We start from the raw sequence: 47,035 nt of genomic DNA, 5'->3' as shown, positions 1-47,035 counted from the left end.
GTATTTAATTTTGCTTATTAATCTAGTTTTATCCTAATTTAAAAATATCATGATCCTCATATTATTTGACAATAAAAATTTTAAAATCAACTATCACACATCCAGGACTGTTATAAAAATCTTTCTTTTTCCGAATGACGTATGAATCCTAAGTACATACCACAATTACAAAGTCTCTTTGTAATTGTGGCGCAAAATCTTGGGCGATCGCCAAATCGATGTCTTAAGATAATAGATTTAGATGTCAAATAGAAAAAGTTAGTTTTTTAAGATCCTCTCTTATAACTAAGTAGGAAAAGTAGGAAAGGTAGGAAAGGTAAGACAAATTTTCCGCACATTTTAAATATCCATCAGATAAGCTGTTACTACTATTTTTCCAATGGGTATTAAATATATTGTTGTCTCAAGCAAGAATCTTGTTACGTAAAATATAAATTTTATGTAAAGTCGAGAAAACAGATGTCTTTTTGGAGAGAATCAAGGCCAAGTTTCTGAGACGAGTTGAATAAAAAGAACTGAGACTCTATATCTTTTTCTGCTCATTCAAGTATAAACTAGCCTAAAAATCATTTTTAAAGTTTCGATGAATCACCGTAAGAATACGAATAATCTAATAATTTTAATGATACAGTTCTTTATAATCAACTTCAGCATCAATCAAAACAACGCCAACAAATTATTTTCATCATAGCCATAAGCTACACCTTCTGGCTATCGAATGTACACGCCCATACAGAGGCTAAGGGTGTCGTTTTTTGTGTGCCTAACTTTTTACGAAAATTCATTACCGATGATAAATTACAAACTTTAATAATGTTCTCAAGCTAATACTTCACGCATAATAGCCATAAGGCTAAACTTCGGCATACTTAATACTTGTTATTTAGTTTATAAATGTATTATTAAATACATGCCGTAGTAGATATAGAGGCGTGAATAGACATAACAATGCCAAAAATTGACTGTGTGAAAGGTTATCGTTTATGGGATGCCGATTAAAAGTTTTTCTAAATGAAGAAGAAAAGCTGACTTTAGAAGAGTTAAGAAAAGCCAAAGATGTTCCTCAACGTACCAAGGATCGTGCTCAAGTTTTACTGCTGAATGCTCGCGGCTTAAAAAATGAGCATATTGCTAAAGGCTTAAACTGGGCAATTTCAACAGTACGTCAAACCCTTCATCGCTGGGAAAAGATGGGTTTAGCAGGTCTATGGGATGCTCCTGGTCGAGGGGGAAAACCCCGATATTCGGAATCAGACTTGGTTTATCTAGAAAATTGTTTAGCTCAAGAGTCACAGACTTATAACTCAAAACAACTGGCAAAAAAACTGGCATCTGAGCGTCAAGTAAACTTGAGTGCAGATCGATTACGACGGGTACTTAAAAAAAGGGGAAGGAGGTTTGGAAGCCCACGTACACAACCTCAGAAACAAAATAATTAAAGCCCGCATCTATCACAAAATTTATCCCACCTATACGAATGTTGGCGTGGGGTAAATTTTGTAGACACAGAATACCTCCTCAGAATTACTTGTTCATATTTTTTATGATTTAATCTAAATTTTTCTTGGACAACTCAAATAATTTCGGATTTTGGGTTTTGAATTGATTCCTTTCTTGGCTCAATTCCATCTATTTTACCGTAGGGGCAATTCATGAATTGCCCCTACATTTCGTACTTGATGCGTAAGTCCTAATTTAGTTGTGTTTACACAGCTAGGACTTACGCAAAATATCTCTCAAACTCTGATTTCTCCGTGTCCTCTGCGCCTCTGCGGTTCGTTATTTCGTAACTTGTGCGTAAGTCCTAACAGCAAAAAACAAAATCCACCTTGATATCAAATTACCAGGTGGACTTGTTAACTATTTTTAGTGGATCCGAGCAGAGTCGAACTGCTGTCCAAATTGGGTATTGACCCCCCGCTCATTCACAGGTTTAGCCTTTCTGACCCTCAAGGCGGGAATCATTCATTATCCCGAACGTAGGATGCTCTGATTTAATCTTAGCCAGCAAGCCAACCAGAGAACGCTTGCTAGAGCATCCGTTGGGGTTTGGTCTTCAGTCCTTAACGGAGTCAAACTAAAGACGCTCGAACCTATAAGAGGTGTTTAGGCAGCTACTAGAGCGTCCTTACGAGCAAAGTTAACGATGTTGTTCGCATTTACTTTTTTTTCGAGCCTTTGATTTGCGAGAGGAGACTCACTCTCGACCTGAATCACAGAGCAGCGTTCGCCAACCTGTCGAAACCGTGACGGACCCATGCGCTTCATATTTCAATTATAATACGCAATTTTTGAAATGTGTTACTAGACAAAAAATATTTGGTTCATACGAGTACTGCTTAGAAACACATATAGCAATCCGATTTGATTCCTGAATCACTTGTAGAGAAAGGGAACGGGGAATAGGGAATAGGGAACAGGGAAGAAGGAATAAAGATATACTGAGTTTTTTTCAAAAATCAAATAGGAGTCTAGAACTAGCCCTTTCAAGGTGAGCAGATGTACTATCACGGTTTTTGCGGCATTTTAGCCATCGGCTGGAATTGAATAAAAAATCTATCCTTTAAACCCCAGATTTTTGGACTGTAAATTAAGCGTAAGCGATCGCCAAAATCCCAGAATCGGCTGAAAAACATGATTTTCTCATAGTACAAAGGTTCACCTTGAAAGGGCTGGTCCTAGAGTCCTATAGTATCTTTATAGGAACTTGGCTGTAGACCATAAATGTAGTTGGCACACAGGGTGATGTCTTTATAGCCGTTTTCCGTAAACACATGATAAATTCGTCGCGTCCAAACCAATGTAGGGGAAAATTTTGTAACTCTGGAAGGAAACTGCGATGCCGTTCGCGGAGCGTCTCGTAGAGAAGGCGGGCTACGCCTACGCACTCAATTTACCAGAAATAAAATAGCCAATTGCTAATCTTAAAATAATTAGCAATTGGCTATATATTACAAAGCACTACAAATAAATAATTAGCTATACCCTAAGTTAGTGCTTCAGCACCACCCACAACTTCAAGGAGTTCTTGGGTAATTGCAGCTTGTCGGGCTTTGTTGTAAGACAATGTGAGAGTGTCAATCAGTTCACCGGCGTTCTCACTGGCATTACTCATGGCTGTCATCCGCGCTGCTAATTCACTAGCCGCCGATTCTTGCAGCGCCCGTAATAACTGGTTACTCAGATACAAGGGCAATAAAGAATCGAGAATCTGTACTGGATCTTGCTCAAAAATCATGTCAGGAGCCAACAGGCGGACTTGCTTAGTCACTTTCTCCCGTTCGACTTCAAATTTACCGCCACGGGTTGTCAAGCGGAAAATTTCATCATCGGCTGCTTCTAGACCTTGCGGATCGAGGGGGAGTAAGGTTTGCACCACGGGACGGGAGCTAACCAAGGAAAGGAATCTGGTATAGATTAACTCGATGCGGTCTACTTTTTCCGATAGGAATAAGGAAAGTAGTTGCTCGGCAATCTGATTGGCTTCTGGTGCGGTGGGAATTTGCTCTAAGCCGCTGTAAGTAGCATCAATGGGCTGATCGCGGCGTTGAAAGTACTGTGTAGCTTTGCGTCCGACGATCACAAATGTATAGTCTAAACCTTCTGCCTTGATTTCTTTGGCGCGGTTTTCTGCACGACGGATAACGTTATTATTGTAACCGCCGCATAGACCGCGATCGCCTGAAATAACCAACAGCCCGACTGACTTAACTTGGCGTTTTTTCAGTAGTGGCAGGTTTGCTTCTTCAAAGCGCAGACGGCTTTGCAAACCATACAATACTTGTGCCAAGCGATCGGCAAAGGGGCGAGTCGCTAACACTTGTTCTTGCGCCCGACGCACTCTAGCTGCCGCAACTAGGCGCATCGCTTCTGTGATTTTTTTGGTGTTTTTGACCGACTGAATGCGATCGCGTATTGCTTTTAAATTGGCCATATTCCGATTTTAGATTTTAGATTTTAGATTTTAGATTTGGGGTTTCAGATTTTAGATTTAATCCTGAATCCAAAATCCTGAATCCAAAATCTGATGTTAGATTTTAGATTTGGAATTTCGGATTTTAGATTTAATCCAAAATCCAAAATCCAAAATCCAAAATTGCTATGCTGTTGCTTTGAAGGTCTTCTTGTATTCGGTGAGTGCTTCCTTCAAGGCAGCTTCTTCTGCGTCACCTAGTGCTTTAGAGGCTTGTACTCCTTGTACATACTGGGGTTTACCAGTCTTTAAGTATTCCCGCAGACCTTTGGTGAAGGTGGTTACTTGATTTACAGGGAGATCATCTAAGTAACCATTAATACCGGCATACAAAATTGCCACTTGCTCGTATACTGAGAGTGGCGAATTTTGTGGCTGCTTGAGGAGTTCGCGCAACCGTTGTCCCCGTGCCAACTGGTCTTGAGTGGCTTTATCCAAGTCGGAAGCAAATTGAGCGAAGGCTTGCAGATCGTCAAATTGCGCTAGTTCCAATTTAATCTTACCGGCAACTTTTTTCATTGCCTTGGTTTGAGCCGCAGAACCCACACGGGATACAGAAATACCAGGGTTTACAGCGGGACGGATACCAGCGTTAAACAGGTCAGAAGACAGGAATATCTGACCATCGGTAATGGAAATTACGTTGGTGGGGATGTATGCCGAAACGTCACCAGCTTGGGTTTCGATAATTGGCAGGGCGGTCATACTGCCTTTACCTAATTCATCACTCAGCTTTGCTGCTCTTTCTAACAAGCGGGAGTGGATGTAGAATACATCTCCAGGGTACGCTTCGCGTCCGGGTGGACGACGCAGCAGTAGGGACATTTGCCGATAAGCTTGGGCTTGCTTGGAGAGGTCATCGTAAATTACCAGGGTAGCTTTGCCCTTGTACATAAAGTACTCAGCAATAGTTGCGCCTGTGTAGGGAGCTAGGTATTGCAGGGTTGCTGGTTCACTGGCACTGGCGGCGACGACGACGGTGTAATCCATCGCGCCCTTTTCTTGCAATGTCTGCACCACGTTAGCAACTGTGGAAGCCTTTTGACCGATCGCAACGTAGACACAAACTACATCTTCTTCTTTTTGGTTGATGATGGTGTCGATCGCGATCGCAGTTTTGCCAGTTTGGCGATCGCCAATAATCAATTCCCGTTGACCACGACCAATGGGAATCATTGAGTCAATCGCTGTGATACCCGTTTGCATGGGTTCGTGTACAGACCGACGGGCAATGATACCGGGTGCAGGGGATTCAATCAAACGGCTTTCTGAGGACTTGATCTCTCCCTTACCATCAATGGGACGACCCAAAGCGTCTACAACTCGTCCAATTAAGGCTTCTCCTACGGGTACTTGGGCAATTCTACCAGTAGCGGTTACAGTACTACCTTCTTGAATTTCCAGCCCTTCACCCATAAGCACCGCGCCCACGTTGTCTTCTTCTAAGTTCTGGGCAATGCCAATTGTGCCATCTTCAAATTCTAAGAGTTCCCCAGACATAGCCTTTTCCAGACCATAAATCCGGGCAATACCGTCACCAACTTGTAGAACGGTACCAACGTTAGCAACTTTGACCTCTTGATCGTATTGCTCGATTTGTTGTTGGATAATGCTGCTAATTTCGTCAGGTCTAATTGATATGCTCATGTGTCTATCTTTTTTGCTTTCGAGACGGAAAAATTAATTCAGTTAGGAGTAATGAGTTAAGAGTGAGGAGTGATGAGTTGAGAGTGATGAGTTAAAAATGCAAAAATTACAAGTTAAAAGTCAAAATAAATTACTATTTACTTAACTCCTAACTCCTAACTCCTGTACAGAGGCGATTAATCGCGTCTCTGCTCCTAACTCCTAACTTCTAACTACTAACTCCTAACTCCTAACTTTCTAACTACTGGTTAAGCGCAATGAAAGGCGGCGCAACTGACCCCGGATACTGGCATCAATTACCTGCGAGCCTACTTTAATGATCACACCACCAATTAACTCGCTGTCTACCTTGGTTTCTAGTTCTACCTGGCGAGAATTCGTGATGGCAATGACCTTTTGGATGATTGCCTGCTGTTGAGCTTGTGTGAGGGGAACGGCTGAAATTACTTCCGCTAATACGGTTTGATTCAGCTGCCGCAACAGCGCCAGATATTGTTGAAAAATCGATTCCAAGAAGGCAATGCGGCGTTTATCTACTAGTATTAGCAAAAAATTGCGTAAGTAGGGGTTAGCGCCTTCACCGAGTATTTGTTTGATCAGAGCTTTTTTGTTCTCAGACTGAATAAACGGGTTGCTGAAGAAGTTTTGTAGCTGTTTGTCTGCTCTCAGCAGGCCCAGGAAAGTACGCGCATCTTCCCCGAACTCTTCTGTCAAATTTTTCGATTGCGCTATTGACAAAAGTGCCTGTGCATAAGGCTGGGCTACTTCGGCTGTTGCTACTTGGCTTGTCATACATTGCCTCCCAGTTGTGCGATGCTGCGGTCAATTAAACTTTGTTGAGCATCGTCGGCAATCCCGCCTTTGAGTTGCGATTCGACTTTTTGCAATGCTAGTGTAGCAACTCGTTGCCGCAGTTGAGCGATCGCTCGGTCTGTTTCACTGTTTAAATCAGCTGCTGCTGTTTGTTTCAAGCGTTCTACGTCTTGCACTGCTTTCGCTAACAGGGCTTCTTTAGCCTTGATGGCGTTTTCTTCAGCAGATTTACGGATACGTTGTGCTTCTGCCTGAGATTGGGTCAACTGCTCTTGCGCTTGGGATAGCGCCTTCTGTGCCTCTTTTAAGCGCCCTTCTGCTTCCTGAATTGCGGTGGCAATATTGGCTTGTCGCTCGTTCAGGATATTGCTTAAAACTTTACGTCCGAAGTAGAATAGTATGCCAATCAGAATCGCTATATTGATGAGATTGGTTTCAAAAATGTCTAGGTTTAGACCGAAACCACCTTCTCCTGAGCCTTCTGCCAATTCAGAGTGAACAGCGTTCGCTTCTGCGGCAAGTAATAACAATGTGCCCATCATACCCATTTACAAGTGCGCTGCTCGCTTGCTAATACGTTGTATTTTACGTTACAACCCCGTAGGAAATAAAGTATCTTTCCCCGAAGGGAAAAAAGTGCCTTTTTTTGACACTTAATTAAGCGCTCTGGGACTAGCGCCCAGTTGCGCGTATGCTTTCAAGAGAACCAGTTTTGTTAGTTTATCTAACTGGAGTTGGTCCCAATAGTTTTTCTAGAATCTGCCTACTTAGAGCATCAACTCGTTGCTCTAAGGTACGCATAGCTTCCTGCTTTTGTTGCTCTATTTCAACAGCAGCTTGTTCTCGTTGAGACTGAGCTTCTTTTTGGGCCTCAGCGATTTTTTCGGCAGTAATTTTCTTAGCTTCAACTTGAGCTGCTTCTACAGTAGCTTGCGATTGTCTGCGTGCTTCTGCGAGCTGCTGCTCATATTCAGTAGCTAAACGTTCAGCTTTCGCCAAGCGTTCCCGCGCCTCAAGGGTATTAGTTCGGATATAATTATCGCGATCGTCTAGTACCTTGGTCAGTGGCTTATAGAAAATTACATTCAACAAAGCTGCCAATAGCAGGAATTGTAATGCCATGAAGGGCAAGGTAGCATCGAAATCAAACATTTCTCTCCTCTTTGGCTGGAGTAGCAGTTTTCCTGGCTAGCAAAATTATCCAACCTTTGATATTGTTAAAGACCCATAGCCAACAAGGGTCAAGGGATTTTGGATTTGCAATTTTAGCTTGAGCCAAAAGAAGCCCCACACCATAATTTTTAATTTGGTGTTGGGATGAATTTTGGAGCGGCGACGATTACATCTATTCCCAAAAATAACCGTAGGTTTTTAAGGAAATAGATGTTTGAGTTGTCGCCAAAGCACTAAAACTTCGACTTCGCTCAGTTTTAGCAGTGAGCGAAGTCGAACTGCTAAGTATTAAGTGCAGCATCCTTGCGGATGTGGTTACATGAGCCAATGTTTAACCAAGGTTTCAAGCTGATAACACTTCCCCTCAACAATAACGGGATGTTTAATTATCAACCGCAGTGTCCGGGACTAGGAAACGGGTCGCTAACCCTACATCCAGGAGTGCCTATACATTCTTGGAAAACATAGTAACCCTTGCATAACCGGTCATTGAAGCTAATGACGAACCTCTTAATTTCTTAAGAGAGCTTACGCTGTACAGCTTGCTGTCAGCGTGTGGAGTCGTCATGTCTTATCCTGCGAAGGGGTTAGCAAACAGTAGTACTAGGGCAATAACTAGACCATAAATAGTCAGGGATTCCATGAAAGCCAAGGTTAATAGCAGAGTACCGCGAATTTTTCCTTCTGCTTCTGGTTGACGGGCAATACCTTCTACTGCTTGTCCAGCAGCATTTCCTTGACCAATACCAGGGCCAATTGCAGCTAAACCAATCGCTAAAGCAGCAGCGAGAACTGAAGCAGCCTGCACTAATGGATCCATTTTAATTTTCCTTGGTTTGATTACAAAACTAACAAATGTACGTTAACGACTAGAAACGTGTTTTTCACGCTTGCTGCACCGAGTTCTGACAAATCGCTTTTGCGATGTTTTGAGCAAATATGCTCTTGGAACTGTGCTATCAACTGAGAAGTTTAATGCTCCTCATGCTCTTCTCCACCGTGTCCCTCGATTGCCTCATGAATGTATGCCCCCGCTAGGGTAGCAAAAACCAGGGCTTGAATGGCACTGGTAAATAAACCCAAGGCCATTACAGGCAGAGGTACAAATAGAGGAACTAGCAGCACCAGCACCGCTACTACCAATTCATCCGCCAAAATATTACCAAATAGCCGGAAGCTTAGGGAGAGGGGCTTGGTGAAATCTTCGAGAATTGCGATCGGCAATAGAATGGGTGTTGGCTCTATATATTTCTTAAAGTAGCCCAAACCCCGTTTGCTAAAACCTGCGTAAAAGTACGCTAAAGAGGTTAGCAGTGCCAATGCAACAGTCGTATTGATGTCATTGGTGGGAGCTGCCAATTCACCCGAAGGTAGCTTGATGAGCTTCCAAGGAATTAGCGCACCCGACCAGTTCGATACGAAAATAAACAAGAACAATGTGCCAATAAATGGCACCCAAGGGCGATAGTCTTTCTCACCGAGTTGGTTTTTTGCCAAATCACGAATAAATTCTAGGGCATATTCCATCAAATTTTGGATGCCTTTGGGAATTCTTTGTGCGTTGCGAGTAGCAGCTATTGAAGCCACTACTAAAATGCTAATCACAAACCATGATGTGAGAAAAACTTGCCCATGAATTTTAAGATTGCCCAACTGCCAGTAGAAATGATGACCTACTTCTAATGCGGCGAGGGGAAAAGAATTAAAGGCGTTTAAGACACTAAGCATTTGCATTCTTCAAGCATTTTCCCCAACGAGCGAGGATGGGATTATTGTCTTTGTGAGCCTGACTTTTTAAGAATCAGTAATGAACGCAATTTGCACCATATAGACGAGGAGCGTGGCTTTGTAAGTGAGAAATCCCAAAAATATGGGCAGAATCTGTAGCTCACGCCATTGAGTTGCCACGATCATCACTCCCATAAATAGAGCAAAACGAGTTTTGCTCAAACTGGTTTTCTCACTACCCAGCTGCTCAACGTCTCTAGCCAGCATTTTTAAGTAAACCACACCTGTACACGCCCCAATTAAATAATTAAGAGCAATGTTCAAGGAATAAAAAATCCACACAGAGATAAAAATAACCCCCGTCAAGACAAGCGTGATTACCAATAATCGCTGGAAGAGTTGATAGAACTCTTGCATGGAGTTATCTGATTCTGCGTCTTCAGAATCAGTTTTAGCATCTTGTTGCGTTGTCGGAGTGGGCGCAATTGATTCGTCTGACAAGCTCACGGGACTTGAAACCAGTACAGTTAAACATGATGACTGCACATTCAGTCAGCTGAATCATATCACGATGCGGTAACAATACTTTAGGAAAAAACAATTAACTTCTTGTCAACATTAGACAGTCAGTAAAATCGCGCCCCCACAAGCGAGAGAGCAGATGATGATGTGAGGGAGTGAGGGGTGAATAATCAATAATCGCTGCCTGAAAATTCAAAATTTCTTCCAATTCCAGATTTTTTGAGAGAATAATTTCCTCCAAAGAGGTTACATAGCATCTTGGTGTTTGAATTAAGTCGGTCTCAATAAAATCAACTGGTGCTTGAGGAGTGTATGAACGTACCGCAAATCAAAATCGTAGAGTAGCGGCTTGTTGTTAAACATCGCACCACTGCTGAATTCCAGAAAACTCCAACTTTTGGGATGTACAATACCCCGTTTCTTGGGCACTTTCCTAATCTACATTAATTTGCTAAAAGTGGTGATGAGCGATCGCTCATCGCCACGAGTATAAATTGATTAGTCTTAACTCAGTATCGAAATGTAGTGTAATTAAGCAGGTGTCAATAAAATCAGCTGTTGCTGAAGAAGTGTTTTTACCCCATCCAATCCCAGTTCTACACCTGCCAAAATCTCTGCAACTGTGAAATGTTTATCACATCTTTGCATAAACTCAAACTCTGCTACTGATAAATTAACAATCTGGTAATCGTAATTAAAGAAACATTGACTGGGAAATCCTTCAATACAAGGATTAAGTTCGGGAATCGCTGCCAATAGGGCGTTATCGTCTGTCCAGTCGGCTTTGATTAAGGGAGGACGACCGAGGAAAAACTCGTAATGAGTTACTTCTGGATCTAGTAATTCTATCAGACGGTAAAGCTGGCGATCGCTGAAATCTTTTGCTCGTTCGACTAACTCTGGTGCTTTGCCCAAAAGTCTCTCCAAATTCCAGAAACTCGGATTCGAGAAACCAATAAACTCCAATCCTGAAGCATCAATTAATTCAAATAGCGTCTCAATGTTGTAGTCAATTTCTTGGGGATGAACGTACATATCAGCAAAGTATTCATCCTTGTGGTTTTCTAGTGACCAACGTTGTTTATCGTATTTGACAATTCGGTTATTTTCTGGTAAAGAAGCGAAGATTTGCCGCCCAACTTGGACACCATCGCGGTAGTCGCCTTTTTTGTCACCTTGAATCAGTGCGATCGCTTTTTGCATGAGTTGAATTTCCCAGCGCCCCAATTCTCCATACACAAAAATGTGCATCAAGCCGCCTGGGGCTAACTTCTTCGCCAAAGCTTGAATACCACGAATTGGATCGGGGGTATGATGTAAAACACCAACACAGTTAATTAAATCAAACTCACCCGGCAACTGTTCCACGTCAAACAAGCTGAGGTGATGAAATTCAACGTGGTTAGCCCCTGAACGCTGACAACGTTCTTTGGCGACAGCTAAAGCGCCTGTACTGAGGTCAATTCCCACAACAGAAGCTTGGGGATTGAGGTGAACCAAGTACTCTGTACCCACACCAGTACCGCAACCTGCATCTAAAATCCGAATATCTTGCCTTTGGGGTTTTTGACCTGTGCAGAAGTTATGAGCGGCTAGCCAATTCCAGCGCCAGTTGTAGCCTGGAGGTGGTTCATCCAACAGAGCTTCTGGCGGAAAGGGGTAGGTATTGTAGAGTTTGGCAACAGCAGCACTAACAGTTTGAGAATCGGACATGATCAGGAATAACGCAGTATTTCTGAGTTTACCGGATAGTGGATAATCAGGGCAAAGATTACTATTGCTTATTTCCTGCTACTTATCCAACAGCAAAGTCAGTAAATTGGCGTTTATAAGGAGCGTGAAATCCTAATACAATATCTTCTTTAGATACCCCAGCCGCGATTAATTCGTTAGCGATGCCCATTTCTGTACCATCTCTTTGTATCCAAATTTTTTTTCTTTGATATTGTCTTATGCGTTGCGTGACTAGTGGATGACTATTTTGAAATAAGGACAGATGGTCTGTATCTAATATCCACATAATACTCACTTTGTCTCATTCTTAAAGTCAATTTGACTCCGTTCAGCTTCTATGTATTCCAGCACATCAGCAAAAAGAGGGTTATCTTTGTGCATTCCCGCAAATTTCATCCAAGGATGTTCGGTTTGGGGAAGCTCAATTTCCAAAGTTACTATTTCTGGTTCTCGCTCTTGTAAAAGTTGAATTAGTTTCTCTAGCGCTTGTTCTTTAGTCACACCAGAGCCTTTAAAATCTGGCAAGCCTAAAACTGTCGCACTAACTCTGCCATCTTGTTGATTTTCAATCAGCACATCATAAGTTAACTTGGGTGCAGTATTGTTAGGATAAGTTTTTACAGTTAAATTCATAATATTTTGAACCTTGAAGTTTTATATTGATTATAACTGCTGACCTACTTACTGCTAATTTTTAGTTCGTAGTGTACCCCTTAAGGGAAGCAAGCTACGCGTAGCTTCTCGTAGAGAGGGCTGAAGCTCTAAAATTAGCACTCTTCGTGCTGACTACAAACCTTTAATTATTTACACTAAGTTTATTTATCTATGGTTTTATTTTTATCATATTGTCTTTTGCGATCGCTCCAATGATTTACAACCAATCAGAGTTTAATCTGCGCTGTGAGTGGGGACTACAAGGAGTTGCTCAACTCGCTCCTATCAGTGATGTAGTTGTGATAGTTGACGTTCTCTCTTTTTCTACCTGTGTGGAAATCGCCACCAACAACGGTGCGATAATTTTTCCCTACGCGATGAGAGATGAATCTGTCATAGATTATGCCAAGTCAGTGCGAGCAGAGTTGGCAAGTCATAGACAACGTTGGACTACAACAGGATATTCTCTCTCGCCAAAATCGGTTGTTCAGATTCCGGCTGGAACTAGACTAGTTTTACCCTCACCGAATGGTTCTTTTCTGACTTTACATACTGGGAATACACCAACTTTGGCTGGTTGCTTGCGAAATTGCCAAGCTGTAGCGCAGTTTGCTCAAAAGTATGGCGATAAAATCGCTGTGATTCCTGCCGGTGAGAGGTGGAAAGATGATGGTAGCCTACGTCCTGCATTTGAAGATTTAATTGGTGCTGGGGCAATTCTCAGTTATTTAGATGGCAGTCTATCACCAGAAGCGGAAGTGGCTGTGGCAACATTTCAGGCTTTCCAGCAGGATTTACCGGAGTACTTTAAAAAATGCAGTTCGGGTAAAGAGTTGATTGAAAAAGGTTTTGAGTCAGATGTTGAACTGTCCGCCGCCTACAACGTTAGTGATTGCGTGCCTTTCTTTACTTATAATGCTTATGTAAATTACACGCTACAAGGTTAATTAGGTGTGACAGTTCTAATTATGTATATGCCATATTTAGATGCTTCTGCCTTACCAAGTTACTCCTCTGTTTTTCCCAAGTAATAGTTGTGTTGATAATCTCGTCTAAATCATTGTGCTTTGGTTGCCAACCCAAAACCCTACGGATTTTATCAGCACAAGCTGCAACACAGGCAGGATCGCCCGGACGACGTGGTGCGGCAATAACGGGAAAATCTACACCAGAAATAGCCTTAACTCTTTCAATAACTTGTCGCACACTGTATCCTTGCCCGTAACCGCAGTTGAAAATTTGGCTTTCCCCTCTTTGTTCTAAGTAATCCAAAGCATCTAAGTGAGCAGTCGCCAAATCCTCGACGTGGATATAGTCTCGGATTGCAGTTCCATCAGGCGTGGGAAAATCAGTACCAAAAATTCGTACTTCCGGCTTGCGCTGGAGTGCCGCATCACAAGCAGCCCGAATCAAGTGAGTAGCATTCGGTGACATTTGCCCCAATAGTCCACTTGGTTCAGAACCTGCTACATTAAAGTAACGTAGAATTACGTAGCGTAGTGAAGATACTGCTGCATAGTCCTGGATCAGCCATTCACTCATCAACTTTGAACGTCCGTAAGGATTAATGGGCTGTGTGGGATTCGACTCAGTAACAGGATTTTGTTCCACTTCTCCGTACACTGCGGCTGTGCTGGAAAAAATCAACTTGTTAACACCCATAACGCTACAGCAGTGCAGCAAATTCAAGGTGTTGCGGGTGTTGTTTGCGTAGTAGTCGAGGGGATGAGCTACTGATTCTGGAACAATCAGACTAGCGGCAAAGTGTAAGACGGCGCTGAATTCATGCTGGGCAAAAACTTGATAAAGATGCTCAGTGTCTACTAAATCGCCAATAATTAGTTTCCCGTGTAGTACGGATGCTGATGAACTTGTAGAACAGTTGTCGTAGACCACGACATCATAACCAACTTCCCCCAGTTGACGAACTACATGGGAGCCAATGTAACCAGCACCGCCAGTTACCAATATTTTCTTTTTCATTTCTTTTTCCTTATCTACCTTTACCTAACAAAACAACTCGAATGGTTTTGAACGCGATCGCTAAATCCAACCAAATGGAATAATTCTTGATGTAATACAGATCGTAAGAAAGCTTTTCATAAGCATCTTCAATAGATGCTCCATAGGGATACATAACCTGTGCCCAGCCTGTAATTCCCGGTTTTACCAGATAGCGTACTTCATAGTAGGGAATCGCTTCTTTGAGTTTGACATCAAATTCTGGTCGTTCTGGACGAGGCCCAATCAGACTCATTTCACCCTGTAAGACGTTCCATATTTGGGGTAATTCGTCAATACGTAACAAACGTAGCCAGTATCCGACTTTGGTGATCCGTCGATCGCGTTGACTAGCCCACTGTGCCCCCAGCTTCTCTGCATCCTGATACATGGAGCGAAATTTATAAACTCTAAATGGTTTACCGTATAACCCACTTCGCTGCTGACTGTACAATACTGGCCCAGGACTATCTAATCTAATTAGCAATGCAACCAACAACAGAAGTGGTGCAACTAATACTAGTAAAAACAGTATCAATATGACATCGACAACTCGCTTCAGTTTCTTGCTGAAGTAACCAGGCATTAGGTTAAAGCCATCGCTAAAAGCCAACCATTTATCTTGTAGCAGCGATGAAGGTAGTTTATACCAAAATGTTTCGTAAACATCCGGCAATGTGTAAACCGGAATACCTCGCAAGCGCATCTGCATTAATTGTTGTGCTTCAGATGTAGAAAAATTTATCTGCGCTGTAACTATGACTCCAGACCAGGATTCTTGACTCCATTGCGACAAATCGCTCAGATTTCCCTGATCACTCAGATTGCTTTTTGGTAAGTCTATGGTTTTTTGATTTTCCTCCGCTAGAACTGTCAACTTTCCTAAAGGATTAAGTCCCAGCAATTTTTGTGCAAATTTAATGGCATTATCTCCCGCTCCTAGTATTAACCAACGACTTTTCTCTTCGTGCGATCGCACCAATTTCACTGCCACCAAGCGCAATATCACTGCCCAAATGGTAAAGATTCCCAAGCTAGGTAGAAAGACACTCCGCCACGATACCGGATTATGTTGGGCAATACCTGACAAGTAAATGAGCGCAGAAATAAAGAACGCGATCGCAATGTTACAAACAATAATTCGAGCCGGCGCTCTCAAACCTGCAATTTGCCGATCTGGATAGTAAGCATCTGCTAAATAAAATGCTGCAAGTATCATGCAAACAAATCCATAAAGCAATGGATTGAGCCAATGTAAGGGTTGATCTAAACGCAACCATTGTGCGATCGCTAAACAAATGAGCAACCCAAAAATATCCCCTAACAAGAGCAATATCGGTAGGCTGCGGACTATATTTGGCAACCTAGCATTGGTAGGGCGACTAACATAAATTGTAAGAGTCATTGATTTTGATTATTTTTCAGTATCCTGCTATTTATTTGTTCCTTAAAAGCAGCAAGAAATTCAAAGATGGTAATACTAAAAACTAGCTGTATTGTGTCAAAGCATAGAGAAACGAGAAATTTTTCTCATGCTCTGTTTTTCAAAGCAATTGGGTATTGAGTATTAGAAGCTGGAAGGGTAATTGTCAGTGCCTTTGCATAGTATGTCTATAAAAAACATATTTTACTTGTGTTGGCTGTCCGACTCACACGATAGATTTAAAGTTCTTGCTTTGACATTTGCATAATGCCATGAATGTAGTCTCTATAAACTTTAAATTTAAATAATTACAGTAAATTTACTTTGAAAGTAGATATTTACAGAGTGATAAAATCATGGCAAAAAATTTATTCTATCTGATAAAAGGCTATTATCAACTTAATATCAAGCTTTGTAATTTATAAAAAGCTGTTATCAACTTCATACCAAGGATTGGAATTGGTGAAGGTACAGTAACATTCACATAGATTTGGTATTAAATTAATTAAAATTTCAATAAAGAATATAAAAAATACGTTGACATTTAGGTAATATTTCTGGGATAACAAAGATGTAATAAAAAGGAAAGCGATCTGAGAAAATTACAGATAGGTCTGGTATTTTATATATATTTAGTTTTGTAAATAATTAAACCTAAGTATGTCCAAATGACTATCTTGGACTACCAAAGTTGAGGAGCAAAATTAGTAAGTATTCCAGGTATTCGCAACATATTCCATGCCCTCTAACCAAGAAGACCAAAACTCCCTAGATTTGCAACAATACTGGCTGATTCTGAAAAGGCGTTGGCTACTGATAGCTGCGGTGACTGGCTCTGTTTTTGGACTGTCAGCTTTAATTGCCATCAGACAAAAACCAATTTATGAAGCAGAAGGCAAGTTGCTTTTCAGCAAAACTGACCGTGTTTCTTCGCTGACAAGTCCCTCGACACAAGTTGGAGAGTTAAACGGTGTGACTCAACTAAGCAGCCCATTGGATACAGAAGCTGAGATAATTCGCTCCAATCCAATAGTTAAGAAAACCATTACTAGCCTAAGCCTGACAGATAAGAAAGGAACACCTCTAGAAATAGATGAGTTTCTCAAAAAACTCAAGGTGAAAAGTATCCGAGGTACAGATATTTTGGCGATTTCTTACCGCAGTAGCGATCCAAAAGAAGCCGCAGCTGTTGTGAATTCGATGATGAAATATTACCTAGCAAACAATATTAACGTTAATCAAGCCCAGGCAAGGGTTGCAAAGAGATTTTTGAGTAACCAATTGCCTGATGTAGAGGCAAGGGTAATTAGAGCAGAGACAGCTTTGCGTAAGTTTAAAGAAGAAAACAAGGTAGTTGCTTTAGACCAAGAAGCTACCACAGGTGTAGAAAGGCTCAATGAGTTATCTGGTCAGATAACTCAAGCTCAGTCAAACTTGGTAGATGCCGCGACTCGCTCACAACTTCTGCAACGCCAATTGAAATTGAATTCGCTGCAAGCTTTAGATATAGGCAATTTAAGTCAATCCAAAGGTGTGCAGGAGGTGCTAACAGAATATCAGAAAGTGGAAAACGAGTTAGCGGTGGCACAGACTCGCTATACAAATGAACATCCAGCGATCGTTAATTTGATGGCAAAAGCAGCAGCTCTCAAAAAACAGTTAGGAATGCGAGTTTCGGAAAACGCGGGCAGCGAAAAATCTGTACCAACGCAAAATTTACAGATGGGAGAACTCAAGCAGACTCTAACTGCTCAGTTGGTGCAGTCGGATGTGGAACGTTCAGCATTAGCCAATCGAATTAAGGTTTTGCAGGATGCATACACAATGTCCCAAAAACGGTTGGGTGTCTTACCTCAATTGCAACAAAACCAACAACAGCTAGAGCGACAGTTGCAAGTAGCACGAGGAACTTATGAAGAACTGCTGAAGCGATCGCAAGAAGTGGATGTCGCTGTCAATCAAAATGTCGGTAATGCACAGGTGGTATCTATAGCTTTACTTCCTAACAAAGCACCTGACAAAACTACACTCGACCTGGCGGTGGGTGGATTTTTGGGAATTTTATTAGGTGTGGGGATAGCTTTAATGTTGGAAGCTATGGATCAATCCCTGAAAACTATTGAGCAAGCTCAACAGCTATTTGATTATCCGTTGCTGGGTACAATTCCTCACTTAGGTCAAAAATCTAAAGGTGGTGAGGCAGAGTCTTTATTAGAACTGTCAATGAGAGAGAATCCTTACTCGGTAGCGAATTCAGCCTTTGAGATGCTTCAGACGAACTTGGATTTTACCGTTTTTGATAAACCGCTAAAAGTAATTGCTGTGGTTAGTTCAAGTCCAGGTGAAGGTAGGTCGTTTGTGGCATCTAACCTGGCAGTGGCTAAAGCACATATGGGACGCAAAGTGCTGTTGGTAGATGCGGATATGCGTCACTCTTGCCAACAACAAATCTGGAAATTACCCAACTTGCTAGGACTGAGTAATGTTTTAGTCGGTCAAGCAGAGTTTTCCTGCACTACCCAAAAAGTAATGGTTAACTTAGATGTGCTAACCGTTGGAACAATTCCACCTAATCCGGCAGCATTGCTAGACTCACAGCGCATGGCTTTGTTAATTCAAGAGGCAGCCAAAGATTATGATTGTGTCATTATTGATACTCCTGCCTTGAGTTTGTTTGGTGATGGACTGATGCTAGGCAAGATGGCAGATGGGATATTGCTGGTTGTACGTCCTGGAGTGCTTGACTCTGCTGTTGCTAAGAGTACGAAGATGATGCTTGAGCAAGCGCGATCGCACGTTTTAGGAATGGTGGTGAATGCGGTTACTACTGAAAGCGGGTCTGGTTACTATCACTCTAGGGGGTCTTACGGTAGAAAAAGGTCTGCTTTGAGTCAGATAAGTTTGCCTGGGATTCGACGTTCAAGAAGTTTATTTATTTACTATATGTACTATATATATGAGTACAATTACTAGCTTAATTAAGAGTGGTGCTTGGTTAAGCGTAGCCAATATTATTTCCAAGTTAACAAATGCTTTAGCTTTGCCTATAATAGCGAGATTACTAGGTCCTCAATCTCTAGGAATTTACAATATTGTTATTTCATTAGCGCAGACAGTCCAAGGGTTCTCTGGTCTGGGTATAGAAATTGCGCTACAACGTAATGGTGCTAGACATCAAACAATTGGAACAGAGGCAATTGGGCGGCTGTTTGGTGTTGCTTTTACGCTGATTTGTTCTGTTAATGTTGTCATGGGTTTAGGAGTTTGGCTTTTCCGCAAACCACTGGCTGAACATTGGTTGACAGAACCCGGTGTTTCCCCTTGGTTGGGTGCAGCCGCTATCTTAGCTGGGTTACAGCCTCTGGGTAATATTCCTTTACTCTTTCTCGTAGGATTACAAGATTTCCGAGCTTATGCCATTCGGTCATCTCTAGGGTTGATCGTCGGTAACACTGTAACTCTATTATCTGCATGGCAGTTTGGTTTGAAAGGAGCAATTGGAGGGCTAATTTTATCCGCAGTTCTTCAGATTGTTTGGAGTTATTTGATTGTGAAACCAGTGCTTCAAGCTAAAGCAATTCACTTGCGCTTTGACCACTTTTGGCAAGAAGTGCGCTCCATTCTCAAATTTGGTTTGCCTTACTATCTAGGCACAAATCTTCTGTTCAGTTTGATCAACCTGCCGTTGATGGGATTAGTGAGTCATTATAGTGGCTTAGAGAGTTTAGGATATTTACGAGCAGCTCAAAATATGGGATCACTGGTTGGGTTTATTCCATTAGCAATTGCTCCAGCCGTCATTTCCCATCTATCTGCTAGTTCCACAAACGAAGGTCAACATGGATATTTAAAATCTGTACATTTGAGAAGTGTATGGATTCTGCTTTTGCTTTCATCAAGTACGACCTGTTTGTTTTTACCTAATCTCATAACTTGGCTTTTTGGAACAGACTATCAACCAGCAATTATCCTAGCTTGGTTATTTCTGTGGGCAAGTGTACTAACAGGGATAACCGCAGTCTCAATCCAGTATTTAGTAGTAGATGGCAAAACAGCCAGAGTAGGATGGGGGAGTACCATCGGTGCAGTATGCTGGGTTCTACCTGCTCTAGTCCTAATTCCTCGGTATGGTGCATTAGGCTTCTTGATAAGTCACGTAACCAGTAGCATCGTTGAAGTGTTGTTACTTGTGTATCCAGCAATTGCTAATGTTAAATCAGAAGATTTATTGCTACTAAGAAATCTAACTGGTTTAAGTGGTTTCTTATTCTTATGGACATTGATTGTTTTTCTGCTTCATCTCAATAATATTTTGACATATTTGCTATCACTAGCAATAGCAATGGTAGCCGTTTTATTTATTTTTATGTATGTTCTTCATTCTGCTGAACAACTTAAAGTAAAAAAAGCCTTGCGCTCTATGGCAATCCGAGTTGGTTTGTGAGAACTGCATCTTCTAGTTACAGCTGTTACACACTCAGCAATTATTTAGGATTGCGGAAATTAGATAAAATTTACCCTCATTGCAAAAATGATCGACCAAATTACCCACCAGAATCAGCTACTCGCCCTAATTGTTTCCCAAAGATTTGACAAACCAGGGATTCACTTTTTCACACCCAATGAACTTTCTCAACAGATGGCTTATATGCGTCACCCAGTGGGGAAAGCCATTCAACCCCACGTCCACAATCCTGTACCTCGTGAAGTGCAATATACCCAAGAAGTTTTATTCATTAGAAAGGGGAAGTTGCGGGTAGACTTTTACAGCAACCACCAGAAATACCTGGAAAGCCGAATTTTAGAATCTGGTGATGTCATCCTCTTAGTCACTGGTGGACATGGTTTTGAGGTGCTTGAAGAAATCGAGATGATTGAAGTTAAGCAAGGTCCCTATGTGGGTGAGCAGGACAAAACCAGATTTATTGGCATTACCGCAGAGCAAGCCAAAATAGTTGAGTTGAGTAAGCTATGAATCCAGTTCCAGTAAATGAGCCACTGCTAGATGGCAACGAGAAGAAATATTTATTTGAGTGTATCGAAACAGGCTGGATTTCTTCGGAAGGACCGTTTATTAAACAATTTGAAGAACAATTTGCTACCCGATTAGGACGTAAATATGGTATTGCTGTTAGCAATGGTTCTGTTGCTCTTGATGCGGCAGTTGCCGCATTAGGAATTGGTCAAGGGGATGAGGTGATTCTCCCTACATTCACAATTATTTCCTGTGCTGCTGCGATTGTGCGTGCTGGTGCTATGCCAGTGGTGGTAGATTGCGATCGCCATACCTGGAATATGGATGTCAGCCAGATTGAGGCGAAAATCACACCGAGAACAAAAGCCATCATGGTTGTGCATATCTATGGGTTGCCTACAGATATGGAGCCAGTCCTAGCCTTGGCTGATAAACATGGGCTGAAAATCATTGAAGATGCTGCCGAAATGCACGGTCAAACCTATAAAGGTCATCCCTGCGGTAGTTTTGGCGACATAAGTACCTTTAGCTTCTACCCCAACAAGCACATCACCACTGGTGAGGGGGGAATGCTGGTTACGGATGATGAAAAATTGGCGGAACGTTGCCGTTCTTTACGCAATCTGTGCTTTCAGCCCCACAAACGCTTTGTCCATGAAGAATTGGGCTGGAATTTCCGCATGACCAATTTGCAAGCGGCTCTTGGGGTTGCCCAGTTGGAACGACTGGATGAATTTGTGGCTCGCAAACGCCACATGGGGCAAAGATATACAGAACTGTTATCAGATATTGCTGGTTTACAGTTACCCATCCCAAAAACTGACTATGCCGAGAATATTTATTGGGTGTATGGCTTGGTGTTGAAGGATGAAGTGCCCTTTGATGCGGTCGAGGCAATGCAGCGTTTGGGTAAGCATAAAATTGGCACTCGTCCCTTTTTCTGGTCTATGCACGAGCAACCTGTATTCCGAAAAATGGGGTTGTTTGATGATGTGTCTTGTCCTGTAGCAGAAAAAATTGCCCGTCGCGGTTTTTATATACCTAGCGGGATGGCGTTGACCGATGAGCAAATTCAAAGGGTATCACTTACACTGCGGGAGGTATTGAAATGAGTCTTTTTGGCAAATTACCGAGCGATAATATGAATACAAATAAGCCATGTTCTATATTCTTTTATGATGATTGGCTGAGTGCTTCCCCATCCACTATTAATTTAGCAAAAGTTTTAGCCCAGAATGGATATATTGTTACTATTTATACTGTAAAATCAAATTATCCTAGAATTGAGCAATTACCTACGGGCATTTTTGTTCTCTATATAAATCCTTCAATTTCTCTAAAATTTTCTCAAATTTTTTATCAAAATAATTTGGGTTTATTAGTTCGAGTTATAGAATTAATTTTGTTTACATTCCAGATATTAGCTCATAAAATTAAACAAGGTTTTGTGGGTTGTAAAAGTGAAATTAGTATTGGTATTGATTCAAGAGGAAGTATTTTGGCATTCGCCGAATCTTTCTTTTTTAAAAGCAATTTAGTATATTTTTCCCTGGAATTGAGAAATCAGAAAAACACAAAATTTGACCGAATTGGTAGAATACTAGAACGATTTATTTACAAAAAAATGGATTGCATTTTAATTCAAGACGAAGCACGTTTTAGGCATCTCTCTGAATATCATGAATATCATCATAAACAAGTATTTTATATCCCCAATTCAGTTAATTCAAAATCATTAACCTCTGGAGGTAATCTCTCCTGTAACTATTTTGTAGAAAAATTTAATTTAAATCGGCAAGAGGATCATTGTTTAGTTATTCAAGCTGGGATGGTTAACGATGATGTTTTTTGTAGTACTCTAGCTTATGCTTTTAAATCTATCAAGCAGAAAAATGTTTCTTTAGTTTTTCATGAACGTAAAAAGAGACAATTGGACGATCCTTACATTGTTTCATTAAGAAACATTAATTCTCAAAATCTATTCTTATCTTTAGATCCGCTTCCTTTAGAGGAAATATATAAAGTTTTTAGCTCAATTACTATTGGTTTAGCTTTTTATAAAGATATAGATGCAAATAACTCCGAGATTGCCAAAGCTTCAGGCAAGTTGTCTGGATACTTAGAATATGGAAAACCTGTTCTTATGAACGATCTACAATCTCTAGCTGAATTAAATAATAAATATCAATTTGGGATTGTGATTAGAGATCCTTCTAATTCTTTAGAAATTGAACAAGCTCTTGAAAAGATTTTAAACAACTATGAATTCTATAGTAAAAATGCTTTGGATTGTTTTAAAGAAGAATTTGACTTTTACACTAAAACTAAACCATTCATAAATTTTCTGTTAAATAGGTTATCGTAATTTAATTATGAGTATTTTTCCTCCGTCTGAAGAGTCAATCACACGTCAGCTTTTAGAAAACAGCAATCACCGAATTATGCTGTTCGATCTGGCTACAGGAGGACATCATCCAAGTTACATCAGTCATTTGATTAATTATTGCTGTGAGGCAAAATTACCAATTAATCTAGATATAGTTGTATCCCCAAAGTTTATCGATGAACACTCTGATGTTGTAAAAATATCTCTAGATCGGAATAGTTCGCAGATTAGATTTATCCCAATAACTGTAGAAGAATATTCTGATTTCATTAGCAACCATTCTTTAGTCAAAAGGATTTTTAGAGAATGGAACCTATACTGTAAATATGCTAGGGAGCTAAAAGCAGAACACTGCTTATTAATGTATTTGGATACTCTTCAATTACCTATAGTTTTGGGGAAAAAGTCTCCTTGTAAGTTTTCTGGCATTTATTTTAGACCGACATTCCATTACAAAGAGTTTGATAACTACACATTTTCTCGGAAAGATATATTTCGACAATGGCGACAAAAATTGCTTTTATCTGGAGTTTTAAATAACCCCCAATTTCAATGTTTATTCTCTTTAGATCCGTTTGCAATTAAACATATCGAAAAGCTTCACTCTCAAGCTAAAGTTTTTCATTTAGCAGATCCGGTAAGAATATATAAGTCTGAGCAGTATAAAATAGAGCAATTACGCCAAAAAATTAGAATCGATCCAGACAAAAAGATATTTCTTTTGTTTGGTACATTAACAAATCGTAAAGGCATCTATCAATTACTAGATGCTATTCAACTTTTACCTTCTGATATTTGTGAAAAGCTATGTTTATTATTGGTAGGTTCTATATCATCAACAGATAAAATATCAATACAGAGTCAAATAAAAAAGATTTCTCAATCCTTACCTGTACAAATAATTATCCGTGATGAATTTATAGCAGAAGAGAATGTTCATCTCTATTTTCAGCTAGCAGATGTGATACTAGCTCCTTACCAAAAACATGTTGGAATGAGTGGGATATTATTGCTGGCTGCTGCTGCACAAAAACCTGTATTATCATCTAATTACGGTTTAATGGGACAGTTAGTACGTCATAATAGGCTTGGGATAACTGTAGATTCAACATCGCCTCAAGCAATTGCTAATGGTATTATAGATTTTATTAATGATGAGCAGCATCAAGCAATATTTTTTGATTTAAAAATGATAGATGAGTTTGTAGAAGATAATTTAGCAGAGAATTTCTCTCATACTTTGTTTAAGCATATTTATGCACAAATAAACATTAGCCCTAATTTATGAATTTGAAAATATCTGTTTCGTCATTTTACTTGAAAGTAAAAATATTATTATTTTCAATAGCTCTTTTTGGCTATGGAATAATTGCTTCCTCAATCAAAGATGCTTCAACTTCACGTTTGACAACTATACCTTATCGAGCAATTGTAATTTCACTAAGTATATTAGTACTTTTATTTATCAAAAAGAAGACTAATGCCAGCAATAACACAAAAACAAATAAGCAAAAAAAAGTATCATTATCTTTATTGGTTTTTATATTTATTATTTTTTACACTTTTAGAATAATATACGATCTAGGTTATAATGACCTCTTGGTTAAAGAATCTAGTGAATACTTATTAAACTGGTTCGGTATTTGCTTAATACCAGGAATAACTTTTCTATTTTTAGATTTAAAATCGTCAAAAAAATATTTGTATTTATCTTGGATGTTTCTAACGCTCGCTTCAATTCTAGCATTACCTCTAATTGCACAAGGACAAGTTAGTAAAACATTTACTGAACAAGGTAGACTTGGTGGAGAGGCATTCAACCCTATTTCTTTAGGCCATCAAGGTGGTTCACTATTGTTAATCAGTCTGTACGTATTACTAAACAGAGAATCTTCTAAAAATAGGATTACTAAAATATTATATATTTTTTCTTTGGTGACAGGTCTGATTTTGCTATTTTTTGCAGCTTCAAAGGGACCAATTATAGCGATTATTGTATGTGTTTGTTTATTATTAGTTAGTTTGCAACGCCAGGGGGTTAATATATTTAAAATATCCGGTATCATTGTTATTGTTGCTATTTTTGCAAATATCGCATTTTCATTTTCAATAGATTCTGGTAGTGGATTATTAGAACGTTTCTCATCTCTTTTGAATGGAGATGATTTTGATGATTCAAGATTTGTTCAACGACCAGAACTATATCAAAAAGCGAGTGAACTTATCACAGAGTACCCAATATTTGGTTACGGTTTAGAAATTCCCAATTTAGGATATCCACACAACCTGATATTAGAAGCGTTTCTTGCTACTGGGCTTTTAGGTGGCTCCTTATTTGTGATAATTTATATTTATGCAGCAATCAAAGCAATAGGTATAATTATGGCAAAAAATAGCTCTTGGAGTTGGTTAGGGTTACTTTATATTCAATATTCTATAGGTACTATGTTTTCTGGCTCTTTATACGGATCGTATACATTTTGGTATTTGCTTTTTGCTATTTTTGGGTTAAAAAAATTAGATAAATTAGTAAATAATTAAAATTTGTATTCTCATGTGATTTTAAATCAAAATTAAACAAATATCACTATTAATTTAATTACTTCAATGAACTATTCACCGATCGCACTTTTTGTCTATAAACGTCCAGAGCATACTCGCCGAACTCTGGAAAGCCTGATACAGTGTCCTGAGTTTGTGGATAGTCCTCTCTATGTTTTTTGCGATGGGGCAAAAAAAGAAGAGGATAAAGAAAAAGTAATGCAAGCTCGTGAGGTAGTCTACTCTCTAGTAGGAACTAAAGCTGAAATTATAGAATCTACAACGAATAGAGGTTTAGCAAACTCGATTATTTCTGGTGTTACAAGTTTGTGTGATAAATACCAACGTGTAATTGTAGTAGAAGATGATTTAGTCGTTGCACCTCAGTTTTTGGGCTTCTTGAATGTAGCTTTGGAAAAGTATAAAAATGAAAGTTCTTTAATGCATGTTACTGGATATATGTATCCAATTGCAGACTTTAAAGATGGAACTGATGCACTATTTTTACCTTTCATATCTTCATGGGGATGGGGTACATGGAAAAGAGCATGGAATTATTTTGATCCACAAGCTACTGGATGGGAACTATTAAAAAAAGATAAAAATATGCGCCATCGTTTCAATCTTGATAGTAACTATAATTTTTTTGAAATGCTTAAAATGCAAATGTCTGGCGATATTGATTCTTGGGCTATACGTTGGTATTGGAGCATTTTTCAGAATAATGGATATACAGTCTTTCCCCCAATTAGCTATGTTAAAAATATCGGTTTCGACAGCACTGCAACACATGGGAATTGGACTTCACGTAAATACTTAAATCAATTGGATTATCCACATAATATAACCAATATTGATTTTCCTAATAACATAAAAACAAGTTCGGAAGAATATAAAATTATTCAAAAATTTTTACTAAAGTTAAATCCTAGATGGCTTTCATTTACCAAAAAAATTTTAAGCCCTGTTATAAAAAAACAATAATTAAAACTATTATGAATTAATAAGCATATTTAAAATACTGCGGTTAAAAAAATAAACCAAATGTATTTTTGTCTTCTTAACAAATTGAGTAATAAGTCTAATGTCAATAGTTTGGATAACTGGAGCACGTGGTTTTATTGGTAGGAATTTATCAAAACATCTAGCAAAACAGGAAAACAAAGTTTTGGGAGTTGGTCATGGAGCATGGCCTCCTGAAATATCTACTAACTTTGGTGTTTCCTACTGGATAAATGGGGAAATTGATGACTCAAACCTGCGGCAGTTATTTGATAAATCTGGGCGACCCGATATGATTTATCATTTAGCTGGAGGTAGTTCAGTTGGTTTGTCGATACAAGTACCTGCTGAAGATTTTCGCCGTTCTGTATCTACCACAGCAGCACTTTTAGAGTGGATTCGAGGCAATGTACCGGAGACTAAATTAGTAGTCAGCTCTAGTGCAGCTATTTATGGCAATGCTCAAATGGATGCAATTACAGAGGATGGGTACTTTATGCCTTATTCTCCTTATGGGTTTCATAAACGTGCTGCTGAATTACTATGCCAATCATATGCCCACAACTTTGGCTTGCAGATAGCAATTGTGCGACTATTTTCCGTATATGGTCCTGGTCTATACAAACAACTCTTATGGGAGTTATGCTGCCGTTTGCGCCAGTCACCATCCATACTTAAACTTCATGGTACTGGTTATGAAATTCGTGACTGGCTTTATGTAGAAGATGCTGTACGTATCTTAATAGGAGCAGCTAATAGTGCTTCTTACGCTCCCTTTATTGTCAATGGTGGCACTGGTATTGGTACTTGCGTGCGCGATGTTACAACTCTACTATGCCAAGCCTGGGGTCAATCACCTGAGCTACAGTTCTCTGGCAAACATAGAGTCGGAGACCCCTTTTCACTAGTAGCTGATACTCAACGCCTGCAAACTCTTGAATTTATTCCCAAACACAAACTAGCGTTGGGGCTGGAGGAATATGTTCGTTGGTTTCAGCAAATGGAGCAATCGAAATCTTTAATAAGTTAAGAAAATGAGTAAACCAAAAGCAATCGTTATAAATTTATCTACTTCAGGGAAACGATTAGGAGGCGCAGCAGTTGCGGCTGAGTGGCATAGTCGCTTTATGGCTCCCAAATTTAATGTAGAACTGTGGCGAATGTGGGAAAATGACGAAGAATTTTATATTGATGAATTGAAAGTTCGTAACTTTTCTACCAAAGCTAATTTTGGAATTTTCGGTCAACTACTTCCGAAAAAAATCAGGGGATTATTTTTAGATAGTACTATCTTAGATAACATACTTGCTATTCATCCTGATATTATTCATCTACAAAATCCACTTCCGGCTCTAGCCTTTGAAAAAATAGCTCATCAAGCATCATCTAATGGTATCAAGGTGGTAGTTTCAACTCATGGTTTTTATGAGGTTATGAACCCGAATTATGGCTTGAAAGGTTATCAAAGATGGGCTTGGAAACAAGGTATAACCCAACCCATTATTCGAGCTTTAAATTCTGTAGATGCAGTTTTGTCTGGTTATCCTAATGAAAAAGAAATGCTTATAGAAAAGGGTGTTAGTCAAGATAAAATTTATTTAGTTCCAAACGGTATTAATCCTTTTTTCTTAACGCCTCCATCATCTGAAGACTGTTCTACTGTATTAGAAAAATTTGGTATTTCTCAAGAAAAGCCTATTTTGCTGTTCATCGGAAACCATACAGGTAACAAAGGACTAGAGACAGTTTTAAAAGTAGCATCTTGTTTGTCACAGCCTGCTTCTGTGGTAATTGGTGGCAAGTTATTAACTCCAGATGAGCCATTACAATGGCAACAGAAAATTCCGTCTGCAAGTGATGTAGATGTTATTTTTACTGACTACTTAACATTAAGCGAGCAAAAATCGCTATATCATTTATCTACAATACTTCTTTTTCCCAGTATGGCAGATACTCTGCCATTAACTATTTTGGAAGCAATGGCGAGTGAGTTACCTGTAATTGCCTATGATGTTGGTGGCATATCATATCAACTTACTGATAACTGTGGCATAGTAATTAAGCCTGCTGATTTTCATGCTTTTCATACAGCAGTAGAACAACTAATAGATAATAATAACTTGAGAGAAAAAATTTTCCAAAATGCTAAAATTAGACAAAGACAATTATTTTCATGGAATATCGCAGCACAAAATACAGTAGAAATATATCAAACAATTCTCCAAATGGAAAAATATCCCAAGTATAATTATACAATCAAAATAAATTAGCGAAAATCACAGTATCTAATCAAATTATCGGGAGCAGCATCTATTCTTATTAATACTTTAATTAGTCCTGAAGAAAGTCATGCCAACAATCACTATAATAACTCAATATTTCCACCCCAGTCTCTCTGCAACCTCTCAATTGATGACTGATTTGACAAAGGGACTATCTCAACATGGCTACACTGTAAGCATATTCACAGGGACTAAAGCAAAAGATAGGAATCCAGAATTCTTAAGCCAAGTAAATGTCAACCGCGCATTATCACCCATCAAATCTGGCACCAGCATCCTCAGTAAAATTACTAGCTCAATATTTTTTCTCTTAGGCGCTTTCATCTACGTAATATTTCGCCAGTCCCAACAAACCCCCCTTCTTATTGCTTCCAATCCTCCTTATGCGGGCATTTTGGGCATTTGCTTCAAATTCCTAAAAGGAGGCGAATATTATTTTATGCTACAAGATATATTTCCTGAATCTGCCGTCATGTCAGGCATCATGCAACCAAATAATATTTTGTTTTCTCTTTTTAGTAAACTAATTTACCTTACTTGTAAATATTCCCAAAATACGATTGTTCTCAGCACTTCAATGCAAGTTTTTCTAGAGCAAAGATATCCTGATTTAAAACAAAAAATTAAGGTAATTGAAAACTGGGCTATAGAAGATATACCAATTTGTGAAAAACAAAATAACGAATTTGCTAAACAGCATAATCTCAACGAAACATTCACAGTTTTATATTCCGGAAATCTGGGTAGATTACACGACATTGAAACTATTGCCGCAGCCGCAAAAATCCTGAAAGATTGTCCTATTCAGTTTGTCTTTATTGGTGACGGAGCTAAAACTAAAATATTAGAAGAAGCGATTCAAACGCATCAACTAAAAAATATCCTATTGTTACCTTACCAGCCTAGAGAATTACTCTTGCTAACCCTGACAGCTTGTGATGTTTCCATTGTCAGTCTGATTCCTGGTGCTGAGTGTCTTGTTGCTCCATCTAAACTCTACGGAATGTTCGCGGCAGGAAGGGGAATTATTGCTATTTCCTCTCCCAATTCTTACATTGACCAATTATTAACAAATTATGGTTGCGGTATTAACAGCCCTCCTAATAACCCACAACATCTAGCTGATTTGATACTGAAATTAGCTAATGAACCTGTAAAAGTTAAGATAATGGGTGAAAAGGCGCGTCAACTGTATGAAACCAGATATAAATTTAAGCGTGCTTTGGATGAATATGAAAAACTTCTATTTGATCTGACTTTTTGATCCGGCTGTTGTTCAGGAGGCAATCATGACAGTGACAGACGCGGGTTTAAACTCGCTCCCGTCTTCCCAGTCACAACCCACAAAAGCGATCGCCCACAATCTCGCAATACCCGTATCAAGGTTTCTGACTTGTGTCCTTGCGAAGGAACCTCCACAGTTGTAACTGCAACCCCGTGACTACCGAGAACGATCGCCGCGATCGCTCTTGCCCTCTTCATGTGATAATCCGATGTAATTAGATAAATATGCTGTAACTTCTGCCTGACAAAATCTTCTACCAAAGTCGTAAAATTAGTCACAGTATCCGTTGCTCTACCATCTAAGTGCAACCGCTGATTCGGAACGTCAAACTGTTGGAAAATACGGCGATTAACATCAAGATTCCTAGCATAATCAGAAACCCAAATATCTACATTAGTGTGAGATCGCCAAAATCGGGCAGCAAACTCCATTCTTTCGGAAGCACTCCCCAAGACTAAAATAGCCTGGGGTATTGGGGCTTGATGGAGTGCAACAGCTATTCTTACAGGAATAATACTAGCCAAGAAAAAGGCGATCGCCAAAACGAGCATTACGAATATTTTTTGGGTATTGAAACTCAAAAGTATGCTGCTACTGCTAGCTACTACGAAACCAGGAATCAAGCCAGGAAATTTACGTCGCCCCTTCAGCATAAAATGTCAAATTTCAAAACAGGGTTAATTAAATGTCGCATTGATTGGTTTGACAATATTTGGCATTATCTATAAATCCCTGCAACTTATTCAAGGGAATTATCTGAAATGATGACCCACCCTGCACCTCAGCAGTGATGTAAGCAAACTTTTGCCCACGAGAATACTGGTCACGCCCAACTTTGGTGACATAGCGAGACTTCTGGAAGTCATTGCCAATATTGGAATTATAAATATTTTGTAACAGTTTCACTGCTTTAGCATTTTTTGTGGTGAATTTGAGGCTTGAGTCACCACTCACAGTTATTCCTTCTTTTGTGACTGTCCCATTTTCAGAAGTGACATCAGCATAAAAGTATAATTTTCCCTTTGTACCTTCGTAGCCGTGCGCTTCGCTGTTGTATCTCAGGGTTGGTAGTTGAGGTCTAGTCTTTGCCCACTTCACAACGGTGTCGATGTTTTGTTCTGGAAGCGCATTTGCCGGAGTCACAGCTAAAATAATTGCGATCGCAGACAGGGTAGCATTGAATAAATAGTTAAAATTAGAACTTTTGTGCATAGTATTTTACCGTTAAACAATGCTAAGAGGTAAAGCTAAAACCACCACAATTTGACAATTATTTCCAGGATGGCGTTATTTCTGAAAATGAAGTGAGTAGTAGCAAAAACAACTTAGCATCGACCAATGACTACTGTCCACTGGCATTGCTAAAGGCAATTTGGTTTCAACAGAGATTTTGCACAAGTTGTAATAATCGTTGGGTATCCACTGTCTACCGATAAGTAGTTACAAAACTTATATTTTATCTCAGCCAAATAAGAGTATCCATTCTTAAGACTGGATACATTCAAGATCGAGGTTCTACACACTTCTTAATAAACCAGCCTTGAGAACGCAAAACGTTCTAATCTAAAAGCTAACTGGGTTAATTTACTGGTAGTTTTGCAGGCAGTACTTTCAAGCTCACAGAGCATAGACACACCGATATGTCAAGCCTCAAAACGACCCAGACTTAACACATAAACGCTTATGATGGGAGTTTTACAAATCCGATGAGTGTTAAGGCGAGTGGTGGAAGCTCAGTTGCGCGTCCGCAACTATATCAAACCCTAACTGTAGCCACAATTACCCAAGCGGATCAGCAAGACCGCTTTTTGGGAAATGGTGAACTAAATGAACTGGCAAGCTATTTTGCATCTGGTGCAAAGCGTCTAGAAATTTCCCAGACGCTGACGGAAAATGCCGAGATTATCGTATCTCGCGCTGCCAACCGGATTTTTGTCGGTGGTTCGCCAATGGCTTTTTTAGAAAAGCCTAGAGAAGCAGAACTAGTAACTGCTGGTGGTGGTGCTAATGTTCAACAAGGGATGCAACTGGGAACCGTAACTTACGTTGAAAGTCGTGGTGGGTTCCTAGAAAATTTACGCTCAATCTTTAACTCATCCCCCAGCGGCCCGACACCCGCAGGTTTCAGACCAATAAACATTGCTCGTTATGGCCCGAGCAACATGGCCAAAAGCTTGCGGGATTTATCCTGGTTCTTGCGCTACGCTACTTATGCGATCGTTGCTGGCGACCCCAACATCATAGCCGTGAATACACGGGGTTTGCGGGAAATAATTGAAAATGCCTGCTCTGGTGAAGCAACGCTGGTAGCTTTGCAGGAAATCAAAGCCGGGTCACTTTCTTTTTTCCGCAACGATGCTGAGGCTACAGAGATTGTGTCTCAGTACATGGATGTTTTGTTAACAGAATTCAAAGCAGCCACACCTTCAAATAAACTGCGCCAACGCCCCTCTAGCGACCAGCAAGGGTTGCAACTGCCCCAAATTTACTTTAATGCGGCAGAACGGCGTCCCAAGTTTGTGATGAAGACTGGGTTATCAGCTAGCGAAAAAAATGAGGTAATCAAAGCTGCATATCGGCAAATTTTTGAGCGCGACATTACCCGTGCTTATAGCTTGTCCATATCTGACCTAGAATCCAAGGTCAAGAATGGCGACATCTCTGTAAAAGAGTTTGTCCGTCGTCTAACTAAATCTCCCCTTTACCAAAAACAGTTTTACCAGCCTTTTATTAACAGCCGAGTCATCGAACTAGCTTTCCGTCACATTTTGGGACGGGGGCCAAGTAGCCGCGAAGAAGTACAAAAATACTTCTCGATTATTTCTAACGGTGGTCTACCAGCCTTGGTAGATGCCTTAGTAGATTCTGCTGAATACGGCGACTATTTTGGCGAGGAAACAGTACCCTATCTCCGGGGTCTGGGTCAAGAAGCACAAGAATGTCGCAACTGGGGGCCGCAGCAAGACCTGTTTAACTACAGTGCGCCTTTCCGCAAGATACCTCAGTTCATTACCACATTTGCGGCTTACGAGCAACCTCTACCAGATCAGCATCCTTACGGTTCTGGGAATGACCCCTTGGAAATTCAGTTTGGGGCGATTTTCCCGAAAGAAACTCGCAACCCCAGCACCCGTCCGGCTCCTTTTGGCAAGGATACCAAGCGCATCCTGATTCACCAAGGGGCAGGGATTAATAACCAAAATAGCAATCCCAAGGCGCGGGGTGAAGCTCCTGGTACTCTTGGGCCTAAGGTGTTCAAGTTAGATCAACTGCCTGGTACTATTGGTAAAAAGGCTGCCAAAGGTTCTAGCGTCAGATACTCCGAAAGCTCCACGCAAGCAGTGATTAGAGCTGCTTACCTGCAAGTTTTCGGTCGAGAACTCTACGAAGGTCAGCGCCCGAAGGTATTGGAAATCAAGCTGGAAAACGGTGACATCTCTGTGCGGGAGTTTATCCGTGGTTTGGCTAAGTCGGATGTATTCCGTAATCTGTACTGGTCATCGCTCTATGTTTGTAAAGCGATCGAGTATATTCACCGCCGCTTGTTGGGTCGCCCGACTTATGGTCGTCAAGAAATCAACAAGTACTTTGACATTGCTGCTAAACAGGGCTTTTACGCGGTAGTTGATGCGATTATTAACAGCGTAGAATACAACGAAGCATTTGGTGAAGATACAATTCCTTACGAACGGTATCTGACTCCTGGTGGTGTATCAGGGCGACAATTGCGCGTTGGTAGCATTCGTGATGATGTTGCTGCGAAAGTTCAGAAGGAAGTAACGCCGAGCTTTGTGACACTGGGTACAGTGACAGAAAAGCGGTCAGAACCAGATATTCAGTTCCGCATTAACCAAGGCGTCAGCAAGCAACGCGAACAGACCAAAATCTTTAAACTGGTGGCGAATACCAGTGACAAAGTTGCAGTCAAAACTTTGATCAGCGCTGCCTATCGTCAGATATTTGAGCGGGATATTGCACCCTACATCGCTAAAAACGAATTTACAAAATGGGAAAGCAAGCTGGGGAATGGCGAAATTAGTGTGAAGGAATTTATTGAAGGTTTGGGTTACTCTAACCTCTACCTGAAAGAGTTCTACACACCTTACCCCAACACCAAAGTAATTGAGTTGGGAACTAAACACTTCTTGGGACGTGCGCCACTAGACCAAGCAGAAATCCGCAAGTATAACCAGATTTTGGCTACTCAGGGTATTCGTGCCTTTATTGGTGCTTTGGTAGATAGTGTGGAATACAACCAGGTATTTGGTGAAGATACGGTTCCTTACCGTCGCTTCCCGACCCTCCCGGCGGCAAACTTCCCGAATACTGAGAAGCTGTACAACCAGCTTACCAAGCAAAACGATGACGTAGTTGTGCCTAGCTTTAAGCCAGTGCAAGCCCGCGTCGGAGCTAGTAACGATACACCGCTGTTGACACAGGCGATCGCAGATATAGCAGCCCAAACAAACGGTAAGCCCTCATTTGCTGAACTGGGTCGTTCCTACAACGATGGTAGCGGACAATCTGTGGAAATAGGTGTGCGTAAACATGCACGCATTTACCGTCTAACGGAAAGCACCAACCAAGCCGACAGACAACAGGCAATCAACGCCATTTATCGGCAAGTGTTGGATGTATTTAGCGGTGAAGTGCCTGATAATTTCCACCGTACTGACCTAGAGGGCAAACTCCAGAATGGTGAAATTTCTGTTCGGAAGTTTGTGCTTGAACTAGCCAGTTCCGAAATCTATCGCCAGCGCTTCTATACACCTTATCCTCATGCCAAGGTGATTGAGTTCCTCTTCCGTCACCTGTTGGGGCGTACACCCGCAACTCAGGAAGAAATTCGCCAGTATAACAAGCTGCTAGCCGATCGCGGTTTGTCAGCTGCTGTAGAAGCAATAGTCGAAAGCCCAGAATATAGCCGCTACTTCGGTGAAGATGTTGTGCCTTACAACCGCTTCCCATCACTGATGGCAGGTAACTACCTCGGCAGTGTAGCAGTTGATTAGAGAGTAGGGAGTAGGGAATGGGGTACAGATTATTTGCTGTCCCCTGTCCCCTGTCTCCTTCGTAACCTTTCGTAATACTGCTCTCAGATTGCAGCCAAAAGAGCAAATTCTGAAAAGCAATATTACAAAGTGTTAAGAGCAGTCATAAATGCTCAACAGAATGCCGGAAAATGTTTTGCGGAAGGTAATTGAGTTTAAAAGCTTGTGTACTTATGTTGACTCAAGCAAACTCGTAATTTATTAGCCGTAGCAGTTATGAAACTGTTGTGTCTAAAACGACGAGAAAACAAACTCAGTAAACCAAATTAAAAAGTCGCACCAGTTTAATCAAATCCTGGTTTCATTCGTATTGGAGGAATCCATTAATGAGTATTGTCACGAAAGCTATCGTGAATGCTGATGCAGAAGCCCGCTATCTCAGCCCTGGTGAGTTAGATCGGATCAAATCCTTTGTTGCAAGTGGTGAGCGCCGTGTGCGGATTGCTCAAATTTTGTCAGAAAATCGTGAACGGCTAGTTAAGCAAGCTGGCGATCAACTGTTCCAAAAGCGTCCTGATGTTGTGTCTCCTGGTGGGAACGCTTACGGTCAAGAATTGACAGCTACTTGTCTGCGTGACCTAGATTACTATCTCCGCCTCGTTACCTACGGTATCGTTGCTGGTGATGTTACCCCCATCGAAGAAATTGGTGTTATCGGTGCCCGTGAACTGTACAAGTCCTTAGGAACTCCTATCGATGGTGTTGCTGAAGGTATCCGTGGGCTGAAGAATGTCTCTGCTAGCCTGCTATCTGGTGATGACGCTAGTGAAGCTGGTAGCTACTTCGACTACCTAGTTGGCGCTCTTCTAGGATAGGGTAAAGCTGTTTACCTACTGAAACAGAAGTACTGCAATACGGTTGGAAATAAGGAATTAACAACATGGCTCAAGACGCAATTACCGCTGTCATTAACTCCGCAGACGTTCAAGGTAAATACCTAGACTCTTCTGCTTTAGAAAAGCTAAAAGTTTACTTCTCCACAGGCGAACTGCGGGTACGTGCTGCTAGCACCATCAGCGCTAACGCTGCTGCGATTGTCAAAGAAGCTGTAGCAAAATCTTTGCTGTACTCTGACATCACCCGTCCGGGCGGCAACATGTATACCACCCGCCGCTATGCTGCTTGCATCCGTGATTTAGACTACTACCTCCGCTACGCTACCTACGCTTTGTTGGCTGGAGATCCTTCCATCCTTGATGAGCGTGTGCTAAATGGCTTGAAGGAAACCTACAACTCTTTAGGCGTTCCCGTCGGTGCTACCGTGCAAGCTATCCAAGCAATCAAGGAAGTAGCCGCCAGCTTGGTAGGTTCTGATGCTGGTAAGGAAGTCGGTGTTTACTTAGACTATATCTCTTCTGGCTTAAGCTAAGAGCTAGTTTGCGCTTAAGAATTTAGGTGCGGCTTTATTAAGGTCTGGAAATCAACCGTGAGTGCTAGAACGTTATATTGCTTATCTTGGTAAATTATCAGTGATGAGTGTTGGTGGTCTAGTATTGATGTTTGATTTCCAGCCTTTGAATGATTAAAAGATTTGCACTCAAGATTTTGAGATAAAAAAAGTTTTCACAAAGTATACAGGAGAATTTCAAAACATGGCCCGTTTGTTTAAAATTACTGCTCTAGTTCCTAGCCAAACCCGAATTCGTACCCAACGCGAACTGCAAAATACTTACTTCACTAAGCTAGTTCCCTATGAGAACTGGTTCCGCGAACAGCAACGTATTCAAAAAGCAGGCGGCAAAATCATCAAGGTGCAACTGGTAACTGGTAAGCAAGGCACTAATGCTGGCTTGTCGTAATTCTGTAAATAGAAGATTATTTTAGGGAATTGGTAAGAGGTCGAAAAAGACCTCTTTTTTATTGAGAATTGATCCTACAAAAAATCTATAGGACTCATATTTTGTTTTTGAAAATATACTGAGACTTAAAAGCTCAGTTAAAACAGTAGTCGGTACTGTCGCTTTGTAGCAATTTTATCAGCAAGCTTATCAAAGAGTCGATCGCCAAGCTCAGAAAATGCGATCGCACACTGATGATTCTGCTAAGAGTTCTCCTAACATTATCTATTATCTCTCCCAAGTCCTTACTACAAACTCTTCATTACTAGGTTGACAAAGTAGTGGCTAAAAGGGATAAGTGAAAATACGGTTGTATTATTTATGACTTGTAGCATTAAAATATGAATAGTTTTCTCTACTTTTTGGGTTTTTAAAGCTGTAATAAAATATTTCCAGGTTTGACTACAGAAAATTTTGTCATTTAAATAAGCCTTTTAGGGAATTAGTTGTTGAGTCTTGGGCAAATTCACAAAGCAAAATTAGGTGCAGCAAGAGGAGGCTTCTATGTACGGATTAGTGAACAAGGCGATTCAAGACATGGTGTGCAGTCGCTTTGGCGAAGAGACTTGGAAAGAAATTAAGCACAAAGCAGAGGTGGATATAGATGTTTTCCTCAGTATGGAAGGCTATCCTGATGATATGACCCACAAGTTGGTAAAAGCTGCTAGTGTCATTCTCGGTTTATCTCCCAGAGAAATTATGCAAGCTTTTGGAGAATTCTGGGTTCAGTACACAGCCCAAGAAGGCTATGGCGAAATGATGGACATGAATGGAGATACACTGCCTGAGTTTTTAGAAAACCTCGATAATCTTCATGCTCGTGTAGGAGTTAGTTTTCCCAAACTCCAGCCCCCATCATTTGAGTGTACTGATATGGAAGAAAATTCTCTGAGCTTACATTATCACTCTGATAGAGAAGGGCTAACGCCAATGGTTATTGGACTAGTTAAGGGATTGGGAACCAGGTTTGATACAGAAGTTCATATTACCCAAACCCAGAGTCGAGATGAGGGTGCTGAACATGATGAATTTTTAGTGATTTATAAACCAAATTCAGCGCAGTAGCATGGCTCCTCCTCACCTTACGCTTTCGCCAGAGTTGCTGGCGAAAGCTTTTCCCTTCCACTTTGCCTTTAGCCGTAATCGGGAAATTGTACAAGCTGGTGATGTCTTAGGGCGCATTAGTCCTGAACCATTGGTTGGTAAATTGATTGAGCAGCATTTCCAGATCAATCGTCCAAAAATTTTGGTCGATTTTGATGCTATTAGTAAACAGTCTCGTGCCCTGTTCATATTAGAGTTTCTCCACAATGGAATGCAGCTCAAGGGTCAGATGATGTATCAACCAGAGCCGGAGGTGATATTTTTTTTAGGTTCTCCCTGGATTACAGATGCAACTAGCCTGGCTCCTCTGGGTATCAAACTCAAAGACTTTGCGATTCACGACCCAATTGTTGATTTTCTGTTTCTACTGCAACCTCAGAACACCAATTTGGCTGATGCCAAAAAGTTAACAAGTGAACTGAAACAGCAAAGGGCACAACTACGGAGTGCGCTGCAAATCAAGGAGAATTTAGCGCAAATTGCTGAGGCTCAGACTAAAAAATTGCAAAAATCCCTCCGGGAGCTACAGCAAACTCAAGCCCAATTAGTTCAGGCTGAGAAAATGTCCAGTTTGGGACAGTTAGTTGCGGGAGTCGCTCACGAAATTAACAACCCTGTTAACTTTATTTACGGAAATTTGAAATATACAAAAGATTATACGGAGTGTTTGCTGAAGCTTGTGCATCTTTACCAGCAATTTTATGCCAATCCTGTATTAGAAATTCAAGAATACATTGAGGAAATTGATTTAGATTTTTTACTAGATGATTTGCCCAAAATCCTAAATTCGATGCAAGTAGGAGCCGAACGGATCTCTGAAATTGTCTTGTCCCTGCGGAATTTCTCTCGTCTTGATGAAGCGGAGAAGAAAAGAGTTGATATTCACCAGGGAATTGATAGTACTTTGCTAATTTTACAGAGTCGTTTCAAAAATAGTGTTGATCATCCTGGTATCAAAGTAGTTAAAAATTATGGAAATTTGCCTTTAGTAGATTGCTACGCTGGCCAACTCAATCAAGTATTCATGAATATTATCAGTAATGCAATCGATGCGCTGGACAACTATAACGAGAAACGCGCGATCGCAGAAATTTACGCTAGTCCTAATAAAATTACAATTACTACGGAAGTCATCGAAACGAACTGTGTGATCCGAATTGCTGATAATGGTTCAGGAATGACAGAAGCAGTTAAGGAACGACTGTTTAATCCATTTTTCACAACTAAGCCTATAGGTAAAGGTACAGGATTGGGTTTATCAATTAGCTATCAGATTGTAGTTGAAAAACATGGGGGAACATTGAGATGTGTATCAGAACTTGGACAAGGAACTGAGTTCTGGATTGAAATTCCCCTATCTATGGACAGACAAGCAGTTAATTGCGTCAAATCATTAAGTTTAATTAAATAAATCTCCTCAAAATCCAGCTTAGTTTAGGAATACTTGAAGTCCATTTTCTAGCGATCGCTCTTAACTATCCCATTAAGAAATTCCCAATAGTAAGTCATTTATAATATTGTTAAATTGGTATAAAAAAATACTCGCTTTCCCCTGAGTAGCGATCGCAATTTGTCAGAAATATTGATCGAGCGGTGTATTGAAGTTGACAACTCTAAGATTTATGGTTGTAAAGCCTACTTATAAGTTATGATTTATGATTTATGAGTTTTATTTCTAACTCCTAATTCCTAACTTTTTACCTAGTACTGCTCGTGAATCTACGCCGCCTGATTCCAATTTTTGATATTTCTGTCTCCAACTGGGCATTAGAAGCGCGGTTGTTGCGCTGGTTAACGTTGATTTGGCTGTTCGTCGGCTTGATCATGCTATTCTCAGCATCCTATCCCGTCGCTGACGCCCGTCAAAATGATGGGTTGTACTACTTTAAGCGTCAACTGCTTTGGGTCTTAGTTTCCTTAATCGGATTTAATATTATTGTTAATTTCCCGTTGCAGAAAATTTTGGGACTATCCCATTGGTTTTTGTTGCTGTTTTTGGCATTAATTTTTGTCACACTGATTCCAGGATTCGGAAAAAAGGCTTTTGACGCAGCGCGTTGGATTGCGATCGGGCCAATTCCGATTCAACCTTCAGAATTAATTAAACCCTTTTTGGTGCTGCAAAGTGCGCGGCTTTTTGGTCAGTGGGAACGAATCAGTTGGCGGGTTCGCTTGGCTTGGTTGGGTATTTTCGGTCTGGTACTTTTAGGAATTCTTGCCCAGCCTAACTTGAGTACAACAGCACTTTGCGGCATGACGATTTGGCTAATTGCTCTAGCAGCTGGCTTACCTTACAAGTACCTGGGAGGAACAGCAATTGGTGGAGTGATATTGGCAATACTCAGTATTAGTATTAAAGAGTATCAGCGTAAGCGGGTGATGTCATTCCTCAATCCTTGGGCGGACGCTACAGGAGATGGCTATCAGTTAGTGCAAAGTCTACTAGCCGTGGGTTCTGGTAGAACTTGGGGTTCTGGATATGGGCTTTCTCAACAAAAGCTGTTTTATTTACCAATTCAGGACACCGATTTTATTTTTGCCGTGTTCGCTGAAGAGTTTGGCTTTGTTGGCAGTATGGTGTTGTTGGCACTTTTAGCTACATTCGCTACTTTCGGATTAATCGTGGCGCTGAAGGCTAAAAATACAGTACATCGATTGGTAGCGATCGGCGTGACGATTTTGATGGTAGGACAATCATTGCTCCACATCGGTGTTGCTACAGGTTCTCTACCGACTACTGGCTTACCTTTACCCATGTTTAGTTATGGTGGTAATTCCATGATTGCCAGCTTAATATCTGCTGGGTTGCTGATTCGGGTAGCACGCGAGAGTAGTGAAGCTGAGGTAGTACCGTTGCGAAAACCCCTATTTGAAAATGGGCGCAGACGTCGAGCTTTTCAGAAAAATAAGAATTGAGCTAGTACGCCTTTGCACGAGCAAATTGAATAGATTATGAAAGACCTAAAACAAACAATAATCAGCTACTCTAGCACAGACCTCGAACAGCGCAAACATTGGTATTCTCCGGCAGCAGAAGCTTACAACAAGGGAAGACCACGTTATCCTGAAGATTTGATTCACCAAGTTGCGGAAATTGCTCAACTCTCCACTGACTCAAAAATTCTGGAAGTGGGATGTGGCCCTGGAACTGCAACAGTAGGCATCGCTCAATTGGGTTGTCCTATAATCTGCTTAGAACCCAATCCAGATTTTTCAAGTTAGTTCAACAGAATTGTCAACCGTATTCCAATGTAAAAATTGAGAATACATCTTTTGAAGAGTGGAAACTAAAATCACTTGAATTTGATGCCGTCTTAGCAGCAAGTTCTTTTCATTGGATATCACCAGAAGTTGGATATCCAAAACCAGCAAATGCCCTACAAGAGAATGGCTACCTGATTTTATTGTGGAACAAGGAACTTCAACCCAGCTACGAAGTGTACCAAAGCTTATCGCAAGTTTATCAAGTACATGCTCCATCTCTTGACCGATATGAAGACCAAGAAACTCAAGAATATATCTTGAGACAATTAGGAAATATGGCCATTGATTCGGGGCAATTCAAAGACTTGATATCTGGACAAGTTACATCAGAAATAACCTACACTGTTGATGAATATTTAACACTTTTGAACACTTACTCGCCATACATAAAATTAGATCCAGAAAATAAAGAGTCTTTATTTTTGGGATTGAGGCGTTGCATAGAAGATGATCTTGGAGACAGTCTTCAACTTTCATATATCTCTGCTTTTCACATCGCCCAAAAAGTTACCTCAGAGGGAAGGGAGTCTTAAATGGGCTATTGTTGGGTGGAAAAGTACGCGGAATTGGGTTAATGCTAGGTATAGGAGTAGGCACTGCTTTTTTCATGACTGTGATTGCAAATCCTCTCTGTTGAGCCTGCTGCTTACCAGATACGTCATTAACTTGCAGTGCGATTTGAGGCGGGAAGGCTTGATTGACTGGAAGCTTTATTGAGTCAACTGGTTTAACGTCATTGCCGTATGGCAGAAGTTTAACCTGAATATTTTCTCCCTCTACTCTCCAACTCAGAGTAGCAGATGCTCCTTCGTTGAGAACCAGATTTGGTTGCTCACTACCGTTGATTCGGAAAAAGACAATCTTAAATGGTTTCGGTAATATTGCAATTTTTGATTCAGTCTTTTTAGAACTAGTTTTTTGACTTCCATTGTTAGCAAAAGCTTTGATTTCAAACGCAAAGTTTCCGGCTTTCGTTGCTGGAAGAGGAATATTTGTACATCGCAGTTGTTGATTTTGTTGTGTACATAGTTTTTGAAGTTTAGGGTCGGCAATCTTACCTTGATTAAATTTATAAGCAATTGGTTCACCATATGATGTACCATCATCTGCACTACCAGCAATTTGAACTTGTGCTAGCAATAATGGACGGACAATTGTCCAACTTAAAAGAATATTTTGACCTTTTGTATACTGTGGTTTATCTGCTTGAAAATTAACAACTTCAGCAATTTGTTTCTCAGCTATTTCTACTTGGGTTGATTGGCTGGCTACTTGGTTATTTGGAGAAAATAATTGTATACCATTACGATAAAAGGCTTGTAACTCAAAAGTGTAATTCCCTTTTGTTTTCACTCCAGTTTTAACATTGCTACAAATTAGCTCTTGTTTTTCTTGCACCTGACAAGGAGGTATTTCATTAGCGCTTCCCTTACCCAGTGTTTCAGGAATGCCATTGCTAAAGTCATAGGTAATAGGCTGAATAGGTTGCGAACCTTTGGCCGTCAGAACCAACTTTTGCAACTGTTGATAATTGTGAATGTCCCACTTCAAAGCTATTTCATCCTCCTCTTCAGTAATTCGAGGGTTATTGGCACTAAAATTTTCTAATCTCAAAGGATCGGGGTTTAAAATTCGCCAAATGATGAATCCTATCCCTCCTAAGAACCCCAAAATTACCAAAACTAATAGAATAAATTGCCACCAAGGACGGGGTTTCCACACCAAAGTTCCCTGAGACAATGTGTTAGGTAAGGGTAAATTTTGTTGGTCTTTGATATCAACTTTAAAGTTAACAATTAGCCCTGCACCAAACCACGGTCGTCGCCACCAAGGTCTGGGTTTGACCGTCAAATTGGCCACAGCACTTCTATTAGGCAATAATCTTACTTCAGTAGGATCAAATTTGTAAGTATATAGTTCTTCTTCATCTCGACTTTCTAACCTTAATATCAGTTCGCGGACAATATTGCCCTGGTTTGATAGTGATAATTCGTATTTGCCAAGACTACGGCTAACTTGTGCCAAGATGGTATTAAGTTCTATATCTAGGCGATAATTTGTAGGAATTTGGATGTACACCAAATCCAGCAGTACTAAGTCTGGAGAGTTTTCCGAATACAAGCGGATTGTCGGAGAATAGCTTCCCGCCAGGGTATCCCCAGGTGGGTGAAATTTCAACAATATTTGACCTTGAGTACCAGGGTTGAGTTCTAGTGCAGTCACGTCAGACACTAACCCTGGCCCCTCAAATCCAGTTGCCGGATAATTGATTGTGAACCAATCATCGTCTAAATCTGGGCAATTCAAGCGGAACCTGTCTACGAGATAAGAGCGATTATCAACTATTACCTCTACTTGCAGAGGCTCACTAGGATTGAATATTAGCGGCTTGTTGGGGTTGGTGTTAGGTCTAATGGAAAATGTCGGGTCATTTACCCGAATTGCAGTCTGTTCTTTTAGTAGAACCTTAATTTGGTTTGGGAAGGTTATGGGAGTATCTTGAGGATAATGTAGAGGGGAATCTACGACTAGTGTATAGTCATAAGTTCCTGGGAGAGCATTAGCGGCGATTTGAAACTCAAATGTTACTTCGTCGCTATTTTGTTGGGGAGCTAATGCTAAACTTTCTCTAGGAGAACTAGACCAACCGGTTAAATTTTGAAATACTTCGTCAAAAACAAAATATAAGTCAATAACCGCACTCTGATCTCCCTGATTGATCACAACAACATAGAGTTGAATAGTATCTCCTGGCATCCCAAATTGAATTCCAGGTGGGTTGATAATAACTTGCAGTGGATTGAATTTAGCTTGCATGTCATTGACTCCCTTATTTAATGCGGTGCAGTTTCACCTGAAAATCTTCACCACCACTCACAATCATGGTTCCTTGATTAGTTTTCAAGTCGATACTATTGATTTTTTTAGAGCTTTGGTAAATTGTTTTACCTTTTGCTGCCTTTGTTTTGTCGAGCTGATGTTTGGGAGTTAAGTACCAAACCACAACTCGTCCATCATCGCCACCACTTACTAAGAGACTACCATCATCACTAAATGCCAGAGTATGCACAGATGTTTTTGATGCTGGCCAGCGGTCTAGTGGCGAACAATTGAGTTCATTTACTTTTTCGAGCGGATTCGGATTTTTGATAGTTTTACATTGATTTAAATTCCAAATCGTAATGAATCCCGCAGAGTCGGAGGTTGCGAGGATTTTTTCTGCCGAGTTAGGAACAAAAGCCAATCCCCAAATATAGTCTTCACGCCCAACTAGTGGGTCTAGTTTTTCTAGATTTTGCACTGATAAACTTGGGAATCGTTTATCAGATTGAGTTGGATTCCACTGCCACAAGATGAAACGCTTAAAGTTTCCGGCAATTACTAGAGTTTTTGCGTCTGGGCTGAGATTTAATGCCCGGACTTGGAAGCCTGATAGTTTCAATGTACTTTGTACATCGATAACTTGCGGTTCTGGCAGAAAATTGCTGTTAGGCACTGGTCTTGACCACAATCTAACTTTACCACTGCCATAACCACTGAATAAGTTAAGTGAGTTTGAGGTGAAAGCTAAATCAAAAACGCGATCGCCTTTTGCTTTAGGATCTTTAAGGTCTTGAAGTTGGCTAATCTTTGCACCTGAGGGGACATCTCTTAGTTCAATTACACCATTGTCTAAACCAACAGCAGCACGATCATTTTGTAACGGCATGAAGCGTAAGACCTCTACAGCGTCATCGGTAATCGCCATCAAACCCTTGGGCTGTTGCCGTTGATCACAAGCAACGGGCTGCCCAACGTATGTTACTCTGTCATCGGGGTCTAAGCGATCAGCACCGATTCTCCAAAGTCTTAAGGTGCAATCATCTGAGCCACTGACGACAGATAAACCAATGCCACTAAAACGTACTGAGTTTACAGAACGTGTATGCATTACATCTCTTGGTTGCAGTATTAATGCTAGGAGTGCGGCTAATAATGCGATCGCAGCCAGCTGTAGCCATAAAGGTATAATTGGCAGAGTCTCCACTTCCAATGTCTGCGTGGCGGGGTCTGTACTCCCTAAACGTTGGTCGGATAATTCAGATTTGGCCTCTAATAATAGAGTTTTGCCGATTCCTACCCAAGAGCGTTTTGTTTTCACATCCAGAATGACCTTACTTGTCTCTCCTAGATGGAGATTGGCAATTTCGGGAAGCTTTTTGAAACTACATTTTCGCCCGTCTCTACCCTGCACCTGGACATTAATTTGCTGGTTGATGTTACTAGTATTTTTAAATAGTAATTCAAAGGAAGCTGTATCAGACTTCCAGTCAGGCAACCATGCCGATTTACTAGGAATTCTGAGGTGTTTTTGTGTGGTGGTAAAGCCTATAAAACCTACAGGTAAGACTTCAACGTTGCCTTCAGCATTAGTTGGATAACCATTATTGCTAACAGCTTCAATAGTAAAAGGGTAATTTTGACTGGGCGCTTGCACTACAGATGGAGGTTGGCATTGAAATGTGGCTTCTGCTAAACCACCTGGATCTAAAGATAATCGGCGTTCTGCACTGCCAGCGAGCCAAGATGGATCAACGCCTGTAAAACGTAGCATCACATCAGTCGGTTGTTGCCCCAAGTTCCGCACCCGTACTGGTATATCTACAGAATTGCGGGGATAAACTTGGAACTGTCGCACAGGCAATTCTACACTTAAATGTGTTGGTCTGTTGTCTCGCTCGATTTTCAGGCGCAGCACAAGTCTGCACTGTTGTGCTAATTGCGGTGAAAAAATCTTTACCATCAGGTTGACAGTACCGACAAATCCCGCAATGGGTGTATTGAATACGAAAACTTGGAATATGGTACTACTGCCTGGTGGCTTCGCTGCTGCTACCTCTGGTTCGAGTCTATACCAGAGATATCCTGTGTTCCGGGTTTCTCCGGCTGCGGCAATTTCTATCTGAAAATTGACAAAGCGATCGCTGTCATTATTGACAGTTACCTCAAATGAGACAGGAGTATCACCTGGACGAAAGGTTAGGTTCTGAGTAGAAAGACTGGCATTAATAACACTTTTTTCCATGCTATTACTTATACTATTTTATTATTTTGCATGACTAACACGATTAAAAAATTAATATAGGAATCCGGTTTGATTCCTGAATTTACTTGCGTGGGCAGGGAACAGGGAATAGGGAACAGGAAAGAAGGGATAGATCCGTACTGAGTCTTGTTCAAAAATCAAATAGGAGTCCTATATCTGCGAAAACGTCACTGTCACAATAGGTCTTTTGGTTTGATTATTCAAATGTATATATTCAGTATTGTGTAATAAATTTGGCAATTTATAAAAGTCATTTTCAGAAAAGCTATATATAGCGTTTTCTACTCACATGAGGTACATCTTAGCCCCCTCCTCGCTTGCCTACGGTGTACACACAAGTCTGAAGTAGTTTACGAATCTGGTTTTTACCCCACCCTAACCCTCCCCTTGTAAAGGGGAGGGAACTAGATTTCCGGCTTCCCCCCTTTACAAGCTACGGTGTACACACAAGTCCTAAAAACCTAGCTTGATAAGGTTTTCCTCGTTCCCAGGCTCTGTCTGGGAATGCATTCATTGAGTCTCCGACTCAATGTCTGACTGGAGGCAGCAGCCC

Annotated in this window: 37 protein-coding genes, 1 other RNA gene and 3 pseudogenes; 21 read left to right on the top strand and 20 right to left on the bottom strand. The window is 40.6% G+C overall.

Annotation, left to right across the window (positions count from 1 at the left end; all coding sequences use genetic code 11):
* Nucleotides 1–983 precede the first annotated feature (983 nt).
* A complete protein-coding gene (locus HWQ41_RS06795; protein ID WP_292760891.1) occupies nt 984–1,439 on the top strand; it encodes a helix-turn-helix domain-containing protein in 456 nt (151 codons plus the stop codon).
* A gap of 428 nt (nt 1,440–1,867) precedes the next feature.
* Here HWQ41_RS06795 and ssrA read toward each other — a convergent pair.
* From ssrA to HWQ41_RS06725, 14 genes and pseudogenes are all read right to left on the bottom strand, one after another.
* Nucleotides 1,868–2,257, bottom strand: a transfer-messenger RNA (tmRNA) gene (ssrA, locus tag HWQ41_RS06790).
* A gap of 250 nt (nt 2,258–2,507) precedes the next feature.
* Entirely contained in the window at nt 2,508–2,636 is a 129-nt protein-coding gene (locus tag HWQ41_RS06785) for a hypothetical protein (RefSeq protein WP_292760889.1), read from the bottom strand.
* A 350-nt stretch (nt 2,637–2,986) separates the two neighbouring features.
* The gene (locus HWQ41_RS06780) at nt 2,987–3,934 is read right to left on the bottom strand and encodes a F0F1 ATP synthase subunit gamma (protein ID WP_292760887.1); all 948 of its coding nucleotides are present in this window, start codon (nt 3,932–3,934) and stop codon (nt 2,987–2,989) included.
* A gap of 165 nt (nt 3,935–4,099) precedes the next feature.
* Nucleotides 4,100–5,620, bottom strand: coding sequence for a F0F1 ATP synthase subunit alpha (gene atpA, locus HWQ41_RS06775; RefSeq protein ID WP_292760886.1), 1,521 nt, complete (start codon nt 5,618–5,620; stop codon nt 4,100–4,102).
* Between the two features lie 237 nt (nt 5,621–5,857).
* Nucleotides 5,858–6,412: an ATP synthase F1 subunit delta gene (gene atpH, locus HWQ41_RS06770; RefSeq protein WP_292760885.1), complete on the bottom strand. Its 555-nt coding sequence runs from the start codon at nt 6,410–6,412 to the stop codon at nt 5,858–5,860.
* Complete coding sequence (locus HWQ41_RS06765; protein WP_292760884.1) at nt 6,409–6,981, bottom strand: F0F1 ATP synthase subunit B; 573 nt, start codon at nt 6,979–6,981, stop codon at nt 6,409–6,411. The genes atpH and HWQ41_RS06765 overlap by 4 nt, the downstream gene beginning before the upstream one ends.
* A 172-nt stretch (nt 6,982–7,153) precedes the next feature.
* A complete protein-coding gene (locus tag HWQ41_RS06760) occupies nt 7,154–7,585 on the bottom strand; it encodes a F0F1 ATP synthase subunit B' (RefSeq protein WP_292760883.1) in 432 nt (143 codons plus the stop codon).
* A 592-nt stretch (nt 7,586–8,177) separates the two neighbouring features.
* A complete protein-coding gene (gene atpE / locus HWQ41_RS06755) occupies nt 8,178–8,426 on the bottom strand; it encodes an ATP synthase F0 subunit C (protein WP_196521630.1) in 249 nt (82 codons plus the stop codon).
* 152 nt (nt 8,427–8,578) lie between these two features.
* Nucleotides 8,579–9,340, bottom strand: coding sequence for a F0F1 ATP synthase subunit A (gene atpB / locus HWQ41_RS06750; RefSeq protein ID WP_292760880.1), 762 nt, complete (start codon nt 9,338–9,340; stop codon nt 8,579–8,581).
* Nucleotides 9,341–9,400: 60 nt separating this feature from the next.
* Nucleotides 9,401–9,841, bottom strand: coding sequence for an ATP synthase subunit I (locus tag HWQ41_RS06745; RefSeq protein WP_292760879.1), 441 nt, complete (start codon nt 9,839–9,841; stop codon nt 9,401–9,403).
* Nucleotides 9,842–10,126: 285 nt separating this feature from the next.
* A complete protein-coding gene (locus tag HWQ41_RS06740; protein ID WP_292760878.1) occupies nt 10,127–10,285 on the bottom strand; it encodes a hypothetical protein in 159 nt (52 codons plus the stop codon).
* 102 nt (nt 10,286–10,387) lie between these two features.
* Nucleotides 10,388–11,569 carry a class I SAM-dependent methyltransferase gene (locus HWQ41_RS06735; RefSeq protein WP_292760877.1) on the bottom strand — a complete coding sequence of 394 codons (1,182 nt, stop codon included), beginning with the start codon at nt 11,567–11,569 and terminating at the stop codon, nt 10,388–10,390.
* A gap of 82 nt (nt 11,570–11,651) precedes the next feature.
* Nucleotides 11,652–11,798: pseudogene (locus HWQ41_RS06730) on the bottom strand (element excision factor XisI family protein); the annotation flags it as partial.
* A gap of 83 nt (nt 11,799–11,881) precedes the next feature.
* Complete coding sequence (locus HWQ41_RS06725; protein ID WP_292760875.1) at nt 11,882–12,223, bottom strand: hypothetical protein; 342 nt, start codon at nt 12,221–12,223, stop codon at nt 11,882–11,884.
* Nucleotides 12,224–12,456: 233 nt separating this feature from the next.
* Here HWQ41_RS06725 and HWQ41_RS06720 point away from each other — a divergent pair, with 233 nt between their 5' ends.
* Nucleotides 12,457–13,191, top strand: a complete 735-nt coding sequence (locus HWQ41_RS06720; protein ID WP_292760872.1) for a 2-phosphosulfolactate phosphatase — start codon at nt 12,457–12,459, stop codon at nt 13,189–13,191.
* 19 nt (nt 13,192–13,210) lie between these two features.
* Here HWQ41_RS06720 and galE read toward each other — a convergent pair whose 3' ends face one another.
* Complete coding sequence (gene galE, locus HWQ41_RS06715; RefSeq protein ID WP_292760871.1) at nt 13,211–14,227, bottom strand: UDP-glucose 4-epimerase GalE; 1,017 nt, start codon at nt 14,225–14,227, stop codon at nt 13,211–13,213.
* 10 nt (nt 14,228–14,237) lie between these two features.
* The gene (locus HWQ41_RS06710) at nt 14,238–15,650 is read right to left on the bottom strand and encodes a sugar transferase (RefSeq protein WP_292760870.1); all 1,413 of its coding nucleotides are present in this window, start codon (nt 15,648–15,650) and stop codon (nt 14,238–14,240) included.
* Nucleotides 15,651–16,406: 756 nt separating this feature from the next.
* On the opposite strand from HWQ41_RS06710, the gene HWQ41_RS06705 reads away from it, so the two are divergent.
* The 11 genes from HWQ41_RS06705 (at nt 16,407) to HWQ41_RS06655 (ending at nt 30,118) form a co-directional block, all read left to right on the top strand.
* On the top strand, nt 16,407–18,641 hold the full coding sequence (locus HWQ41_RS06705; RefSeq protein ID WP_292760869.1) for a polysaccharide biosynthesis tyrosine autokinase: 2,235 nt from the start codon (nt 16,407–16,409) through the stop codon (nt 18,639–18,641).
* Nucleotides 18,625–20,112: an oligosaccharide flippase family protein gene (locus HWQ41_RS06700; protein ID WP_292760867.1), complete on the top strand. Its 1,488-nt coding sequence runs from the start codon at nt 18,625–18,627 to the stop codon at nt 20,110–20,112. The genes HWQ41_RS06705 and HWQ41_RS06700 overlap by 17 nt, the downstream gene beginning before the upstream one ends.
* An 87-nt stretch (nt 20,113–20,199) precedes the next feature.
* Nucleotides 20,200–20,643: a hypothetical protein gene (locus HWQ41_RS06695; RefSeq protein WP_292760865.1), complete on the top strand. Its 444-nt coding sequence runs from the start codon at nt 20,200–20,202 to the stop codon at nt 20,641–20,643.
* On the top strand, nt 20,640–21,755 hold the full coding sequence (locus HWQ41_RS06690; protein WP_292760864.1) for a DegT/DnrJ/EryC1/StrS aminotransferase family protein: 1,116 nt from the start codon (nt 20,640–20,642) through the stop codon (nt 21,753–21,755). Before HWQ41_RS06695 ends, HWQ41_RS06690 begins: the two co-directional genes overlap by 4 nt.
* Nucleotides 21,752–23,008, top strand: a complete 1,257-nt coding sequence (locus tag HWQ41_RS06685; protein WP_292760863.1) for a hypothetical protein — start codon at nt 21,752–21,754, stop codon at nt 23,006–23,008. The genes HWQ41_RS06690 and HWQ41_RS06685 overlap by 4 nt, the downstream gene beginning before the upstream one ends.
* 7 nt (nt 23,009–23,015) lie before the next feature.
* Nucleotides 23,016–24,317: a glycosyltransferase gene (locus HWQ41_RS06680; RefSeq protein WP_292760862.1), complete on the top strand. Its 1,302-nt coding sequence runs from the start codon at nt 23,016–23,018 to the stop codon at nt 24,315–24,317.
* On the top strand, nt 24,314–25,570 hold the full coding sequence (locus tag HWQ41_RS06675; protein WP_292760861.1) for an O-antigen ligase: 1,257 nt from the start codon (nt 24,314–24,316) through the stop codon (nt 25,568–25,570). Before HWQ41_RS06680 ends, HWQ41_RS06675 begins: the two co-directional genes overlap by 4 nt.
* A 66-nt stretch (nt 25,571–25,636) precedes the next feature.
* Nucleotides 25,637–26,554, top strand: coding sequence for a hypothetical protein (locus HWQ41_RS06670; protein ID WP_292760860.1), 918 nt, complete (start codon nt 25,637–25,639; stop codon nt 26,552–26,554).
* 100 nt (nt 26,555–26,654) lie between these two features.
* Entirely contained in the window at nt 26,655–27,602 is a 948-nt protein-coding gene (locus tag HWQ41_RS06665) for an NAD(P)-dependent oxidoreductase (protein ID WP_292760858.1), read from the top strand.
* A 4-nt stretch (nt 27,603–27,606) separates the two neighbouring features.
* Entirely contained in the window at nt 27,607–28,842 is a 1,236-nt protein-coding gene (locus tag HWQ41_RS06660) for a glycosyltransferase family 4 protein (protein WP_292760856.1), read from the top strand.
* Nucleotides 28,843–29,293: 451 nt separating this feature from the next.
* Nucleotides 29,294–30,118: a glycosyltransferase family 4 protein gene (locus HWQ41_RS06655; protein WP_292760855.1), complete on the top strand. Its 825-nt coding sequence runs from the start codon at nt 29,294–29,296 to the stop codon at nt 30,116–30,118.
* Between the two features lie 23 nt (nt 30,119–30,141).
* Here HWQ41_RS06655 and HWQ41_RS06650 read toward each other — a convergent pair whose 3' ends face one another.
* Both HWQ41_RS06650 and HWQ41_RS06645 read right to left on the bottom strand, forming a co-directional pair.
* Entirely contained in the window at nt 30,142–30,792 is a 651-nt protein-coding gene (locus tag HWQ41_RS06650; RefSeq protein WP_292760854.1) for a YdcF family protein, read from the bottom strand.
* Nucleotides 30,793–30,820: 28 nt separating this feature from the next.
* The gene (locus tag HWQ41_RS06645; RefSeq protein ID WP_292760852.1) at nt 30,821–31,351 is read right to left on the bottom strand and encodes a hypothetical protein; all 531 of its coding nucleotides are present in this window, start codon (nt 31,349–31,351) and stop codon (nt 30,821–30,823) included.
* A 494-nt stretch (nt 31,352–31,845) separates the two neighbouring features.
* Between HWQ41_RS06645 and HWQ41_RS06640 the strand changes: the two are divergent.
* From HWQ41_RS06640 to HWQ41_RS06605, 8 genes and pseudogenes are all read left to right on the top strand, one after another.
* Nucleotides 31,846–35,139 (top strand): annotated as a pseudogene (locus tag HWQ41_RS06640) (phycobilisome rod-core linker polypeptide); the annotation flags it as partial.
* Between the two features lie 377 nt (nt 35,140–35,516).
* Entirely contained in the window at nt 35,517–36,005 is a 489-nt protein-coding gene (apcA, locus tag HWQ41_RS06635) for an allophycocyanin subunit alpha (protein ID WP_292760851.1), read from the top strand.
* 65 nt (nt 36,006–36,070) lie between these two features.
* On the top strand, nt 36,071–36,559 hold the full coding sequence (gene apcB, locus HWQ41_RS06630; RefSeq protein WP_292760850.1) for an allophycocyanin subunit beta: 489 nt from the start codon (nt 36,071–36,073) through the stop codon (nt 36,557–36,559).
* Between the two features lie 223 nt (nt 36,560–36,782).
* The gene (locus tag HWQ41_RS06625) at nt 36,783–36,989 is read left to right on the top strand and encodes a phycobilisome linker polypeptide (RefSeq protein ID WP_292760849.1); all 207 of its coding nucleotides are present in this window, start codon (nt 36,783–36,785) and stop codon (nt 36,987–36,989) included.
* 543 nt (nt 36,990–37,532) lie between these two features.
* Entirely contained in the window at nt 37,533–38,093 is a 561-nt protein-coding gene (locus HWQ41_RS06620) for a heme NO-binding domain-containing protein (RefSeq protein WP_292760848.1), read from the top strand.
* Between the two features lies 1 nt (nt 38,094).
* Complete coding sequence (locus HWQ41_RS06615) at nt 38,095–39,543, top strand: ATP-binding protein (RefSeq protein ID WP_292760847.1); 1,449 nt, start codon at nt 38,095–38,097, stop codon at nt 39,541–39,543.
* Between the two features lie 302 nt (nt 39,544–39,845).
* Nucleotides 39,846–41,048: an FtsW/RodA/SpoVE family cell cycle protein gene (locus HWQ41_RS06610; RefSeq protein ID WP_292760845.1), complete on the top strand. Its 1,203-nt coding sequence runs from the start codon at nt 39,846–39,848 to the stop codon at nt 41,046–41,048.
* 36 nt (nt 41,049–41,084) lie between these two features.
* Nucleotides 41,085–41,929, top strand: a pseudogene (locus tag HWQ41_RS06605) (class I SAM-dependent methyltransferase).
* On the opposite strand, the gene HWQ41_RS06600 reads toward HWQ41_RS06605, so the two are convergent.
* Together HWQ41_RS06600 and HWQ41_RS06595 are read right to left on the bottom strand one after the other, a co-directional pair.
* A complete protein-coding gene (locus HWQ41_RS06600; protein WP_292760844.1) occupies nt 41,904–44,213 on the bottom strand; it encodes a hypothetical protein in 2,310 nt (769 codons plus the stop codon). The pseudogene HWQ41_RS06605 and the gene HWQ41_RS06600 overlap by 26 nt on opposite strands.
* Nucleotides 44,214–44,226: 13 nt before the next feature.
* Nucleotides 44,227–46,461, bottom strand: a complete 2,235-nt coding sequence (locus tag HWQ41_RS06595; protein ID WP_292760843.1) for a hypothetical protein — start codon at nt 46,459–46,461, stop codon at nt 44,227–44,229.
* Between the last annotated feature and the right edge of the window lie 574 nt (nt 46,462–47,035).

This window comes from Nostoc sp. NOS(2021) (assembly GCF_017115025.1).
Classification (GTDB): Bacteria; Cyanobacteriota; Cyanobacteriia; order Cyanobacteriales; family Nostocaceae; genus Nostoc.
This window is presented reverse-complemented; position numbering and strand designations above follow the sequence as displayed.

Excerpts from the sequence above, each read along its gene's own strand:
- HWQ41_RS06645 (WP_292760852.1), bottom strand. The coding sequence starts at position 31,351 with ATGCACAAAAGTTCTAATTTTAACTATTTATTCAATGCTACCCTGTCT.
- HWQ41_RS06735 (WP_292760877.1), bottom strand. The coding sequence starts at position 11,569 with ATGTCCGATTCTCAAACTGTTAGTGCTGCTGTTGCCAAACTCTACAAT.
- HWQ41_RS06720 (WP_292760872.1), top strand. The coding sequence starts at position 12,457 with ATGATTTACAACCAATCAGAGTTTAATCTGCGCTGTGAGTGGGGACTA.
- HWQ41_RS06650 (WP_292760854.1), bottom strand. The coding sequence starts at position 30,792 with ATGCTGAAGGGGCGACGTAAATTTCCTGGCTTGATTCCTGGTTTCGTA.
- HWQ41_RS06600 (WP_292760844.1), bottom strand. The coding sequence starts at position 44,213 with ATGCAAGCTAAATTCAATCCACTGCAAGTTATTATCAACCCACCTGGA.
- HWQ41_RS06725 (WP_292760875.1), bottom strand. The coding sequence starts at position 12,223 with ATGAATTTAACTGTAAAAACTTATCCTAACAATACTGCACCCAAGTTA.
- HWQ41_RS06690 (WP_292760864.1), top strand. The coding sequence starts at position 20,640 with ATGAATCCAGTTCCAGTAAATGAGCCACTGCTAGATGGCAACGAGAAG.
- apcA (WP_292760851.1), top strand. The coding sequence starts at position 35,517 with ATGAGTATTGTCACGAAAGCTATCGTGAATGCTGATGCAGAAGCCCGC.
- HWQ41_RS06615 (WP_292760847.1), top strand. The coding sequence starts at position 38,095 with ATGGCTCCTCCTCACCTTACGCTTTCGCCAGAGTTGCTGGCGAAAGCT.
- HWQ41_RS06680 (WP_292760862.1), top strand. The coding sequence starts at position 23,016 with ATGAGTATTTTTCCTCCGTCTGAAGAGTCAATCACACGTCAGCTTTTA.
- HWQ41_RS06705 (WP_292760869.1), top strand. The coding sequence starts at position 16,407 with ATGCCCTCTAACCAAGAAGACCAAAACTCCCTAGATTTGCAACAATAC.
- apcB (WP_292760850.1), top strand. The coding sequence starts at position 36,071 with ATGGCTCAAGACGCAATTACCGCTGTCATTAACTCCGCAGACGTTCAA.
- atpE (WP_196521630.1), bottom strand. The coding sequence starts at position 8,426 with ATGGATCCATTAGTGCAGGCTGCTTCAGTTCTCGCTGCTGCTTTAGCG.
- HWQ41_RS06655 (WP_292760855.1), top strand. The coding sequence starts at position 29,294 with ATGCTACAAGATATATTTCCTGAATCTGCCGTCATGTCAGGCATCATG.
- HWQ41_RS06620 (WP_292760848.1), top strand. The coding sequence starts at position 37,533 with ATGTACGGATTAGTGAACAAGGCGATTCAAGACATGGTGTGCAGTCGC.
- HWQ41_RS06795 (WP_292760891.1), top strand. The coding sequence starts at position 984 with ATGGGATGCCGATTAAAAGTTTTTCTAAATGAAGAAGAAAAGCTGACT.
- HWQ41_RS06780 (WP_292760887.1), bottom strand. The coding sequence starts at position 3,934 with ATGGCCAATTTAAAAGCAATACGCGATCGCATTCAGTCGGTCAAAAAC.
- atpH (WP_292760885.1), bottom strand. The coding sequence starts at position 6,412 with ATGACAAGCCAAGTAGCAACAGCCGAAGTAGCCCAGCCTTATGCACAG.
- HWQ41_RS06660 (WP_292760856.1), top strand. The coding sequence starts at position 27,607 with ATGAGTAAACCAAAAGCAATCGTTATAAATTTATCTACTTCAGGGAAA.
- HWQ41_RS06695 (WP_292760865.1), top strand. The coding sequence starts at position 20,200 with ATGATCGACCAAATTACCCACCAGAATCAGCTACTCGCCCTAATTGTT.
- HWQ41_RS06675 (WP_292760861.1), top strand. The coding sequence starts at position 24,314 with ATGAATTTGAAAATATCTGTTTCGTCATTTTACTTGAAAGTAAAAATA.
- HWQ41_RS06685 (WP_292760863.1), top strand. The coding sequence starts at position 21,752 with ATGAGTCTTTTTGGCAAATTACCGAGCGATAATATGAATACAAATAAG.
- HWQ41_RS06760 (WP_292760883.1), bottom strand. The coding sequence starts at position 7,585 with ATGTTTGATTTCGATGCTACCTTGCCCTTCATGGCATTACAATTCCTG.
- HWQ41_RS06595 (WP_292760843.1), bottom strand. The coding sequence starts at position 46,461 with ATGGAAAAAAGTGTTATTAATGCCAGTCTTTCTACTCAGAACCTAACC.
- HWQ41_RS06665 (WP_292760858.1), top strand. The coding sequence starts at position 26,655 with ATGTCAATAGTTTGGATAACTGGAGCACGTGGTTTTATTGGTAGGAAT.
- HWQ41_RS06710 (WP_292760870.1), bottom strand. The coding sequence starts at position 15,650 with ATGACTCTTACAATTTATGTTAGTCGCCCTACCAATGCTAGGTTGCCA.
- galE (WP_292760871.1), bottom strand. The coding sequence starts at position 14,227 with ATGAAAAAGAAAATATTGGTAACTGGCGGTGCTGGTTACATTGGCTCC.
- HWQ41_RS06765 (WP_292760884.1), bottom strand. The coding sequence starts at position 6,981 with ATGGGTATGATGGGCACATTGTTATTACTTGCCGCAGAAGCGAACGCT.
- atpB (WP_292760880.1), bottom strand. The coding sequence starts at position 9,340 with ATGCAAATGCTTAGTGTCTTAAACGCCTTTAATTCTTTTCCCCTCGCC.
- HWQ41_RS06625 (WP_292760849.1), top strand. The coding sequence starts at position 36,783 with ATGGCCCGTTTGTTTAAAATTACTGCTCTAGTTCCTAGCCAAACCCGA.
- HWQ41_RS06670 (WP_292760860.1), top strand. The coding sequence starts at position 25,637 with ATGAACTATTCACCGATCGCACTTTTTGTCTATAAACGTCCAGAGCAT.
- atpA (WP_292760886.1), bottom strand. The coding sequence starts at position 5,620 with ATGAGCATATCAATTAGACCTGACGAAATTAGCAGCATTATCCAACAA.
- HWQ41_RS06785 (WP_292760889.1), bottom strand. The coding sequence starts at position 2,636 with ATGTTTTTCAGCCGATTCTGGGATTTTGGCGATCGCTTACGCTTAATT.
- HWQ41_RS06700 (WP_292760867.1), top strand. The coding sequence starts at position 18,625 with ATGAGTACAATTACTAGCTTAATTAAGAGTGGTGCTTGGTTAAGCGTA.